This window comes from Pseudomonas sp. MF6751 (assembly GCF_016613265.1).
Taxonomy (GTDB): domain Bacteria; phylum Pseudomonadota; class Gammaproteobacteria; order Pseudomonadales; family Pseudomonadaceae; genus Aquipseudomonas; species Aquipseudomonas fluorescens_BV.
In genome coordinates, this window is sequence record NZ_JAENSV010000031.1 from 1 (window position 1) to 52,426 (window position 52,426).

General features: G+C 61.0%; 44 protein-coding genes, 1 other RNA gene and 1 pseudogene. 26 read left to right on the forward strand and 20 right to left on the reverse strand.

The genetic code is table 11. The features are described from left to right. Positions 1–178: 178 nt before the first annotated feature. Positions 179–865, reverse strand: a complete 687-nt coding sequence (locus tag JJD66_RS20795; RefSeq protein ID WP_200648911.1) for an alpha/beta family hydrolase — start codon at positions 863–865, stop codon at positions 179–181. A gap of 79 nt (positions 866–944) precedes the next feature. On the opposite strand from JJD66_RS20795, the gene ccoN (JJD66_RS20800) reads away from it, so the two are divergent. From ccoN (JJD66_RS20800) to hemN, 16 genes are all read left to right on the forward strand, one after another. Next, positions 945–2,369: a cytochrome-c oxidase, cbb3-type subunit I gene (ccoN, locus tag JJD66_RS20800; protein WP_034128402.1), complete on the forward strand. Its 1,425-nt coding sequence runs from the start codon at positions 945–947 to the stop codon at positions 2,367–2,369. A gap of 10 nt (positions 2,370–2,379) precedes the next feature. After that, a complete protein-coding gene (ccoO, locus tag JJD66_RS20805; RefSeq protein ID WP_003193159.1) occupies positions 2,380–2,988 on the forward strand; it encodes a cytochrome-c oxidase, cbb3-type subunit II in 609 nt (202 codons plus the stop codon). 3 nt (positions 2,989–2,991) lie between these two features. Further along, positions 2,992–3,192 (forward strand): cbb3-type cytochrome oxidase subunit 3, encoded by a 201-nt coding sequence (locus tag JJD66_RS20810; protein WP_003193161.1) that lies wholly within the window; start codon positions 2,992–2,994, stop codon positions 3,190–3,192. Then, positions 3,189–4,136 carry a cytochrome-c oxidase, cbb3-type subunit III gene (ccoP, locus tag JJD66_RS20815; protein ID WP_200648912.1) on the forward strand — a complete coding sequence of 316 codons (948 nt, stop codon included), beginning with the start codon at positions 3,189–3,191 and terminating at the stop codon, positions 4,134–4,136. The genes JJD66_RS20810 and ccoP (JJD66_RS20815) overlap by 4 nt, the downstream gene beginning before the upstream one ends. Positions 4,137–4,553: 417 nt before the next feature. Beyond that, complete coding sequence (ccoN, locus tag JJD66_RS20820; protein ID WP_014719443.1) at positions 4,554–5,996, forward strand: cytochrome-c oxidase, cbb3-type subunit I; 1,443 nt, start codon at positions 4,554–4,556, stop codon at positions 5,994–5,996. Next, positions 5,996–6,604 (forward strand): cytochrome-c oxidase, cbb3-type subunit II, encoded by a 609-nt coding sequence (ccoO, locus tag JJD66_RS20825; RefSeq protein ID WP_003193167.1) that lies wholly within the window; start codon positions 5,996–5,998, stop codon positions 6,602–6,604. Before ccoN (JJD66_RS20820) ends, ccoO (JJD66_RS20825) begins: the two co-directional genes overlap by 1 nt. 5 nt (positions 6,605–6,609) lie before the next feature. Further along, the gene (locus tag JJD66_RS20830; RefSeq protein WP_003193169.1) at positions 6,610–6,795 is read left to right on the forward strand and encodes a CcoQ/FixQ family Cbb3-type cytochrome c oxidase assembly chaperone; all 186 of its coding nucleotides are present in this window, start codon (positions 6,610–6,612) and stop codon (positions 6,793–6,795) included. Next, positions 6,792–7,769, forward strand: coding sequence for a cytochrome-c oxidase, cbb3-type subunit III (ccoP, locus tag JJD66_RS20835; protein WP_014719444.1), 978 nt, complete (start codon positions 6,792–6,794; stop codon positions 7,767–7,769). The genes JJD66_RS20830 and ccoP (JJD66_RS20835) overlap by 4 nt, the downstream gene beginning before the upstream one ends. Before the next feature lie 167 nt (positions 7,770–7,936). After that, a complete protein-coding gene (locus JJD66_RS20840; protein WP_034128400.1) occupies positions 7,937–8,191 on the forward strand; it encodes a type II toxin-antitoxin system Phd/YefM family antitoxin in 255 nt (84 codons plus the stop codon). Beyond that, positions 8,191–8,601: a type II toxin-antitoxin system VapC family toxin gene (locus JJD66_RS20845; protein WP_034128399.1), complete on the forward strand. Its 411-nt coding sequence runs from the start codon at positions 8,191–8,193 to the stop codon at positions 8,599–8,601. Before JJD66_RS20840 ends, JJD66_RS20845 begins: the two co-directional genes overlap by 1 nt. A 207-nt stretch (positions 8,602–8,808) precedes the next feature. Then, positions 8,809–10,212, forward strand: coding sequence for a cytochrome c oxidase accessory protein CcoG (ccoG, locus tag JJD66_RS20850; RefSeq protein ID WP_034128398.1), 1,404 nt, complete (start codon positions 8,809–8,811; stop codon positions 10,210–10,212). Positions 10,213–10,226: 14 nt separating this feature from the next. Next, positions 10,227–10,766, forward strand: a complete 540-nt coding sequence (locus JJD66_RS20855; protein ID WP_105227735.1) for a FixH family protein — start codon at positions 10,227–10,229, stop codon at positions 10,764–10,766. Between the two features lie 115 nt (positions 10,767–10,881). Next, complete coding sequence (locus JJD66_RS20860) at positions 10,882–13,326, forward strand: heavy metal translocating P-type ATPase (protein WP_200648913.1); 2,445 nt, start codon at positions 10,882–10,884, stop codon at positions 13,324–13,326. A 22-nt stretch (positions 13,327–13,348) separates the two neighbouring features. Beyond that, a complete protein-coding gene (gene ccoS, locus JJD66_RS20865) occupies positions 13,349–13,561 on the forward strand; it encodes a cbb3-type cytochrome oxidase assembly protein CcoS (protein ID WP_054898601.1) in 213 nt (70 codons plus the stop codon). Next, positions 13,554–14,237, forward strand: coding sequence for a sulfite exporter TauE/SafE family protein (locus JJD66_RS20870; protein WP_200648914.1), 684 nt, complete (start codon positions 13,554–13,556; stop codon positions 14,235–14,237). The genes ccoS and JJD66_RS20870 overlap by 8 nt, the downstream gene beginning before the upstream one ends. A gap of 103 nt (positions 14,238–14,340) precedes the next feature. Further along, a complete protein-coding gene (gene hemN, locus JJD66_RS20875; RefSeq protein WP_200648915.1) occupies positions 14,341–15,723 on the forward strand; it encodes an oxygen-independent coproporphyrinogen III oxidase in 1,383 nt (460 codons plus the stop codon). Here the strand turns inward: hemN and JJD66_RS20880 are convergent, their stop codons facing one another. Then, positions 15,724–16,191, reverse strand: a complete 468-nt coding sequence (locus tag JJD66_RS20880; protein ID WP_200648916.1) for a FlxA-like family protein — start codon at positions 16,189–16,191, stop codon at positions 15,724–15,726. Positions 16,192–16,343: 152 nt separating this feature from the next. Between JJD66_RS20880 and fnr the strand changes: the two genes are divergently transcribed. Together fnr and JJD66_RS20890 are read left to right on the forward strand one after the other, a co-directional pair. After that, positions 16,344–17,078 (forward strand): fumarate/nitrate reduction transcriptional regulator Fnr, encoded by a 735-nt coding sequence (fnr, locus tag JJD66_RS20885; RefSeq protein WP_005790290.1) that lies wholly within the window; start codon positions 16,344–16,346, stop codon positions 17,076–17,078. Between the two features lie 76 nt (positions 17,079–17,154). After that, the gene (locus tag JJD66_RS20890; protein WP_003193191.1) at positions 17,155–17,703 is read left to right on the forward strand and encodes an adenine phosphoribosyltransferase; all 549 of its coding nucleotides are present in this window, start codon (positions 17,155–17,157) and stop codon (positions 17,701–17,703) included. A gap of 109 nt (positions 17,704–17,812) precedes the next feature. On the opposite strand, the gene JJD66_RS20895 is transcribed toward JJD66_RS20890, so the two are convergent. The 6 genes from JJD66_RS20895 to JJD66_RS20920 all read right to left on the reverse strand — a co-directional run bounded on the left by JJD66_RS20895 (position 17,813) and on the right by JJD66_RS20920 (position 24,500). Continuing rightward, positions 17,813–18,961 (reverse strand): acyl-CoA dehydrogenase family protein, encoded by a 1,149-nt coding sequence (locus JJD66_RS20895; RefSeq protein WP_200648917.1) that lies wholly within the window; start codon positions 18,959–18,961, stop codon positions 17,813–17,815. 218 nt (positions 18,962–19,179) lie between these two features. Then, positions 19,180–19,782: a recombination mediator RecR gene (gene recR, locus JJD66_RS20900; RefSeq protein ID WP_014719453.1), complete on the reverse strand. Its 603-nt coding sequence runs from the start codon at positions 19,780–19,782 to the stop codon at positions 19,180–19,182. 66 nt (positions 19,783–19,848) lie between these two features. Continuing rightward, entirely contained in the window at positions 19,849–20,883 is a 1,035-nt protein-coding gene (locus JJD66_RS20905) for an NADP-dependent oxidoreductase (protein WP_003193196.1), read from the reverse strand. Between the two features lie 140 nt (positions 20,884–21,023). Next, on the reverse strand, positions 21,024–21,362 hold the full coding sequence (locus JJD66_RS20910; protein WP_003193199.1) for a YbaB/EbfC family nucleoid-associated protein: 339 nt from the start codon (positions 21,360–21,362) through the stop codon (positions 21,024–21,026). A gap of 43 nt (positions 21,363–21,405) precedes the next feature. Continuing rightward, positions 21,406–23,481, reverse strand: a complete 2,076-nt coding sequence (gene dnaX / locus JJD66_RS20915; RefSeq protein ID WP_054898606.1) for a DNA polymerase III subunit gamma/tau — start codon at positions 23,479–23,481, stop codon at positions 21,406–21,408. Positions 23,482–23,558: 77 nt separating this feature from the next. Beyond that, the gene (locus JJD66_RS20920; RefSeq protein WP_200648918.1) at positions 23,559–24,500 is read right to left on the reverse strand and encodes a DMT family transporter; all 942 of its coding nucleotides are present in this window, start codon (positions 24,498–24,500) and stop codon (positions 23,559–23,561) included. A 98-nt stretch (positions 24,501–24,598) separates the two neighbouring features. Between JJD66_RS20920 and JJD66_RS20925 the strand changes: the two genes are divergently transcribed. Next, on the forward strand, positions 24,599–25,462 hold the full coding sequence (locus tag JJD66_RS20925; RefSeq protein ID WP_060772981.1) for a LysR family transcriptional regulator: 864 nt from the start codon (positions 24,599–24,601) through the stop codon (positions 25,460–25,462). A gap of 18 nt (positions 25,463–25,480) precedes the next feature. Here JJD66_RS20925 and JJD66_RS20930 read toward each other — a convergent pair whose 3' ends face one another. From JJD66_RS20930 to JJD66_RS20950, 5 genes are all read right to left on the reverse strand, one after another. Then, positions 25,481–26,071 (reverse strand): hypothetical protein, encoded by a 591-nt coding sequence (locus JJD66_RS20930; RefSeq protein ID WP_200648919.1) that lies wholly within the window; start codon positions 26,069–26,071, stop codon positions 25,481–25,483. Position 26,072: 1 nt separating this feature from the next. Beyond that, positions 26,073–27,119 carry an N-acetylmuramidase family protein gene (locus tag JJD66_RS20935; protein WP_200648920.1) on the reverse strand — a complete coding sequence of 349 codons (1,047 nt, stop codon included), beginning with the start codon at positions 27,117–27,119 and terminating at the stop codon, positions 26,073–26,075. Between the two features lie 158 nt (positions 27,120–27,277). Continuing rightward, a complete protein-coding gene (locus tag JJD66_RS20940) occupies positions 27,278–29,239 on the reverse strand; it encodes a hypothetical protein (protein WP_200648921.1) in 1,962 nt (653 codons plus the stop codon). A 150-nt stretch (positions 29,240–29,389) separates the two neighbouring features. Continuing rightward, an RNA gene (gene ffs / locus JJD66_RS20945) (signal recognition particle sRNA small type) lies at positions 29,390–29,486 on the reverse strand. Positions 29,487–29,584: 98 nt separating this feature from the next. Further along, the gene (locus tag JJD66_RS20950; RefSeq protein WP_200648922.1) at positions 29,585–30,751 is read right to left on the reverse strand and encodes a zinc-binding metallopeptidase family protein; all 1,167 of its coding nucleotides are present in this window, start codon (positions 30,749–30,751) and stop codon (positions 29,585–29,587) included. A gap of 68 nt (positions 30,752–30,819) precedes the next feature. Between JJD66_RS20950 and JJD66_RS28155 the strand changes: the two are divergent. Next, positions 30,820–30,936: pseudogene (locus JJD66_RS28155) on the forward strand (outer membrane lipoprotein carrier protein LolA); the annotation flags it as partial. A 37-nt stretch (positions 30,937–30,973) separates the two neighbouring features. Here JJD66_RS28155 and ligA read toward each other — a convergent pair. The 4 genes from ligA to JJD66_RS20970 form a co-directional block, all read right to left on the reverse strand. After that, entirely contained in the window at positions 30,974–33,340 is a 2,367-nt protein-coding gene (gene ligA / locus JJD66_RS20955; RefSeq protein ID WP_198714522.1) for an NAD-dependent DNA ligase LigA, read from the reverse strand. An 87-nt stretch (positions 33,341–33,427) separates the two neighbouring features. Next, complete coding sequence (gene zipA, locus JJD66_RS20960) at positions 33,428–34,291, reverse strand: cell division protein ZipA (protein WP_054898611.1); 864 nt, start codon at positions 34,289–34,291, stop codon at positions 33,428–33,430. Positions 34,292–34,550: 259 nt separating this feature from the next. After that, on the reverse strand, positions 34,551–38,039 hold the full coding sequence (gene smc, locus JJD66_RS20965; RefSeq protein ID WP_200648923.1) for a chromosome segregation protein SMC: 3,489 nt from the start codon (positions 38,037–38,039) through the stop codon (positions 34,551–34,553). Positions 38,040–38,041: 2 nt separating this feature from the next. Further along, positions 38,042–38,701, reverse strand: a complete 660-nt coding sequence (locus tag JJD66_RS20970) for a GntR family transcriptional regulator (protein WP_200648924.1) — start codon at positions 38,699–38,701, stop codon at positions 38,042–38,044. 280 nt (positions 38,702–38,981) lie between these two features. Here JJD66_RS20970 and xdhA point away from each other — a divergent pair, with 280 nt between their 5' ends. The 4 genes from xdhA (at position 38,982) to guaD (ending at position 45,102) form a co-directional block, all read left to right on the forward strand. Further along, a complete protein-coding gene (xdhA, locus tag JJD66_RS20975) occupies positions 38,982–40,430 on the forward strand; it encodes a xanthine dehydrogenase small subunit (RefSeq protein ID WP_198714520.1) in 1,449 nt (482 codons plus the stop codon). Further along, the gene (xdhB, locus tag JJD66_RS20980; protein ID WP_200648925.1) at positions 40,423–42,822 is read left to right on the forward strand and encodes a xanthine dehydrogenase molybdopterin binding subunit; all 2,400 of its coding nucleotides are present in this window, start codon (positions 40,423–40,425) and stop codon (positions 42,820–42,822) included. Before xdhA ends, xdhB begins: the two co-directional genes overlap by 8 nt. Before the next feature lie 123 nt (positions 42,823–42,945). Next, positions 42,946–43,785, forward strand: coding sequence for a xanthine dehydrogenase accessory protein XdhC (gene xdhC / locus JJD66_RS20985; protein ID WP_105227770.1), 840 nt, complete (start codon positions 42,946–42,948; stop codon positions 43,783–43,785). Positions 43,786–43,797: 12 nt separating this feature from the next. Further along, entirely contained in the window at positions 43,798–45,102 is a 1,305-nt protein-coding gene (gene guaD / locus JJD66_RS20990) for a guanine deaminase (RefSeq protein WP_200648926.1), read from the forward strand. Positions 45,103–45,254: 152 nt separating this feature from the next. Here guaD and JJD66_RS20995 read toward each other — a convergent pair whose 3' ends face one another. Then, a complete protein-coding gene (locus JJD66_RS20995; RefSeq protein WP_014719469.1) occupies positions 45,255–46,019 on the reverse strand; it encodes a GntR family transcriptional regulator in 765 nt (254 codons plus the stop codon). 339 nt (positions 46,020–46,358) lie between these two features. Here JJD66_RS20995 and JJD66_RS21000 point away from each other — a divergent pair, with 339 nt between their 5' ends. Next, a complete protein-coding gene (locus JJD66_RS21000; RefSeq protein ID WP_200648927.1) occupies positions 46,359–47,549 on the forward strand; it encodes a benzoate/H(+) symporter BenE family transporter in 1,191 nt (396 codons plus the stop codon). Between the two features lie 36 nt (positions 47,550–47,585). Here JJD66_RS21000 and JJD66_RS21005 read toward each other — a convergent pair whose 3' ends face one another. After that, positions 47,586–47,930 carry a YggL family protein gene (locus tag JJD66_RS21005; protein ID WP_200648928.1) on the reverse strand — a complete coding sequence of 115 codons (345 nt, stop codon included), beginning with the start codon at positions 47,928–47,930 and terminating at the stop codon, positions 47,586–47,588. A 236-nt stretch (positions 47,931–48,166) separates the two neighbouring features. Here JJD66_RS21005 and dacB point away from each other — a divergent pair, with 236 nt between their 5' ends. Beyond that, positions 48,167–49,627 (forward strand): D-alanyl-D-alanine carboxypeptidase/D-alanyl-D-alanine endopeptidase, encoded by a 1,461-nt coding sequence (gene dacB / locus JJD66_RS21010; RefSeq protein ID WP_200648929.1) that lies wholly within the window; start codon positions 48,167–48,169, stop codon positions 49,625–49,627. A gap of 47 nt (positions 49,628–49,674) precedes the next feature. Here dacB and JJD66_RS21015 read toward each other — a convergent pair whose 3' ends face one another. Beyond that, positions 49,675–52,098: a sensor domain-containing diguanylate cyclase gene (locus tag JJD66_RS21015; RefSeq protein ID WP_200648930.1), complete on the reverse strand. Its 2,424-nt coding sequence runs from the start codon at positions 52,096–52,098 to the stop codon at positions 49,675–49,677. Positions 52,099–52,426 lie beyond the last annotated feature (328 nt).

The following is a 52,426-nucleotide window of genomic DNA, read 5'->3' on the forward strand; positions in this document are numbered from 1 at the left end:
GTAAACGCTTCGATTTCAAGTGCCCGATCGAAGTCATGGGCGAGGTGATGCAGGAAGCCATGGCTATGCGGCATCATGCTCCAGCTTCAAATCAATAACCGTGTTGCACTCAGCTTCTGCAACCGCCACCTTTAAAAAAGCTCATCACCTTTGCAACACCCAACCTCCTCACAAAGCGTCAGGCGAGAAAACCTGACGCTTTGATGGCCGCCGCCTCCAAATGCTGCTCATGACTGAACCCCGACGCCTTCAACGGCTTCAAATCATGATCCCCCGCCACCAGCCACATCACCTCAATGCTCGGCGATAACGCATACCCCTCCACCGCCGCACGATTGCCCAAGGCATCGCGCTCGCCCTGCACAATCAACGTCGGCGTCTTCAACCCGGCCAAGTGCTCCACCCGAGGTTTTTGCGGCTTGCCCACCGCATAAAACGGATACCCCAGGCACACCAACCCATCGGCGCCCAATTCATCGGCCAACAAACTGGCCATGCGCCCGCCCATGGACTTGCCGCCAATCGCCAGTTTCCCAGCGACATGACGTCGCACCTGGGCATACACCTCACGCCACGCCTCCAGCAGTTTCGGCGCCGGATTTGGCGGGCGTTTGCCCCCGTCCAAGCGGCGCTGGGCCATGTACGGGAACTCGAAGCGCAACACGTTCACGCCATGCCCGGCAAGGCGTGCAGCCATGTCGTTCATGAATGCCGAGTCCATCGGTGCGCCAGCGCCGTGGGCCAGGATCAACGTGACAGGCTCGCCTGAAGGCTTGCCCGTGGCGACATCCCACAACCAGCCATGTTCCCGTACACACTGCGCCCATTGATCCCCGTCAATACTGGCCTTGTGCTCTTTGCCCATGCTTGCCTCGCTTTTTAGTCTGCCTATAACTCCAGCCCAAGTGCTGCACTTGCTTGGGTTGAACCGTGGATGGGGAACCATGAACACTACTTTAAGTACCGCCTATAACTACAAGGTGGTCCGCCAATTCGCCATTATGACGGTGGTGTGGGGCATCGTCGGCATGGGGCTCGGGGTTTTTCTCGCGGCCCAATTGGTTTGGCCTGCGCTCAACTTCGATTTGCCCTGGACCAGCTTCGGCCGCCTGCGCCCTTTGCACACCAACGCGGTGATTTTCGCGTTCGGTGGCTGTGCGCTGTTCGCCAGCTCCTTTTACTCGGTGCAACGCACCTGCCAGACGCAGCTGTTCGCGCCGAAAGTCGCCGCGTTCTGCTTCTGGGGCTGGCAGCTTGTGATCCTGCTGGCCGCCATCAGCCTGCCACTGGGCTACACCAGCTCCAAGGAATACGCCGAGCTGGAATGGCCGATCGACATCCTGATCACCATCGTCTGGGTCGCCTACGCCATCGTGTTCTTCGGCACGATCATGAAACGCAAGACCAAGCACATCTATGTGGGCAACTGGTTCTTCGGCGCGTTCATCATCACCGTGGCCATTTTGCATATCGTCAATAACCTGGAAATCCCGGTCAGCCTGACCAAGTCCTACTCGCTGTACGGCGGTGCGACGGATGCCATGGTGCAGTGGTGGTATGGGCACAACGCGGTAGGCTTTTTCCTGACTGCGGGCTTCCTCGGCATGATGTACTACTTCGTGCCCAAACAGGCCGAGCGTCCGGTGTATTCCTATCGCTTGTCGATTGTGCACTTCTGGGCGCTGATCACCCTGTACATCTGGGCCGGTCCTCACCACTTGCACTACACCGCCTTGCCGGACTGGGCGCAGTCCCTGGGCATGGTGATGTCGCTGGTGCTGCTGGCGCCAAGCTGGGGCGGCATGATCAACGGCATGATGACCCTCTCGGGTGCCTGGCATAAGTTGCGCAGCGACCCGATCCTGCGCTTCCTCGTCGTCTCCCTGGCCTTCTACGGCATGTCGACCTTCGAAGGCCCGATGATGGCGATCAAGACCGTCAACGCCCTCTCCCACTACACCGACTGGACCATCGGCCACGTACACGCCGGGGCGCTGGGCTGGGTGGCGATGATCTCCATCGGGGCGCTGTACCACATGATCCCGAAAGTCTTCGGTCGCGAGCAGATGTACAGCCTCGGCCTGATCAACGCGCACTTCTGGCTGGCCACCATCGGCACCGTGCTCTACATCGCCTCGATGTGGGTCAACGGCATCGCCCAGGGCCTGATGTGGCGTGCGGTCAACGAAGACGGCACCCTCACCTACTCCTTCGTCGAAACCCTGGTGGCCAGCCACCCAGGCTTCATCGTGCGTCTGGTGGGCGGTGCGATCTTCCTCAGCGGCATGTTCCTGATGGCTTACAACACATGGCGCACCGTGCGTTCGGCGCAACCTGCCGAAGTCACCGCTGCCGCGCAGATGGCCTGAGGAGTCGATGATGAAACACGAAACGATTGAAAAGAACGTCGGCCTGTTGATGCTGCTGATGGTGCTCGCCGTGAGCATCGGTGGCCTGACGCAGATCGTCCCGCTGTTCTTCCAGGACGTGACCAACAAACCGGTCGAAGGCATGAAGCCCTACACCGCACTGCAACTGGAAGGCCGCGACATCTACATCCGCGAAGGCTGCGTGCAGTGCCACTCGCAGATGATCCGCCCATTCCGCGCCGAGACCGAGCGCTACGGCCACTACTCGGTGGCTGGCGAAAGCGTGTGGGACCACCCGTTCTTGTGGGGCTCCAAGCGTACCGGGCCGGACCTGGCCCGCGTCGGCGCGCGCTACTCGGACGACTGGCACCGCGCGCACTTGTACAACCCGCGCAACGTAGTGCCAGAGTCGAAAATGCCGGCCTACCCCTGGCTGGTCACCGCCGCCGTCGACAGCAGCCACACCGAGACCAAGTTGAAAGTGATGCGCACCCTCGGCGTGCCGTACACCGACGACGACATCAATGGCGCAGTCGCCAGCCTCAAGGGCAAGACCGAGATGGACGCGCTGGTTTCCTACCTGCAAGTGCTCGGCACTGCCATCAAGAGCAAGAGGTGAGCCATGGGATTTGAATTCGATGCGGGCACCATCCGCGGCCTGGGTACGCTGGTGGTCGCCATCGCCTTTATCGGCCTGTCGCTGTGGGTATTCAACAACCGCCGCAATGCGGAATTCGAGCAGGCCCGCCTGCTGCCGTTTGCCGATGAACCTTCCCCACCCGACGCTCAAGCAGAGCCAGCCACAAGGAGCACTCGGCCATGACTACGTTCTGGAGTACATGGATCTGCGTATTGACCCTGGGCAGCCTGATCGGCCTGACCTGGCTGTTGGTCGGCACCCGCAAGGGCGAGACCAAGGGCAGCGTCGACCAGACCATGGGCCACGCCTTCGACGGTATCGAGGAATACGACAACCCGCTGCCCCAGTGGTGGTTCATGTTGTTCGCCGGCACCCTGGTGTTTGCCGTCGGCTACCTGATCCTCTACCCGGGCCTGGGCAACTGGAAAGGCGTACTGCCGGGCTATGAAGATGGCTGGACCCAGACCAAGGAATGGGACAAGGAAATGGCCAAGGCCGACGCCAGGTTCGGGCCGATCTTCGCCAAGTTCGCGGCCATGCCGGTGGAAGAAGTCGCCAAGGACCCGCAAGCGTTGAAGATGGGCGGTCGCCTGTTTGCCTCCAACTGCGCGGTATGCCACGGCTCGGACGCCAAGGGCGCCTATGGCTTCCCCAACCTGGCCGACAACAACTGGCGCTGGGGCGGTTCGGCCGAGGCCATCAAGGCCACCATCCTGAACGGTCGCCACGCGGCGATGCCGGCCTGGGGTGAAGTGCTGGGCGAGGACGGGGTGAAGAACGTCGCCGCCTATGTGCGTCACGACCTGGCCAAGCTGCCGTTGCCCGCCGACAACACCGCCGACCTGGCAGCCGGGCAAGCCGCGTTCAACACCACTTGCGTAGCTTGCCACGGCCCACAAGGTCACGGCGTGGAAGCCATGGGCGCGCCCAACCTGACCGAGCCTGCCGGCTTTATCTACGGCACCAGCCTGGCGCAGTTGCAGCAGACCATCCGCCATGGTCGCCAGGGCCAGATGCCGGCCCAGGACGTGCTGCAAGGCAATGACAAGGTGCACCTGCTGGCGGCTTACGTGTACAGCCTGTCCCATAACGCTGAAGGCGCAACGCCAGACAGCCAACCGCAGTAAAAGCTCTACCTGTGGCGAGGGAGCTTGCTCCCGCTGGAGTGCGAAGCGCTCCCACGATTTTGGGGCCGCTGCGCAGCCCAACGGGAGCAAGCTCCCTCGCCACAGGCATAAGTCGCGACCAAGTGTCGCACCCCTTCCAAACCCAACTTTCCCCTCCTCCTATTCGGGTCTACGCTTGTTCCCACAGTGGAGCAATTCTGGCGTAGGCGACGGTATCCGTTGCGCCCCCTAAAATTCCTGTCCACTTGATCAGCTTTCTATTTCGGTCTTTATCCTTACACCAAACATGGAAAGGGCGCAGAATCTGGCGTGGAACGTATTGATACAGGTCAGCCATTGCGTTGCAATGGCCCCTCGGTTTCTACATACTTGCGGCCGATTTTACCTATAAAAAAACCTAAACCGTGGAACCTTAGAATGAGCACAGCAATCAGTCCGACTGCTTATAACTATAAGGTAGTCCGCCAGTTCGCCATCATGACGGTGGTCTGGGGGATCCTTGGCATGGGGCTCGGGGTGTTCATCGCCTCGCAACTGGTCTGGCCGCAATTGAATTTCGACCTGCCCTGGACGACTTTCGGCCGCCTGCGCCCACTGCACACCAACCTGGTGATCTTCGCCTTCGGCGGATGTGCACTGTTTGCCACCTCCTACTATGTCGTGCAGCGCACCTGCCAAACGCGACTGATCTCCGATGGCCTCGCCGCCTTCACCTTCTGGGGCTGGCAAGCGGTCATCGTCGGCGCCATCATCAGCCTGCCCCTGGGCTACACCACCACCAAGGAATACGCCGAGCTGGAATGGCCGATCGCCATTTTGCTTGCCATCGTGTGGGTGACCTACGGCCTGGTGTTCTTCGGCACCATCGTCAAGCGCAAGACCAAGCACATCTACGTGGGCAACTGGTTCTACGGGGCCTTTATCGTGGTCACGGCGATGCTGCACATCGTCAACCACGCCTCCCTGCCGGTGAACCTGTTCAAGTCCTATTCGGCCTATTCCGGCGCAACGGACGCGATGATCCAGTGGTGGTACGGCCACAACGCCGTAGGCTTCTTCCTCACCACCGGTTTCCTGGGGATGATGTACTACTTCGTGCCCAAGCAGGCCGAGCGCCCGATCTACTCTTATCGCCTGTCCATCGTGCACTTCTGGGCGCTGATCACCCTGTACATCTGGGCCGGCCCTCACCACTTGCACTACACCGCCTTGCCGGACTGGGCACAGTCCCTGGGCATGGCGATGTCGATCATCCTGCTGGCGCCAAGCTGGGGCGGCATGATCAACGGCATGATGACCCTCTCGGGCGCCTGGCATAAGCTGCGCACCGACCCGATCCTGCGGTTCCTGGTGGTGTCCCTGGCGTTCTACGGCATGTCGACCTTTGAAGGTCCGATGATGGCGATCAAGACCGTCAACTCGCTGTCCCACTACACCGACTGGACCATCGGCCATGTACACGCCGGGGCGCTGGGCTGGGTAGCGATGATCTCCATCGGCGCGCTGTACCACATGATCCCCAAACTGTTCGGCCGCGTGCAAATGCACAGCGTCGGGCTGATCAACGCGCACTTCTGGCTGGCCACTATCGGCACCGTGCTCTACATCGCCTCGATGTGGGTCAACGGCATCACCCAGGGCCTGATGTGGCGTGCGATCAACGATGACGGCACCCTCACCTACTCCTTCGTCGAAGCGCTGCAAGCCAGCCACCCGGGCTTTATCGTACGTGCCCTGGGCGGTGCGTTCTTTGCCAGCGGCATGCTGTTGATGGCCTACAACGTCTGGCGCACCGTGCGTGCCAGCGACCCTGTAGAAGCCGAAGCCGCCGCCAAGATCGCCGTTGTGGGAGCTCACTGATGAAGCATGAAGTAGTCGAGAAGAACATCGGCCTGCTGGCCTTCTTCATGGTCATCGCCGTGAGCATCGGCGGCCTGACCCAAATTGTCCCGCTGTTTTTCCAGGACGTGACCAACAAGCCGGTCGAAGGCATGAAGCCGCGCACCGCCCTTGAACTGGAAGGCCGCGACGTCTACATCGCCAACGGTTGCGTGGGCTGCCACTCGCAGATGATCCGCCCCTTCCGCGCCGAAACCGAACGCTACGGCCACTACTCGGTCGCCGGTGAAAGCGTGTGGGACCACCCGTTCCTGTGGGGCTCCAAACGCACCGGCCCGGACCTGGCCCGTGTGGGTGGGCGTTACTCCGATGACTGGCAGCGTGCGCACCTGTACAACCCGCGCAACGTCGTGCCTGAGTCAAAAATGCCGGCGTACCCGTTCCTCGTGGAAAACAAGCTCGACGGCAAGGACACCGCGAAGAAGATGGAAGTCTTGCGCACCCTGGGCGTGCCCTACACCGACGAAGACATCGCCGGTGCGGCCGCCGCCGTGAAGGGCAAGACCGAAATGGACGCATTGGTGGCCTACCTGCAAGGCCTTGGCACCATCATCAAAAGCAAACGGTGACCTTCATGGATATCGGGATGATTCGTGGCCTGGGCACCGTTGTGGTGATGGTGGCCTTTATCGGCCTGGCGTTGTGGGTGTTCAGCCCACGGCGCAAGTCGGAGTTTGACGACGCGACCATGCTGCCCTTCGCAGATGACCCCGAAGCCATCAAGCACGTCGAGCAAGCTTCTAGGAGTAACAAAGAATGACTACGTTCTGGAGTCTGTACGTCACAGTCCTCAGTCTGGGTACCATCTTCGCCCTGACCTGGCTGCTGCTGTCGACCCGCAAGGGCCAGCGCACCGAACAGACGGACGAGACCGTCGGCCACTCGTTCGACGGCATCGAGGAGTACGACAACCCGCTGCCCAAGTGGTGGTTCATGCTGTTTGTCGGCACCATCGTCTTCGCCCTTGGTTACCTGGTGCTCTACCCTGGCCTGGGCAACTGGAAGGGCCTGCTACCAGGCTACAACTACCTCGACAACGACAAGCAAACCCCTTTCGCCAACGGCCAGACCGGCTGGACCGGCGTGCACGAATGGGAAAAGGAAATGGCCAGGTCGGAGGCCAAGTTCGGGCCGATCTTCGCCAAATTCGCGTCGATGCCCATTGAAGAAGTCGCCAAGGACCCGCAAGCCTTGAAGATGGGCGGTCGGCTGTTTGCCTCCAACTGCTCGGTGTGCCACGGCTCCGACGCCAAGGGCGCCTACGGTTTCCCCAACCTGACCGACGCCGACTGGCGCTGGGGTGGCGAACCCAACACCATCAAGGAAACCATCATGAAGGGCCGCCACGCGGTGATGCCAGGCTGGGCCGAAGTCATCGGCGAGCAAGGCGTGGCTGACGTAGCAGGCTTTGTGGTGACCCAACTCGATGGCCGCAAACTGCCGGAAGGCGCCAAGGCCGATGTGGCCAACGGTGAAAAACTCTTCGCCGCCAACTGCGTGGCCTGCCACGGCCCGGCCGGTAAAGGCACCCCAGCCATGGGCGCACCCGACCTGACGCATCCGGGTGCGTTCATCTACGGCTCAAGCTTTGCGCAACTGCAGCAGACCATCCGTTACGGCCGCCAGGGCCAGATGCCGGCGCAGGAGCAGTTGCAGGGCAATGACAAGGTGCATTTGCTGGCGGCGTATGTGTATAGCTTGTCTCATGGGGATAAGAAGGCTGAGGAGCAGTAAGACCTCTGAAACAATGGAGCCCCGCGCAGCGAATGCTGGCGGGGCTTTTTTGTTTCAACTGCGAACCTTCCAAAGCCAAATCTACCGTTCGTAGCCTCAACCTTGCCGCACGCACTCGCAATGTAGTAACGTAACTACATTCAGTCCAGCGAAGGGGGACACACCCCATGACCATCACGACCATTTCCAGCCGCGAATTCAATCAAGACACAAGTGGTGCCAAAAAAGCCGCCCGCAAAGGGCCGGTTTTTATCACTGATCGCGGCAAGCCTGCCCACGTACTGCTAAGCATTGAGGACTACCAGAAGCTGACAGGTCTGAACGCCGACATCGTTGATCTTTTGGTGATGCCGGAAGCGGCCGATATCGACTTCGAAACTGAACGTGCCGTGATCATTCATCGCCCTGTGGACTTTTCTTGATGTATTTACTCGACACGAATGTGATCTCTGAACTGCGTAAACCTCAGGCTGATGCGAATGTCGTGGCTTGGGCAAAAAGTGTGGTGGCGCCACGTATGTTTATTTCGGCGATCACGCTGAAGGAATTGGAAACCGGAGTCCTGAGAATTGAGCGGCGAGACCCGGCACAGGGGAAGGTGTTGAGAGCCTGGCTCAAGCGTCATGTGATGCCCGCCTTTGATGCCAGAATCCTGCCCGTCGATGCAGCAGTCGCGTTGCGTTGCGCACACTTGCATGTACCCGACCGAGCCAACGAAAGTGATTCATTGATTGCCGCTACCGCGCTGGTTCATGGGCTCACCGTCGTCACGCGCAACATCAGCGACTTCCAATCGAGCGGCGTTGCACTGATCAATCCATGGGACGAATGACCGGCTTACCGACAAAAACCGTCCATACTTGCCAAGTCAATTGATCCAGGTCACGTACACCATCAATTGATTTCCCCCAACGCGACCAAAGGTCGCACCCTTTGCGCACCATCGGGGGCGTATCATTAGGCCACTGCAACACCCTTAATTTGACCCCGGCTGGCACGTACTGGCCGAGGCAAATCTCCACCGCCGTGGGATGCAATGATGAGCGACCAGATACCGGTACATGACGTTACCCCGCCTGCCAAGACCGTTGACCTCTACGCTTCGAGAGAGAAGATCTACACCCGCGCCTTCACTGGCTTGTTCCGCAACTTGCGCATGGTCGGCGGTGCCGCTCTGTTCCTGTTGTACTTCGGCACGGTGTGGCTGAACTGGGGCGGTCACCAGGCGGTGTGGTGGAACCTGCCGGAGCGTAAATTCTTTATTTTCGGCGCAACGTTCTGGCCCCAGGATTTCATCCTGCTGTCTGGCATTCTCATTGTCGCGGCATTTGGCCTGTTCTTTATCACCGTATACGCCGGGCGCGTGTGGTGCGGCTATACCTGCCCACAAAGCGTGTGGACATGGATCTTCATGTGGTGCGAAAAGGTCACCGAAGGCGACCGTAACCAACGCATCAAGCTCGACAAAGCGCCCATGAGCGCCAACAAATTCCTGCGCAAGTTCAGCAAGCACAGCCTGTGGCTGCTGATCGGCTTTGCCACCGGCATCACCTTCGTCGGCTACTTCTCGCCGATTCGCGAACTGGTGTTCGACTTTTTCACTGGCCAGGCCGATGGCTGGTCGTATTTCTGGGTGGGTTTCTTCACCCTCGCCACCTACGGCAACGCCGGCTGGCTGCGTGAGCAGGTGTGCATCTACATGTGCCCCTATGCGCGCTTCCAGAGCGTGATGTTCGACAAGGACACCTTGATCGTGTCCTATGACCCGCGCCGTGGCGAAGTGCGTGGCCCACGTAAAAAGGGTACCGACTACAAGGCCCAGGGCCTGGGCGACTGCATCGACTGCACGATGTGCGTGCAGGTGTGCCCTACCGGTATCGATATCCGCGACGGGCTGCAAATCGAGTGCATCGGTTGCGCCGCCTGTATCGATGCCTGCGACAACATCATGGACAAGATGGAGTACCCACGCGGCCTGATCAGCTACACCACCGAACACAACCTTTCGGGGCAGAAAACCCATAAGCTGCGCCCGCGCCTGATCGGTTACGCCCTGGTATTGCTGGCGATGATCAGCCTGTTGGTGGCCGCCTTCTTCATGCGCTCGCTGGTGGGTTTCGACGTCAGCAAAGACCGCGTGCTGTATCGCGAGAACGCCGAAGGGCGCATCGAAAACGTCTACAGCCTGAAGATCATGAACAAAGACCAGCGCGATCACACCTACGTGCTCGACGCCGCTGGCCTGCCGGACCTCAAGCTGCAAGGCCGGCGCGAAATCAAAGTGGCCGCCGGCGATATCGTCAGCATGCCGGTGGAGTTGTCGAGTGCGCCGGAGCAGTTGCCGTCGAGCACCAACGAGGTGACCTTCATCCTCGAAGACGCCGATGACACCAGCGTCCATATTGAAGCCAAGAGCCGATTCATCGGCCCACAAGTCCGTTAACAGGGAACATACGCATGCCCGCAACTACTGCCGCCAGCCCTTGGTACAAGCACCTCTGGCCCTGGATCATCATCGCGATTCTGGCCTGCTCGGTGACCCTGACCTTGTCCATGGTGACCATCGCAGTGAACAACCCGGACAACCTGGTCAACGACAACTACTACGAGGCCGGCAAAGGCATCAACCGTTCCCTGGACCGCGAGCGTCTGGCCCAGACCCTGCAACTGCGCGGCAAGCTGCACCTGGACGAACTGACCGGCGAGGTCGAGCTGCAACTGACTGGCTACAGCAATCCAGATACCCTGGAGCTGAACCTGATCTCCCCGACCCAGCCAGAGAAGGATCGCAAGATCAACCTCACCCGCAGCGACAGCGAGCCCGGCCGCTACATCGGCCAGGTCACCGACAAGGTCGAAGGTCGCCGTTTCGTGGAACTGCTTGGCGTGGAAGGCGGCAACACCTGGCGCCTGTTCGAAGAAGAAGAGGTCAGCCATGACAAGGATTTGTTGCTGGGTGACGAACCGTTGCAGGGCGCCGAGGACCTGAGAAAATAAACAACCTGCGCTCCGCGCTTCGCGAGCAAGCCCGCTCCCACAAGGACACCGCGTGCCCCTGTGGGAGCGGGCTTGCCCGTGAAGAGGCCCTCCCAGCCACCAAAGACCTCGAACCATGACCACCCCCTGCTACCACTGCGCCCTACCCGTCCCCTCCGGAAGCCGGTTCACCGCCCAGATCCTCGGCGAACGCCGCGAACTCTGCTGCCCGGGCTGCCAGGCCGTGGCCGAGGCGATAGTGGCCGGCGGGCTGGAAAGCTATTACCAACACCGCAGCGAAGCCTCGGCCAACCCCGAGGCGCTGCCCGTGCAGTTGGTGGACGAGCTGGCGCTGTACGACCGCCCCGATGTGCAAAAACCCTTTGTCCGCCATCAAGGCGACCTGGCCGAAACCACCCTGCTGATGGAAGGCATCAGTTGCGCCGCCTGCGGCTGGTTGATCGAGAAACACCTGCGCAGCCTGCCCGCCGTGGCCGAAGCGCGATTGAACCTGTCCAACCACCGCCTGCACGTGCGCTGGGCCGATGGGCAATTGCCGTTGAGCCAACTGCTCAGCGAGCTGCGCCATATCGGTTACGCCGCCCACCCTTACCAGGCCGACCGCGCCGCCGAACAATTGGCCAGCGAGAATCGCCTGGCCCTGCGACAACTGGGGGTCGCCGGCTTGCTGTGGTTCCAGGCCATGATGGCAACCATGGCCACTTGGCCGGAATTCAATATCGACCTGAGCCCGGAACTGCACGTCATCCTGCGCTGGGTCGCGATGTTTCTGACCACGCCCATTGTGTTCTACAGCTGCGCGCCCTTCTTCAAAGGCGCCCTGCGTGACCTGCGCACGCGCCACCTGACCATGGACGTGTCGGTGTCCCTGGCGATTGGCGGCGCGTACCTGGCCGGCATCTGGACGGCGATCACTGGCGTAGGCGAGTTGTATTTCGATGCCGTGGGCATGTTTGCCCTGTTCCTGCTGGCCGGACGCTACCTTGAGCGCCGCGCCCGGGAGCGTACTGCCGCAGCCACCGCCCAACTGGTCAACCTGTTGCCCGCCTCCTGCCTGCGCCTCAAGGATGATGGCCAGAGCGAACGCATCCTGCTCAGCGAGTTGGCACTGGGTGATCGTGTGCTGGTGCATCCCGGTGCGGTGCTGCCGGCGGATGGGGTGATTCTCGACGGCCAATCCAGCATTGATGAATCCCTGCTGACCGGCGAGTACCTGCCGCAACCTCGGCGCACGGGTGAGAGCGTCACGGCCGGTACGCTGAATGTCGAAGGCGCGCTGACCGTCCAAGTACGCGCCCTGGGGCATGACACGCGCCTGTCCGCCATCGTGCGCCTGCTGGAGCGCGCCCAGGCCGAGAAGCCGCGCCTGGCGCAGATCGCCGACCGCGCTGCGCAGTGGTTCTTGTTGTGCTCGCTGATCGCCGCCGCACTGATCGGCCTGCTGTGGTGGGAGCTGGACCCCACACGGGCGTTCTGGATTGTGCTGGCGATGCTGGTGGCGACCTGTCCGTGCGCCCTGTCGCTGGCCACGCCCACCGCCCTTACCGCCGCCACCGGCACCTTGCACAGTCTCGGGTTACTGCTGACCCGCGGCCATGTGCTTGAGGGCCTGAACCAGATTGATACGGTGATTTTCGACAAGACCGGCACCCTCACCGAAGGGCGCCTGGCGTTGCGCGCCATCCGGCCCCTCGGCGCGCTGGACAGCGACCAATGCCTGGGCCTTGCCGCCGCCTTGGAGAACCGCTCCGAACACCCGATTGCCCGTGCCTTCGGCCGTGCGCCGCTGGCCGCTGATGAAGTGCTGAGCACTCCAGGCCTGGGCCTGGAGGGTCGTGTGGGAGAACGTCTGTTGCGCATCGGCCAGCCGGGTTTTGTCTGTGAACTCAGTGGCTGCGCGATTCCCGCCTCGCCGGACGAAGCCGGGCAATGGCTGCTGCTGGGCGACCGCAGCGGGGCGCTGGCCTGGTTCGTACTCGACGACCGTCTGCGCAGCGACGCCCCCGCCTTGCTGGCCGCATGCAAGGCGCGGGGCTGGCGCACGCTGTTGCTCTCCGGCGACAGTTCGCCGATGGTAGCCAGTGTCGCCTCTGAGCTGGGTATCGACGAAGCGCTCGGCAGCCTGCGCCCTGACGACAAGCTGCAGGTACTGCAAAACCTGCACAAGGAAGGTCGCAAAGTGCTGATGCTGGGCGATGGGGTCAATGATGTGCCGGTGTTGGCTGCTGCCGATATCAGTGTGGCGATGGGCTCGGCCACCGACCTGGCGAAAACCAGCGCCGATGCGGTGCTGTTGTCCAACCGCCTGGATGCGCTGGTGCAGGCCTTCAGCCTCGCGCGGCGCACCCGCCGAGTGATCATCGAGAACCTGTTGTGGGCCGGGTTGTACAATGGCCTTATGCTGCCGTTCGCCGCCCTGGGTTGGATCACTCCGATCTGGGCGGCCATCGGCATGTCCCTCAGTTCGTTGACCGTGGTACTCAACGCGTTGCGCCTGACTCGCCTGCCGAGCGCGCAAGCCCCGGGTACCGCCCCAGCAACCCGCCCGCTGCCGGCCTGAGCCGCGTGGGCATGGAGTACAGATGCCAGCTCTCTATGTAATGATTCCGGCGGCACTGCTGTTAGTGGGCGTGGCCATCTACATCTTCTTCTGGGCCGTGGACAGCGGCCAGTACGAAGACCTCGATGGCCCGGCCCACAGCGTGCTGTTCGACGACCAGGACCCGAACCACCTGGCCGCCATCGATGAAGCCAACAACCCCGAGCAACCGCCCAAAGAGCCCCCTCATGCTTGAGCTGATGCCCTTGCTGGTCTCGGCGCTGATCCTCGGCCTGCTCGGCGGCGGCCACTGCCTGGGCATGTGCGGCGGATTGATGGGCGCGCTGACCCTGGCGATTCCCAAGGAACAACGCAGCCGCCGTTTTCGCCTGCTGCTGGTGTACAACCTGGGGCGCATCCTCAGCTATGCCACCGCCGGTTTATTGATCGGTCTGGCCGGCTGGGCGGTGGCCAACAGCCCGGCGGCGATGTTCATGCGCGTCCTCGCCGGGTTACTGCTGATCTGCATGGGCCTATACCTGGCCGGCTGGTGGAGCGGCCTCACCCGTATCGAGAGCCTGGGGCGCGGCCTATGGCGGCATCTGCAGCCGGTGGCCAACCGTTTGCTGCCGGTGTCCAGCCTGCCCCGCGCCTTGTTGCTGGGTGCGCTGTGGGGCTGGTTGCCGTGCGGGCTCGTCTACAGCACCCTGCTATGGGCGGCGAGCCAGGGCAATGCACTGGACAGCGCCTTGCTGATGCTGGCGTTCGGGCTGGGCACCTGGCCGGTGCTGCTGGCCACCGGGCTGGCCGCCGAACGGGTGACGGCGTTATTGCGCAAGCGCAGCGTGCGGGTGACCGGTGGGGTGCTGGTGATGATCTTCGGCCTCTGGACCTTGCCCGGCCCTCATCAGCACTGGCTAATGGGGCATTAACAGGCCCTGTGGCATAGCGCCGCTCCCCGTTGATGCAAATCAAGATGGCTGCACCGCCCTGCCCCTAGACTCGGCCCACTAGCCAATCCGGGGGACCGCCCGCATGCTCGACGCCATTCGTTGGGACACAGATCTGATTCACCGCTACGACTTGGCGGGGCCGCGCTACACGTCCTACCCCACCGCCGTACAATTTGACAGCCAGGTCGGCACCTTCGACCTGCTCCACGCCCTGCGTGACAGCCGCAAGGCCGTGCGGCCACTGTCGCTGTACGTGCATGTACCCTTCTGCGCCAACATTTGCTACTACTGCGCCTGCAACAAGGTGATCACCAAGGACCGGGGGCGCGCCCAGGCCTACCTGCAGCGCCTGGAGCACGAGATCCAATTGGTGGCCTGCCACCTCGACCCGCAGCAACCCGTTGAGCAACTGCATTTCGGCGGCGGTACGCCAACGTTTCTCAGCCACGATGAACTGCGCCAGGTGATGACACGCCTGCGCCAGCATTTCAATTTGCTGGATGATGACTCGGGCGACTACGGCATCGAAATCGACCCGCGCGAAGCCGACTGGGCCACCATGGGCCTGCTACGCGAACTGGGCTTCAACCGCGTGAGCATCGGCCTGCAAGACCTCGACCCCGACGTGCAACGGGCGGTCAACCGCCTGCAAAGCCTAGAGGAAACCCGCGCCGTGATCGATGCAGCGCGCACCTTGCAATTTCGCTCGATCAATATCGACCTGATCTACGGCCTGCCCAAGCAGTCGCCGTTGAACTTTGCGCGCACCGTGGAGGAAGTTATCCGCTTGCAGCCTGACCGCCTGTCGGTGTTCAACTACGCGCACCTGCCGGAACGCTTCATGCCCCAGCGGCGGATCAACACCGACGACCTGCCCTCGCCGGCAGAAAAACTGCTGATGCTGCAAACCACCATCGAACAGCTGACCCAGGCCGGTTACCGCTACATCGGCATGGACCACTTTGCGCTGCCGGACGACGAACTGGCGGTGGCCCAGGAAGAAGGCAAGCTGCAGCGCAACTTCCAGGGTTACACCACCCACGGGCATTGCGACCTGATTGGGCTGGGGGTCTCGGCGATCAGCCAGATCGGCGACTTGTATTGCCAGAACAGCAGTGACCTGAACCAGTACCAGAATGCCTTGGCGGGCGCGCAACTGGCGACCAGCCGCGGCCTGGTCTGCACTACGGACGACCGGTTGCGACGGGACGTGATCCAGCAGTTGATCTGCAATTTCAGCCTGGCATTCGAGGGGGTCGAACAGGCGTACAACATCGATTTTCGCGGCTATTTTGCCGAGTTATGGCCGCAATTGCAGACAATGGCTGATGATGGCTTGATCGAACTGGACGCCCAGGGCATTCGCGTGCTGCCGGCCGGGCGCTTGTTGGTGCGCTCGGTGTGCATGGTGTTCGATGCCTACCTGGAGCACCAGAACAGGCAACGGTTTTCGCGGGTGATTTGATTACATCGCCAGGGAGGCAGCTTTCATCGAATCCTCGGCACTCATGCCTTTCATCGCCTTGGCCAGCGACGTCTGAGCCGACATCAGGCCAGCCTGCAGCGAACCGATCTCGGTCTGCAGCGCGCTGGCCTTGGCACGCGCCTCTTCAGGGGAAAGAGTATTGTCTGCGGCCACCGCCGCCAGTTCGGCCTGTTTTTCGGCGATCTGTTGCTTCAGTTGGCGGATCATTTTCAATACCTGTTTGACGCTATCTTCCAGGCCACTGTCATCGATGTCCGCATTGCTGCGCTGCTCAACGCCTGCAGCTTTGAATGCCGCAGCGGAAATAGTCACTGTCACACCTTCCACGACCTTGGTTTCAGAAGATTTTTCAAGGGTGGGATCTTCGTCCTTGAGCGCAGTAACCGGCTTCGCGTCAGGCACAACAGGGATGCGAATAGCCGGGTTGTAGGCCGCTATAACAGACATGATCCGAGCTCCGTCTAAGAGATGTGCTCTTTGTATCGACCTCAAGCAACAAATCTTTATACCTGTGCAGGTTTTCTGTACACGCTGGCTTCGCTGCCCCCCAGTGCGTTACCCTTACGTCTTATGTGTGTTTTCCCACAAGGATTTAAGAAATGTCCGAGCCAGTCAAACTGCGCGCTCACAGCCAGGCCCATTGCAAGGATTGCAGCCTGGCCCCCCTCTGCCTGCCACTTTCGTTGAATCTGGAAGACATGGATGCGCTGGACGACATCGTCAAACGCGGCCGCCCACTGAAAAAAGGCGAGTTTCTGTTTCGCCAGGGCGACAAGTTTGATTCCGTCTATGCAGTACGCTCGGGCGCATTGAAGACCTTCAGCCTCAGCGACGGCGGCGAAGAGCAAATCACCGGTTTTCACCTGCCCAGTGAGTTGGTCGGGCTGTCGGGAATGGACACCGAGATTCATCCGGTGTCGGCCCAGGCCCTGGAAACCACGTCGGTGTGCGAAATTCCTTTCGAGCGCCTGGATGAACTGGCCCTGCAACTGCCGCAATTGCGCCGCCAGTTGATGCGCGTGATGAGCCGCGAGATTCGTGACGACCAGCAAATGATGCTGCTGCTGTCGAAGAAAACCGCCGACGAGCGTATCGCCACGTTCCTGGTCAACCTATCGGCGCGCTTTCGCGCCCGTGGGTTCTCGGCAAACCAGTTCCGCCTGAGCATGTCGCGCAATGAGATCGGTAATTACCTGGGCCTGGCAGTGGAGACTGTGTCCCGCGTGTTTACCCGTTTCCAACAGAACCAGTTGATTGCCGCCGAGGGTAAAGAAGTGCATATCCTCGACCCGATCCAGCTGTGTGCATTGGCTGGCGGTTCGCTGGAGGTCTGATCCAGGCTGCGGCCGCGCCAACCCGCGAGGCCGCAGGTATACTTCGAGTCCGTTTTCCGCTCTGGACTCCTCGACGATGACTTTTGATTCGTTCGACATCAAATCCCTGATTCGCCCCGTTATCGACTTCCCCAAGCCGGGTGTGATCTTTCGTGACATCACGCCGCTGTTCCAATCGCCCCGCGCCCTGCGCCTGGTGGCCGACAGCTTTGCCCAACGCTATGTCGAAGCCGATTTCACCCATATCGGTGCAATGGATGCCCGTGGCTTCCTGATCGGCTCGATCATCGCCTACCAACTCAACAAGCCGCTCATCCTGTTCCGCAAGCAAGGCAAGCTGCCGGCGGACGTGCTGGCCGAGGGTTACCAGACCGAGTACGGCGAAGCCTTCCTGGAAGTGCATGCCGACAGCCTGTGCGAAGGCGACTCCGTGCTGATGTTCGATGACCTGATCGCCACCGGCGGCACCCTGATTGCGGCGGCGAACCTGGTGCGGCGCATGGGAGCAAAGATCTTTGAAGCCGCGGCGATTATTGATTTGCCAGAGCTGGGTGGCTCACAGCGGTTGGCAGACATGGGGATTCCGACGTTTTGCCTGACACAGTTCGGGCTGACCGAGAGATAAGCGTCGTCAGTACTGACGCCATCGCGGGCAAGCCCGGCTCCCACCTTGGAATGCATTCCCCTGTGGGAGCCGGGCTTGCCCGCGATGAGGCCCGAAAGAACACCCCGGTTTACAACCCCATCTGCTTACTGATGATTTCATTCATCACTTCGCGCGTCCCGCCACCAATCGACAAAATCCGGTTATCGCGATACATCCGCTCCACCAGACTGCCACGCATATATCCCTGCCCGCCCAATATCTGCACCGCGTCATACGTCACCCGATCAGCGGTATCGGTGGCCAGATTCTTGGCCATGGAAATCTCTTTGATCACGCTCTTGCCGGCGGCCATCTTCGCGGCCTGGCGATAGGTGAACTCGCGGGAAACCTCCACGGCGGTAGCCATTTCCGCCAGGCGATGCTTGAGCACCTGGAATTTGCCGATGGGTTTGCCGAATGCTTCGCGCTGGGCGGCCCACTGGAGGCTTTCCTCCAAGGCCAGTTGCGCGGTCATGTTGGCCATGAGGGCCAAGGCCAGGCGCTCGCTCTGGAAGTTGCCCATGATGCAGGCAAAGCCCATGTTCTCTACACCGACGAGATTGCCCACAGGCACGCGGCAGTCATCGAAGAATAACTCGGCGGTGTCCGACGCCCACCAGCCCATCTTCTTCAGTGGCTGGCCGACGGTAAAACCGGGCGTGTCTTTTTCAATCAGCAGCAGGCTGATGCCGCCAAAGCCCGGCCCGCCCGTGCGCACGGCCACGGTGTAGAAATCAGCGCGAATGCCGCTGGTGATAAAGGTCTTGGCGCCGCTCACGCGGTAATGCTCGCCTTCACGTACGGCGCGGGTTTGCAGGTTGGCTACATCCGAGCCGCCGCTGGGCTCGGTGACCGCCAGGGCGATGATCTTCTCGCCGGCGAGCACCAGAGGCGCTATGCGCTCACGCACGTCGGGCCGGGCCCATTTGACGATGGGCGGCAGGCCGATATCCAGGGAGCCGAGCCCTGCCACCACGCCACCGGAGCCGCAGCGCATCAGTTCTTCGCTGGCGGCGACCTTGGCGAACAGATCGCCTTCGTGGCTGCCACCCAGCGCCTCGGGGTAGCCGATGCCCAGAATGCCCGCCGCACCGGCCTTGAGGTAAAGCTCGCGGGGAAAACTTTCCGCTTCCTCCCATTGCTCGATGCCGGGCAACATCTCGCGTTCGACGAAGCGGCGCACGCTGTCGCGGACCAATTGGTGGCTGGGGTCGAAGTATTCCTGATAGGCGGACATCGGCAAGCTCCATGGCGAGATGGAGCGAACTTACCAAGCGCTTGCTTGGTTATCAAGTCATGCACAGGGACTGTGTCTGCGCTAATCCTGTAGGAGCGAGCTTGCTCGCGAAAAACGTCAACGATAACGCGTGCTTCCTGAGTGAACGCGGCGCCTATTAGTTTTTCGCGAGCAAGCTCGCTCCTACAGGGTTAGGAAGTCCCAGATTGCAATAGGCTTTAGAGCGCGATGGGTTTGCGGCCTGCGAACGAGTGCGCCAGGGTGCCGCCGTCCACCAATTCCAGCTCGCCACCCAACGGTACGCCATGGGCGATCCGTGAAGTAATCAAACCTTTATTGGTCAGCAACTGGGCGATGTAGTGCGCAGTGGCTTCACCTTCCACCGTCGGGTTGGTTGCCAGGATCACTTCGGTAAAGGTGCCCTGCTCTTCGATTCGTGCCACCAATTGCGGGATACCGATGGCTTCCGGCCCCAAACCGTCGAGCGGCGACAGGTGGCCCTTGAGCACAAAGTAACGCCCGCGGTAACCGGTCTGCTCCACGGCGTACACATCCATCGGCCCTTCCACCACGCACAGCAACGTGTCGTCGCGACGCGGGTCGGCGCATTGCGGGCAGAGTTCTTCTTCGGTGAGGGTGCGGCACTGGCGGCAGTGGCCCACGCCCTCCATGGCCTGGCTCAGGGCCTGGGCCAGGCGGGTGCCGCCGCTGCGGTCACGCTCCAGCAGTTGCAGCGCCATGCGCTGGGCAGTTTTCTGGCCGACGCCGGGCAAAGTGCGCAAGGCGTCGATCAGTTGGCGAATCAGGGGGCTGAAGCTCATGGGCGAAGGGTCCGACAAAACAACGAGACGCGGTTTATACCCGCGCCCCGGATTAGCGTCAAATACTCAATCCTGCGCGACGCGCACCACCAACTTGCCGAAGTTGCGCCCTTCGAGCAGGCCGATAAAGGCTTCGGGCGCCTGCTCCAGGCCGTCGACCACGTCCTCGCGGAACTTGATCTTGCCCTCGCGCACCCAAGGCGCCATGGCACTGAGGAACTCCGGCTGGCGGTCGCCGTAGTCATCGAACACGATAAAGCCCTGGATGCGCACCCGCTTGGTCAGCAAGGTGCGTTGCAGGGCCGGCAAACGGTCAGGGCCGCTGGGCGCTTCATGGGCGTTATAGCCGGCAATCAACCCGCACAGCGGCACGCGCGCTTTGGGGTTGAGCAAAGGCAGCACGGCATCGAAGACTTTACCGCCGACGTTTTCGAAATAAATGTCCACGCCTTTGAAACAGGCCAGGGCCAGCTCATGGGCAAAATCTTCGCTCTTGTGGTCGATACAGGCGTCAAAGCCCAACTCATCCACCACGTAGCGGCACTTGTCTGCGCCACCGGCAATGCCCACCACGCGCAAGCCCTTGAGCTTGGCCACCTGGCCCACCACCGACCCCACCGCGCCAGACGCAGCCGCCACCACCAGGGTTTCCCCGGCCTTGGGCTGGCCGATATCCATCAAGCCCATGTAGGCCGTCATGCCCGGCATACCCAGTACGCCCAAGGCCATCGACGGACTCGGCAACCCCTTGGGCAGCGGGATCAGGTTATGGCCTTCGCAAATGCAGTGGCTTTGCCAGCCAGTGGCGCCGACCACCAGGTCGCCCACTTCGAATTTCGGGTTGCGCGATTGCTCGACACGGCTGACAGCCCCACCGGTCATCACCTCGCCGATTTCCACGGGCGCGGCGTAGGAAGGCGCATCACTCATGCGTCCACGCATGTAGGGGTCCAGGGACAGGTACAGGGTCTTGAGCAACACCTGACCGTCTGCCAGGTCCGGCAGGCTCACACGTTCCAGGCGAAAGTTTTCGGGCGTGGGTGCGCCTTGAGGGCGTGAGACCAGAACGATGCGTTGGTTGAGCGTCATTTCTTGAGGCATCAGCGGGGCTCCTTTATCGGTGAGTGGTTTCAACGGTATAGGGTGCAGACCATCGGTGAAGGCCTGGGGTTCGATGTTTCGACCGGCCAAAAAAAATGCCAGGCGCGATGCCTGGCATTTGAGTCTAGCTAAAGCGTGTATCAGAACGGCAGTTTCATTCCCGGTGGCAGTTGCATGCCAGCGGTCACGCCGGACATTTTGTCCTGGCTGTTGGCTTCGATCTTGCGCACAGCGTCGTTGACGGCTGCGGCGAACAGCGCTTCGAGCATTTCCAGGTCATCTTCACCCACGCCCGGCAATACGCTTGGGTCGATGCTGACACGCTTGATGTCGTGACGACCGGTCATCACCACGCTGACCATATCGCCACCGGCTTTACCGGTGACTTCGGCGTTGGCCAGCTCTTCCTGCATCTTGGCCATTTTTTCCTGCATCTGCTGCGCCTGCTTCATCAGGCCGGCCATGCCACCTTTCATCATGGGAATCACCTCAAAAGTACGTGGATCAATGAGTAGCCCGGTGTCATGACGCTTGGGGCACCGGGGCTTCGACAGGTTCAATAGTATCGTGGCGGACGACCGCACCGAACTGTTGCATCATTTGTTGGATAAGCGGATCTGCGTGGATCGAGTCCTCGGCCTCGCGCTGGCGGTTAAGGCGCCGACGGGTCGCTGCCTGGGCCGGGGTTTCCTGCTCGGGCTTGATCAGCTCGATGGCGATGGTCAGCGTGCGCCCATGGTACTGGTTGAGCGCATCGTTGAGCCGGCGCTGCTGGGTGGCGTTGAACAAGGCGCTATGGGCCGGGTCCAGGTGCAGCAGCCAGTGGTCGCCTTCGATGGAAATCAGGGTGCAGTTGGCGGCGATACTGCCGGTCATGCCGGAGATCGGCAATTTCGGAAACAATTCCAGCCATTGCAGGGCCAGGCCGGTAGCCGGAGCCGCGGCAGGCTCTGCCTCGGGCTCGGGCGCAGGTTCCGCGGTGTGCTCACTGGCCAAATCGTCCAGGTAGCTGTAGGCCGAATCCATGTCCGGCTCGATGTAGTCTTCGTCCAGCGGCGGTTCGTCGTCCAGGTCAATGCCGGGAGTGGCCGCGTCGACCTGGGCGACCGTCGGTTCAGGAACGGGGGCCGATACCCACTCAGGGGCATCCGGCACCACGCTGTCCGGAGTCGGCGCAGGCATCGGTGTCAGCTCGGGTTGCTCGCCGGTGGTTTCCAGCACGGGCTCCACGGCGGGCTGTTGCTCGGGCTCTACTTGCGCTTCGACCGGGTCATTCCAAGGCAAGTCGACAACGGGCTCGGGCTCGATGACCGGCTCGGGCTCGACCACCGGTGCGACGGCAACCGGCGCAGGTTCAGGCTCAGGTGCCGGCGCAACCGGCTCAGGCACAGCAACCGCAGGCGCAGTAACTACTGGCGCGACAACGGCCGCGCCAGCCACTGGTTTGGCGGAATCAACTGTGGCCTGGCTGATCCCCACTGGCTTTAGCGGCTGTCTCGGTGCGTCTGCCGAATCTGCCGGCCGGAATGCCAGCATGCGCAGCAGCACCATTTCAAAGCCACCCCGAGGGTCGGGTGCCAGGGGCAGGTCGCGGCGACCGATGAGGCCCATCTGGTAGTAGAACTGTACGTCTTCGGCCGGCAAGGCCTGGGCCAGGGCCAATACGCGATCACGGTCGCCATGGCCGTTGTCCACGCCTTCCGGCAGGGCCTGGGCGATGGCGACGCGGTGCAATACGTTGAGGATTTCCGAAAGCACGCCATTCCAGTCCGGGCCTTGCTCCGACAGGTGGCGCACCGCTTCGAGCAACGCCTTGGCGTCCCCTTCGATCAGCGCGTGCAGCACGTCAAACACCTGGCCGTGGTCCAGGGTACCGAGCATGGCGCGCACGTCGGCGGCCATGACCTTGCCTTCACCAAACGCGATGGCCTGGTCGGTGAGGCTCATGGCATCGCGCATCGAACCATCGGCGGCGCGGCCCAGCAACCACAGCGCGTCGTCTTCGAACGGTACGTTCTCGACGCCCAGCACATGGGTCAAATGCTCGACCACACGCTCGGGGGTCATGTTTTTCAGGGAGAACTGCAGGCACCGCGACAAAATCGTTGCCGGAAGTTTCTGCGGGTCGGTGGTGGCCAGGATGAACTTGACGTAGGGCGGCGGCTCTTCCAGGGTTTTCAACAAGGCGTTGAAGGAGTGGCTGGACAGCATGTGCACTTCGTCGATCAGGTAGACCTTGAAGCGGCCACGGCTCGGCGCGTACTGCACGTTGTCCAGCAGTTCGCGGGTGTCTTCGACCTTGGTTCGGCTCGCGGCATCGATCTCGATCAGGTCAACGAAACGCCCTTCGTCGATCTCACGGCACACCGAACAGGTGCCACAAGGCGTCGAGGTAATACCGGTTTCACAATTCAGGCACTTGGCGATGATGCGCGCAATCGTGGTCTTGCCCACCCCGCGCGTACCGGTGAACAGGTAGGCGTGGTGCAGCCGTTGGCTGTCCAAGGCATTGATCAGAGCCTTGAGCACATGGGTCTGGCCGACCATTTCGCGGAACGAGCGCGGGCGCCATTTACGTGCAAGAACCTGATAACTCATCGAAAACCGTCGCAACTGGGAAGCAGAAGCCGGTAATGCTAGCGGAGCAAGGGGGAAATTGCATCCGGCACGCTCGTCTAATCTGACGAAGCTTGTTCGATTGGCCTCCCGGAGGGCCCCTGCGGGCGTTCTGCTAGCACACTTGAGCGCCAACGCCCTTCCAGGCTGATAGCGGCGACACTTGCCAGCACGATCACCGCGCCCAGCATCACCTGCAGGGTGACGTGTTCGCCAAGCAGCGTGGCGGCCATCAGCATGGCAACCGGTGGAATCAGGTACATCGCCACCGACGCACGACTGACCTCGACGTGCTTCAACACATAACCCCAGGCCAGATAGGCCAAGGCACTGGGAAAAATGCCCAGCACCAGCACGGCAAGATTCTCCACCATCGGTGCCTGCACGATGGCGGCGGGCAGACCCGGCAGGTTCACGCACAGCATCAGGGTGCCGGACCACACCATGTAGCACGCCATGGTCAACGGGCTGTAGCGATGGGCGTAATGTCGCTGGATGGCGAAGTACACACTCCATGAGCAGGCCGCCAACAAGATCAGCAAACCCCGTGGGTTGATATCGCCTATGCCCCGGTCGCCCCAGATCACCCCCACTACGCCGGCCAACCCCAACAGCACGCAGCCCCAGCGCCAGGTGCTGACCTGCTCCTTCAAGCACAAAAACGCGATCAACACACTGAACAATGGCGCCGACTGTGCCAACACACTCGACGCTGCCGCCGTCACCCATTGCTGCCCGTAATTGAGACTGGTGTGGTGCAGGAACACCCCGAAAAAGCCCAGCACCAACAACCACGGCAGGTCGCGCAATGGTGGCCGTCCAATTCCCACCACCGAGGCCACGCCGCCCATGAATACCGACGCGATCAAAAACCGCAGCAGCGCCAATTGGCCGGGGCTGTAACTGTGCAGCCCCATGTGTACGCCGATGGGGGAATACGCCCAACAGAGGATGACGCTGGCAATGACTAGCGTAAGCTTTAGAGGTGACGGAGTATTCATCGACAGCATCCACGCAAAAGGAATGCTGGCAGTCTTGGCCCAGGCCAGGCATAGGACAATTAAGCGTTTCTGACTTCTGAAATCATTGGAACTGAGCAATGGAACTGGCCCAACTGAAAATGGTACGAGCCGTGGCGCAAACCGGCAGCGTGGCCCAGGCTGCGCTGCAATTGCACTGCGTGCCGTCCAATATCACCACGCGCATCAAGCAGCTGGAAAGCGAGTTGGGCACACCGCTGTTTATCCGTGCTGGCCGAGGGCTGGCGATCAGCGCCGCGGGAGAGATCTTCCTGGATTACTGCGAACGTATCCTGGCCTTGGTGGATGAATCCAAACGCGCCGTGGATGCCAGCGCCATTCCCCGTGGCACCTTGCGCATCGGTGCGGTGGAATCCAGCGCCAGCGGGCGCTTGCCACCGCTGCTGGCGGAATACCACCGGCGCTATCCCGATGTCAGCCTGGAACTGGTCACCGGTGCCTGGGCGCAACTGCTGGATGACCTGCAGCACCACCGCCTGGATGTGGCGCTGGTGGCTGCCGGCGGCAAACGCACAAAGCTGGAACAGAGCGTGGTCTACAGCGAGCGCCTGGTGCTGATCGCCAGCGCGTGCAGCGCCCCTATCAACAGTGCCGAGGACCTGGCCGGCCGAACCCTGCTGGTGTGGCCGCCGGGCTGCCCTTATCGCGCCGCCCTGGAAAACTGGCTCAAGCCCCATGACATCAAGCCAGCAATCGCCAGCTACGCCAGTTGGGGCACGATCATCGGATGCGTGAGCGCGGGGATTGGCGTGGCGTTGGCACCCGAGGGGATCCTGGCGCGCTATGAACAGGCCAATCAGCTGGCATCGTATCGCTTTGAAGCACTGGCGCCCGTGGACAACCTGTTGTTCTGGCACACGGACACCCAGCGGCACCTGGCGCGAGATGCGTTTGCCGGGCTACTGCGCGAGACCTTTGGCTGACTTGCTCGCTCCTACAATTTAGGGCTTCGGCGCAGCCAACCGTGCGTACTGGCCCTGGCTGATCCAGCCCGTGAACGAACGGTCGTCAGCGTTGATGAATTCCACCTGCGCCCAGCCGTCCTTGAATGCCAGTACGCCCACTACGTCATGCTTGACGATGTAGGGCCGCTTTGCCGCTTTGGCGCCCGGCGTTTTCAGCAAGTAAGCCTTGTCGGCAGACACCGTCACCAAGCCGATCCATTGTTTGCTGGCGGTCTGGCTCAGCTCCAGGCCGGTGGCGATTTCCGGCATCAGCACGTTGATGCAGCCGGGGTGTTGACGGCCCTGCGCCACGGTCAGGGTCACCCCGTCGGACGCCGCTGCCACACTGCCTGGGTAGGCAGCGTCCAGCCAGGTGGTGAGCGCTTCGGGTTTGCCTTGCAAGTAGAACGTGCAACCACGGGCCACACCCTCGCCCATCGATTCCTGGTAGAAACCCTCCACCTGATGCCCCGGCGTCACCGCCAGCATCAGCCCTTCATATTGGCCTGAATGCAACGCCGCCGGGCCGGCCAACGCAGGCGCCACGGCGCACCACGACAACACTCCCATCGCCAGATAACGAATCATCTTATTTCTTCCCTTCAAAGGCTTCGTAGGCTTGTTTCATCAGGACGTCATAGTTGCCGTAATCATCACCGTTATAGTTTCGGGCCATGGCGGTAAAGTCCTTGTTTTTCATGGCACTCAATAATGCCGAGTTGTGGCTGCAAAGGCTGAGATAGGCTTTGAGTTGGTTACCGGCATTGATCTTTAATGACGCCACGAACTCAAACACCGTCTTGAATCCGCACGCAGCAAAATTGAACCCCATGATTTGAAACATGCCCCAGGAGGCCGACATCAAGGCGGCTTCCTGATCCAGCGCAAAGGCGGTGGCCATGGTCTCCCAGGCCTTGACCTGATCCTTGTTGTTCGCCTGCCATTGCGGGCCGGCTTTTTTCTTGTAGATATACGACAGCAGCGGCTGCGACTGGTCGTAGATGTGCTTGGTGTACTTGCGAAAGTGGTGCCCTTCAAAAGCGATGATCGGCAACTTGGCGGGCCCGAACCCCACCTTCCCGCCCGACTCCACCGTGGCGAACGCCTTGACCACATTCACCGAAATGCCGTTGCCCAATTGCTTGGCGGCGTTCTGGAAATCCGTATCGCTCAATGTCGTCCCGCCATCGCAGGTGGACTGCATCATCAACTGCCGGTTACGCCGCTCGGCCTCGATCACCGCACGCACGCGGTCCAGGTACACATTGACCGTGGCCTGTACCGCATCGACGTTGTTATTGCCGAAAATGTTGAGAAACGTCGGAATGCGCGTATTGGGAAAAGCCCGCACCGGTACCTTCAGCGCCTCTTCGATCAGACTGTTGAACGTCCGCCCGGTGGGGTCGATCACGCCATCGGGATGGGCGTACTTGAGATGGCGAAACTGATACTGGCTGATGCACTGCACCAACTGGCCGTCGCACTTGCCGTTTTCCAGCAAGGCAAACCCCATCTTGGGAATGATCAAATTGAATAAATACTGGATGCACTGAACATCGGCGGGCAAGTTGCGGGCTTTGCCGGGCGTCCCTACCGAAGCACTGATAAGACGAGGCAACCCTTGCAGGCTTTTCATGACAGACATCCTTGTGAGTGAAAGAAGTGATAGCACTTCAACATCAAATCCATGCCCTTGTCATACTCTGAAACAAGTGGCCGGCGCAAGCTAACAAGGCGGTCTGCGGATTGTCCAGAGGGCTTTATGAAAGTTGTGAAACAGCCGGATTAAAACCGTCAGTAACCGTGGGATTCACGGGTCTTTTGATACTTGTGATAGTCGAGCCACTCGACCACATCGTAGGGCAGGTACAACTGCACCCTGGCCCGTGAAATCGCGATATACACCGCACAGAGTCGTTGATCGAACGCGTAGGCGTCCTGGAACTTCACATTGGTCAACAATTCCGGGGTGAGCAGTACCCGGTCGAACTCCATGCCACCCGCATCCTGCGCCAGCATCAACAGGACGCGCTCGTCCGGATGGCCAATCAACCTGTTCAAACGCGTGACATCCGCCACGTTAAAGCCTTTTTCCAGCTCGGCCTCGACCCACAGAAACGCCTCATCGAACTGGCAGGCTTCGCGCACCTGCTGCCAATCGGCCATGTCGCTGAAAAACGCATGGGGGCCGAGGTCATTGAACTCATTGCTATAGAAATCGGGTTTGAACAACGCGATGACCGTGTCCATGAAATGCTTGAGCGACTGCTGGGCCTCTTTGCTCGCCAGGCCGAACGCACAGCGGGCGTGGCTCAGCTGGATCGCCCACTGCATGGTGTCCCAATGGGAAGCGGTCAACACCACGCAACCTTGCGGGGGCACGAAACCCTGCGGATAAAACTCAATGCCGACATCGGCATCGCGCGCGCCCTCGAAAAGCGATTTGCTTTTTTCCGAGTGCAAGCTGATCAACGGGTTGACCAGGCGCTCGACATTGCGCCCGGAACGCACGGAGTAGCACACGTCGGTATGGCGAACCTCACGGGCACGCTTGACCACGCCGCCACTGGCCTGCTGATACTCATCCCCCAAAGTGATCAGCACCTGGCGGCCGCGCTCGATGATTTGCAACAGCGGCGCCGGGATGTCCTGGCTCTCATCGATGAGCACATGGGTATAGCGCTCGGGCACCACGCAGCCTGCAAGGCTGGCGCGCTTGATCATCAACAAGCCTTCAAACCCGGTATGCCGGCCCCAGGCCGGGTTCGCCTCTAGGTAGCCCCATAACCGGCTGGCATATTCGAGCAGCGCCCTGGCATCGACGCCGGCGAGCGGTTGCTTGAAATGCGGCAAATGCTGGGCCGACAAGCTGTACTCCCAGGAGCGGCAGTAGGCCTCAAGCACCTTGAGGCACACCTCCACCACCGCTTGCCCTTCCAGGCGGCGGAAACCAAAGATATTCAGCTCTTGAGCGAGCGCCTGCTTGGTCGGCACCCTCGCCGGCGTATTCAGCGGCTTTGGCCTCGGGCCATGCAATAGAGCATGGGCGAAGTCCTGGAAGGTATGCCCGGCCTTACGCTCCCGCGCTCCCACCATGCGCGCACGCAGGGTTTCGAGTTTTGCCGGGGTGCGTGCCAACAATAAGGTCTTTTCCGGGCGCAGGTGCTCCAGCAAGGCCACCAGCAGGTGACTCTTGCCAATGCCTGCATAGCCTTGAACATGCAGGTCTTCGTTCAGGTTGGCGCGGAAGGTTCTGAGCAGCTTGTCTTGCTCGGCGCTCAACCAGCGCTCGCGATGCCTGGGCGTGATCACCTGCTGGCTGAACGGATCATTGGCCTTGAGGTGGCGGACTTTATACTCGACGTCCCATTTGCCACTGGGCAACAGATAGTCCCGAGCCTGTACTTCCTCCTCCAGCAGAAAGCGCAGCTTCAGGCTTTTGACCACATTGAGGCCGAAATACAGCTTCCTCTGATCGAACAGCCGCTGCGCTTCAGAGAGCAAGGACACACTGGCCGAATGGCTGGCATCGACTGCCCAGTCAATCAGTTTGGCCAACACTTTTTCAGCACCATTGGCGCTCAGGTCGCTTTCCGGGACCTGCGCCAGGTTCTGGATCACCAACACCGCCGCCAATTCGGGCTCACTCAGGGCTACAAGCGCATCGATACCCTCGCCGCCCAACAAACCCGCACAGGTGTGCTCGGTGATCGGCAAGAATACGGGGCTGGATAAGTCGAAATGTTCCGAGTGCATAGAGCCTCGTAGCCAGGGAAAGAGACGCTTGGGAGTATGCCACTAGACGCGAAATGACCGTCATGCGCTGTGCAAGAAGCATCACAGATGACTGGCTGAAAATAACTTGAGTTTTAGAAGGGACTGCAGAAGGGAGCGTTATGGAGGCAACCCCACCAGCCACACCCCGGCACACAATGTTCCCGCTGTGGCTGCTGCCTTCCGGCTCTGACCAGGTTCACGGGTAATCGTTGCGGGGGGACCGATGGGGTCACCATAACGACGCTGCCTCTCGGCAAGCCGCGCCATTGTACCCATCTCATCGGAAGTTACAACCGTTGGTTCCGGATTAAAAAATGAGAAGGCTCAAGCACTTGCCATAACCCCATCGGCCCTGCCGCCCTCTTCCTGGATGACCAAGTGAATAAAGTGCAGCTTGGCAATCACCGCGGGCGGTAGCACGAAGGGGTAGAAATCCGGCTGGCCCATGGCGCGGGACAGTTCGTTGAGCATGCCGGCCAGTTCGATCCAGGCATTGACGAAGCAGAGGAATGCCGGGCCGCCAGGGTGTTGGGGGTCGTAGAGTGTGGTCAGGGGGAATGGCTGGTAATCCAGGTCCATCTCGCGGGCGCTCATGCCAAAGCCCAGGGCCGTGTCCACGGCGTCCATCATGTGCAGGTAGTGGGCCCAGGTTTCGGCCCAGTCTTCCCAGGGATGCATGGTGGCGTAGGCGCTCACGCAGGTGAGTTGCCAGTCCGGGCGCGGGCCGTTCTGGTAGTGCCGGTCGAGGGCCTCGGCATAACTGGCGCGTTCGTCGCCGAACAGGTTGCGAAAAGGTGTGAGCCAGTGACTGTTGGCGATCAGGCGATCCCAGTAGTAATGGCCGACTTCATGGCGAAAATGGCCAAGCAAGGTGCGGTATGGCTCGCGCATCTGTACGCGGACTTTTTCACGGTGGGCGTCGTCGGCTTCCTTGATGTCCAGGGTGATCAGCCCATTGGCGTGACCGGTGGTGGGCGCGTTGCCTTTTAGGTCGATGCCGATGAAGTCGAAGGCCAGGCCAGTCTCTTCATCAACGCTCTTGGGCAGCACTTGCAAGCCCAGGCTGATCAGTTGCGCGACCAAGCGGCGTTTGGCGGTTTCGACCTTGCGCCAGCGTTCGTGGTTTTCCGCAATTGATAGGTCAGGAATGGTGCGGTTCAGGCTACAGGCCACGCACAACGGTGCAGTGCTGTGAGCAGGAATCAGCCAGTTGCAGGCGGCGGGTGAATCGAGGTTTGCACAGCGCCGGAATGCGCCGGCATCGAGATTATCGTCCGCCAGCCAAGTACCGACCGCCGGCCCAGGTTGCAAGGACGACAGGCGGCTTTGCTGCGGCTGGTAACCCAATGCCGCCTGGCAGGCCAGGCATTGGCTGTTGCGAAAAAACAGCGACTGGCCACACCGGCATTGCCACACCTTGCTGTTGCGCGAGGTTTCGGCCATGAACGGAGCGGCGATGCGCGTGCTGAGTTGCTCGAAGTAACGGAACATGGCGATCTCTCCCTGGGTGACAGAGACTAGATCATTTCTCGGGAGAGATCGTTCAACACGTGCAGGAGATGCCTCTGCTCCCTGTAGGAGCGAGCTTGCTCGCGAAGATCGTTAACGATAATGCGGGGCGCCTGATTTACAGCGACGCCCTTTGGTTCTTCGCGAGCAAGCTCGCTCCTACAGTGTTGAGAGATCGCTCTCACGCGGAGTGGGGACGATCAATCAGACGGTGATGTTGTGCTTGGCCAGGAAGGTGACGAAGGCCTCTTCGTCCAGTACTTTCAGGCCCAGCTCATTGGCCTTGGCCAGTTTCGAGCCGGCGCCGGGCCCCGCCACCACACAGTGGGTTTTCGCCGAAACGGAACCGGCCACCTTGGCCCCCAGGCTTTCGAGCTTGTCCTTGGCCACATCGCGGCTCATCAGCTCCAGGGAGCCCGTGAGTACCCAGGTGTGCCCGGCTTCGGGCAAGCCTTCAACGACCTTTTTCTCGCTCTGCCAGTGCATGCCAAAGTCCTTGAGCTGCTGCTCGATGGCCAGGGCATGGCTGGCGTTGTCGGCATTATCGAAAAAGTCCCGTACAGCCTTGGCTTGTTTCTCGGGCAGCGCCTGGCGCATATCGAGCCAGTCAGCCTTGATTACGCCCTCCAGCGAACCGAACTTGTCCGCGAGCTTCTGCGCAGCACCTGGCCCCACAGACGGCACGTGCAGCTTGTCGAGCAAACCGCCCAAGGTGGTGCTGGCGGCGAATTCCGCGCTGAGCTCGCCCTGCTCCTGCAATTGCAGGCCGCACTCGTGCGGCGACAACAGCGCGCCAATCACCTGCTGGTTGTGGCCGTCTTCAAAGAAGCTATGGATCTCATGGGCCACTTCCAGCCCTACATCCGGCAAGTACGTCAGCACCTCTGGCAACGCCTTTTGAACGCGCTCCAGGGACGCCAGCGAGCGCGCCAGGACTTTGGCCGTCTCCTCGCCCACGTCGGGAATGCCCAAGGCGTAGATGAAGCGCGCCAGGGTCGGGGTCTTGCTGTTTTCGATGGCGCTGATCAGCTTCTTGCTGGAAATATCGGCAAAGCCTTCCAGGTCGATGATCTGTTCATATTTGAGCTTGTAGAGATCGGCCGGCGAACCGATGAGCTGTTCATCCACCAGTTGCTCGATGGTCTTGTCGCCCAGGCCGTCAATGTCCATGGCCCGGCGCGAGACGAAATGAATGATTGCCTGCTTGAGCTGCGCGCCGCAGGCCAGGCGCCCGACGCAACGGTACACCGCGCCTTCGCTGACGGTTTCCTTGCCCTTGCTACGCTTGACCAGTTGCGTGCGCTCCACATGGGAACCGCACACCGGGCAATTCTGCGGGATCTGCACGGCGCGGGCGTTTTCCGGGCGGCGTTCGGTGACCACCGAGACCACCTGCGGAATCACATCACCGGCGCGGCGGATGATCACGGTGTCGCCGACCATCAGCCCCAGGCGGGCAACCTCATCCATGTTATGCAGGGTGGCATTGGACACGGTCACGCCGGCCACCTTGACCGGCTTGAGGCGCGCCACCGGCGTGACCGCACCGGTACGACCGACCTGGAACTCCACGTCGAGCAGCTCGGTGAGTTCTTCCATGGCCGGGAATTTGTGCGCGATCGCCCAGCGCGGCTCGCGGGCACGGAAGCCCAGTTCACGCTGGTAGGCAATGCTGTTGACCTTGAACACCACGCCGTCGATTTCATAGCCCAGCGCATTGCGGCGCTCGCCGATGTCGCGGTAGTAGTCCAGGCACTCCTGGATACCCTTGGCCAGCTTCAACTCGTGGCTGATCGGCATCCCCCACTTCTGCAACTGCTTGAGGTTGCCGATATGGGTGTCGCTGATATCCGCGGTCACCTGGCCGATGCCATAGCAGCAGAATTCCAGCGGGCGACTGGCGGTGATCTTCGAGTCCAGTTGGCGCAGGCTGCCCGCCGCGGCGTTGCGCGGGTTGGCGAAGGTCTTGCCGCCCACTTCCAGTTGCGAGGCGTTCAATCGCTCGAAACCGGCCTTGGACATGAACACTTCACCGCGCACTTCCAGGGTGGCCGGCCAGCCCGTGCCGTGCAGTTTCAGGGGGATATTGCGCACGGTGCGCACATTGACGCTGATGTCCTCGCCGGTGGTGCCGTCGCCCCGGGTGGCACCGCGCACCAGCTCGCCATCCTGGTACAGCAGGCTGACCGCCAGGCCATCCAGCTTCGGCTCGCAGCTGTATTCCACCGCCGCGCCAGCGCCAAACAGATCGCCCACCGGCAGATCAAGGCCCTCGGTGACCCGGCGATCAAACTCCAGCATGGTGGTTTCATCGAAGGCGTTGCCCAGGCTGAGCATCGGGATCTCGTGCTTGACCTGGGTGAACGCCGACAATGCCGCACTGCCGACCCGCTGCGTCGGTGAATCACGCGTCACCAGTTCCGGGTGCTCGGCCTCCAGGGCCTTGAGCTCGTGGAACAGGCGGTCGTATTCGGCGTCCGGAATGCTCGGCTCGTCGAGGACGTGGTAGCGATAGTTGTGCTGATCCAGTTCAGCGCGCAGTTCGAGGATGCGGGTATGGGCGGCGGTCATGGGTGTTCTCTCATAAAGCAAAAGAGCAGCCGAAGCTGCTCAATATGTTAGTGCACGGATTCTACAGACAACGCTTAAGATCGATCCTCAGCGTTTCTGTGTCAGGGCGCGACGCTCGAACTCGACGATGCGCTGACGGTAGTGTTCGATGGTCTGGGCGGTGAGCACGCTGCGCTGGTCGTCCTTGAGCTCGCCGTTGAGTTCCTGGGACAGCTTGCGCGCAGCGGCTACCATCACGTCGAACGCTTGTTTCGGGTGACGCGGGCCTGGCAGGCCAAGGAAGAAACTCACCGCCGGGGTACTGAACAGGTCGATATCGTCCAGATCGAACGTGCCGGGCTTGACCGCGTTGGCCATGGAGAACAGCACTTCGCCGTTACCGGCCATGCTTTCGTGACGATGGAAGATATCCATCTCGCCAAAACGCAGGCCGCTTTCGAGGATGTTCTGCAAGAGTGCCGGGCCTTTGAAACCGCCGGCATCGCGGCAGATCACGCTGATGACCAGGACTTCTTCGGCAGCCGGCTGATCGTTGACCGATTGGCGCGCCGCACTCTTGGCGGACGTCTCGTCCGGGAAATCGTCATCGCGGCTGCTGAAACTCGGGCCATCATCGACGTCGAGGTTCAGGTCGCCCTGGTGCGGCTCGGCAACCGCCGCGCTACCGCGCTTGCCACGTTTGGACGACGGCTCGCGGGCTTCACGCAGCGGGGCGCTCATCGACGGCAGGTCGTGCTCATCCAGTTGCGGCTCTTTATGGGTATCCAGCACACGGGGCGGCCCCAGCAGCTCGGCGGCGCCGTCGTCGTCAGGCAAGTTGGACAGGTTTCGGTCCAGCCGGAACTTGAGCTTGCCCTTGCCACCGCGCATGCGGCGCCAGCCATCAAAAAGAATACCGGCAATGACAATAATGCCGATGACGATCAGCCACTCGCGCAGACCGATTTCCATGTAATCCCGTGCCTCTAATAAAAAATGCTGAAAAATAAGGGGTTTAGCACCGTGCAAACCGCTTTAAAACGTGGCGCCAACTCTATGTTCTGACTGACGTTTTGCCCACGCACACGAAAAATTGACATTAAACTAGCACGACCAAAGATAACTTTACACCGTCTGTCAAAATGCCTTGAACAAATATGTCCATTTGCCACTTTCCCCAGGCCGGTAAATCGCCCTACAGCGTGCTGTAAATTCTCTCTCCCAGCGTGGCTCAGGATTCCACCATCGCCATCGCCTCTTCCACATCCACCGCTACCAATCGCGAACATCCAGGCTCATGCATCGTCACCCCCATCAACTGGTCGGCCATTTCCATGGCGATCTTGTTGTGGGTGATATAGATGAACTGCACGGTCTGGGACATCTCTTTGACCAACCGAGCGTAGCGTCCAACGTTAGCGTCATCCAGCGGTGCGTCAACTTCGTCGAGCATGCAGAACGGCGCCGGGTTCAACTTGAAGATGGCAAATACCAGAGCCAATGCGGTCAGGGCTTTTTCGCCGCCGGACAATAAATGGATGGTGCTGTTCTTCTTGCCCGGAGGCCGCGCCATGATCGTTACCCCTGTATCGAGTAGATCTTCGCCCGTCAGTTCCAAGTAGGCGCTGCCACCACCGAAAACTTTTGGGAATAACGCCTGTAAACCGCCATTAATCTGATCAAAGGTATCTTTGAAGCGGTTGCGGGTTTCCTTGTCGATCTTGCGGATCACGTTTTCCAGGGTGTCCAGGGCTTCAACCAGATCGGCGTCCTGGGCATCCAGATAACGTTTACGCTCGGACTGCTGCTGGTACTCATCGATAGCGGCGAGGTTGATCGCGCCCAGGCGTTGAATACGTGCGGCAATCCGTTCAAGTTCTTCTTCGGCGTCTTTCTCGTTGGCCTGGGCGGTCAGGGTGTTGAGCACGCCGTGCAGGTCATAGCCGTCTTCCAGCAATTGGTCTTGCAAGGTCTTGCGGCGCACGCTGAGGGCTTGCCATTCCATACGCTGTTGTTCGAGCTGGCCGCGGATCAACTGCGATTGCTGCTCGGCCATGGTGCGACGCTTTTCGGCGTCGCGCAGTTCACGGTCGGCGTCTTCCAGGGCGATCTGGGCGGTCTTGAGTTCGACATCGACGGTCATGCGCTTGTCGAGCAATTCCTCAAGCTTGAGGCGCAGCTCTTCCAGCGGTGCCTCGCCCTCCTCCAGGTTGAGGCTCAGTTGCTCGCGCTTTTCGGTCAGGCGTTCGGACTGCATCTCCAGGCGCTCAAGGGCTTGGCGTGTGGAATCATGCTGGGCGCGCAACGAGCCCAGGCGTACGGCCAACTGATGGGCGTGGTCCTTGTGCTGCCGGGCTTCCTGGCGCACGCGGTCAAGGCGCTCGCGCAGGCTGTCGCGCTGGGCCAGCAGCAACTCGCGCTGTTCGGTGTCCAGGGCCATGCTGTCGAGGGCCTCCTGCAAGTGCAGGCGCGCTTCACCGATCTGTTCATGTTCCAGGGCGCGCTGTTCGCCCATCTCGGCCACTTCTTCGTCAAGACGGGTGCGGCGCAGGGTCAATTGCTCCACCTTGGCCCTGCTCGCAGACAATTGGGCTTTCAACTCGCCTTGCTGGCGCGCTTCGTCCTGCAACAGCCGACGCAGGTGTTCGCGGCCGGTTTCCTGCTGGCGCTGGGTAGCGCGCAGGGTTTGCAGTTCGGTTTCCAGGCTTTCCAGTGTGGCTTCGCGCTCTTCACGCTCGGCGCTCAGGTTGACGATTTCCTGGCCACGGGCCAATACGCCACTTTCCGCCTCACTGGCGCGGCGCACGCGCAGGAAGTGGCGGCCGACCCAATAACCATCGCGGCTGATCAGGCTTTCGCCGCCCGCCAATTGGCCGCGTTGGGCCAAGGCTTGCTCAAGGGACTCCACGGGCCTGACCTGGCCCAACCATGGCGACAGATCCATCGCCGCCTCGACCTTGTCCAGCAAGCTGCCCGGTACCCTTGCACCCTCGGGCGCCGGGCTGAGCAGGCGCAAATCGCCCTGGGCAAACCCGGCCAGGTCGAAACCCGCAAAATCATCCACCAGCACCGCTTGCAGATCGGCACCCAACACGGTTTCCACCGCCAGTTCCCAGCCGGCTTCGACTTTCAAGCCTTCAGCCAGGCGCGGGCGCTCGGCCAAATGCTGGTCGCGCAGCCACTCGGCGGTGCCAGTGCCGGGGTCGAGCGCGGCTTGCTGCAAGGCTTCCAACGAAGCCAGCCGACCATTGAGCCGCTGCAAGTCGCCCTGGGCTTGCTGCTGCGCCTGGGTCGCGGTGTGCAATTGCTGGCGCAGTTGCTCCAGGCGCTCCACTTGCTGTTCTTCGCTGGCCTCCAGTTCTTCCAGGGTCATTTCGCTTTCGGCCAGTTGTTCGCTCAGCGCCATGATCGCCGCGTCTTCCGGGTCGGCAGCGAGCAGGACACGCTCTTCCTGCAGACGGCGCTGGCGCTCGGCCAGGCGTTCCATGCTGGTTTCCAACTGCTGGATGCGCGACTGCTGCACCTCGGCCTGGCGGCGCGGCTCAGCGGATCGCAGGTTGAAGGCGTCCCACTGTTCCTGCCAGCCGTGCATGGTGGCTTCGGATTCTTCCAGGGCGGCGGCGGCTTCTTCGGCGGCGGCGCTGGTGATTTCCTGCTCGGGGGTGAGCATGTCCAGCTCTTCGCCCAGGGTCAGCAGCAAGGTACGGTCATGGCCCAGGTGCGATTCGGTTTCCAGGCGTGCGCGTTCGGCTTCCTTCAAGTCATCCTGCAACTGGCGCAAACGCTGCTGGCCGTGCTGGATACTCTGCTCGACCCGGGCAATGTCACCGCCCACCGAATAGAAGCGGCCTTGCACCAGATTGAAGCGCTCGGACAACTCATGGTGGCCGTCACGCAAGCGCTCAATGCTGGCGTCGGCATTACGCTGCTCGGCCACCAGCGCTTCAAAACTGACTTCCTGGGTGCCAATAATCGCTTCGCGCTGGCCCACCTGGTCATTCAATGCTTGCCAGCGCAGGGCCGACAATTGCGCCTTGAGCTGGCGTTCTTCACCCTTGTATTCCTGATACTTCTCGGCGGCCTGGGCCTGGCGATGCAGGCGTTCGAGCTGGCGCTCCAGCTCCTCGCGCAGGTCGGTGAGGCGGGCGAGGTTTTCGTGGGTGCGGCGGATACGGTTTTCAGTCTCGCGGCGGCGCTCCTTGTACTTGGAGATACCGGCCGCTTCTTCGATAAAGTTGCGCAGGTCTTCGGGCTTGGCCTCGATCAGCTTGGAGATCATGCCCTGCTCGATGATCGAGTAGCTGCGCGGGCCCAGGCCGGTGCCGAGGAAGATATCGGTGATATCGCGACGGCGACACTTGGTGCCGTTGAGGAAGTAGCTGTTCTGGCTGTCGCGGGTGACTTTACGACGGATGGAAATTTCCGCGTAGGCTGCGTATTCGCCGATCAGGGTGCCGTCGGAATTATCGAATACCAGTTCGATACTGGCCTGGCTCACCGGCTTGCGGCTGGTGGAGCCGTTGAAGATGACGTCGGTCATCGACTCGCCGCGCAGGTTTTTCGCCGAGCTCTCGCCCATCACCCAACGCACGGCGTCGATGATGTTCGACTTGCCGCAACCATTGGGCCCCACCACCGCCGCCATGTTGCTGGGGAAGTTGACGGTAGTCGGGTCGACGAAGGATTTGAACCCCGCCAACTTGATGCACTTGAGCCGCACGCTTAGGCGTCCGCCAACGCAGCGATGACCAGCGAGCTACTGCGCTGGCAGTAGGCGGTGAGCACCACACGTATCTGCACCAAGTCACGGGCCAGTACTGCGGCGAGCAATTGCTCGAACAGCGCCAGGAACTCGCTCATGGACGCCTTGCGCTGATCCAGGGCCAGGTAATAGGCGCGGTTCATCGCCGGCTGCAGGTTCTCGACGGTTTCCTGCAAATACGGATTGTTGGCGAAGGGGTATGCAGCGCGCATCACATTGAAGCTTTCTTCGACGAAAGCGCGGATGTCCTCGCGCTCCAAACTGAGCTGCAGGCGTTGCTGGATCTGCAGGAACGGCGCCATGTCGGCCTGGGTCTGCCAGCCTTCGGCAACCGCATTGCCGAGCAGGATGTACATCTCGCCCATCAACGTACACAGGCTCTGCACCTTGTGCGCGGTGAGTTCGGTGACGTGGGCGCCACGGCGCGGCAGGATCGCAATCAAATGGCGGCGCTCAAGGATCAGCAAAGCTTCGCGCACGGAACCACGGCTGACGTTGAGCGCCAGCGTGACCTTCTGTTCCTGGATCCGCTCCCCAGGCTTGAGATCGCCGCGAATGATACGTTCGGCGAGGTGGTGAGCAATTTGCTCGGCGAGACTGTCCGGCGCCTTGAACGTCATGTTTTCCCTTCAAAATCTGCTATCGGTACAAGCGCGGCAGTGTAGCGCATTGGCCCGCTGATGGCGCTACGCCCACCGTGGCGAATTTGGCACGAAATAAGCAACGTTGAAAGCCTGTAAGCCGCCAAAAACGCCGGTTCCAGAAGACTGGACCATAATTGAAAGTGTTGCGACCGCATTTTCTTGACCCTTAGGTCAGAAAACCATTGACCGAAAAGTCAGACATGACTAGATTCGGCGCAAAGCGGTTAACAACAATAATGAGTCTGCGAGGCCTTCCGTGATCCAGTTTTTACTTAACCAGGAACTCCGTAGCGAGCACGCCCTGGACCCCAACCTGACCGTGCTCAACTATCTGCGCGAGCATGTGGGCAAATCCGGTACCAAGGAAGGCTGCGCCAGCGGCGACTGTGGCGCGTGCACCGTGGTGGTCGGCGAGTTGCACACCGACGAGCAAGGCGTCGAGCAGATTCGTTATCGCAGCCTCAATTCCTGCCTGACGTTCGTGTCGTCACTGCACGGCAAACAACTGATCAGCGTCGAAGACCTCAAGCACCAGGGCCAACTGCACAGCGTGCAACAGGCCATGGTCGAGTGCCACGGTTCGCAGTGTGGCTTTTGTACCCCAGGTTTCGTGATGTCGCTGTTTGCCCTGCAAAAGAACAGCGATGCCCCCGACAGCCAGAAAGCCCATGAAGCCCTGGCCGGCAACCTGTGTCGTTGCACCGGTTATCGCCCGATCCTCGCCGCCGCCGAACAGGCCTGCTGCAACAAGCCTCAGGATCAATTCGACAACCGCCAGGCTGAAACCATCGCCCGCCTCAAGGCCATCGCGCCGACGCAAACCGGTGAACTCAACAGCGGTGACAAGCGCTGCCTGGTGCCACTGACCGTCGCCGACCTGGCCGACCTCTATGACGCCTACCCGCAGGCCCGCCTGCTGGCCGGCGGCACTGACCTGGCGCTGGAGGTCACCCAGTTCCACCGCACCCTGCCGGTGATGATCTACGTCGGCAACATTGAAGCCATGAAGCGCATCGAGCAGTTCGACGACCGCCTGGAAATCGGCGCGGCCACCGCCCTCTCCGACTGCTACGCCGCGCTGCACCACGAATACCCGGACTTCGGCGAACTGCTGCACCGCTTCGCCTCCCTGCAAATTCGTAACCAGGGCACCCTGGGCGGCAATATCGGCAACGCTTCGCCGATTGGTGATTCGCCGCCGCTGCTGATTGCCCTGGGCGCGCAGATCGTACTGTGCAAAGGCAACACCCGCCGCACCCTGGCGCTGGAAGACTATTTCATCGACTACCGCGTCACCGCGCGCCAGGACAGCGAGTTCATCGAGACCATCATCGTGCCCAAGGGCCACACGCTGTTCCGGGCCTACAAGGTGTCCAAGCGCCTGGACGACGATATTTCCGCGGTGTGCGCGGCGTTCAACCTGAACATCGACAACGGTGTGATCAGCGCGGCTCGCGTTGCCTTCGGAGGCATGGCCGCCACACCAAAACGCGCAAAAAATTGCGAGGCCGCGTTGGTGGGCGCCATCTGGAACTTGGCCACGGTCGAGAAAGCCTGCGCCGCCCTGGCACAGGACTTCACCCCACTGTCGGACTTCCGCGCCAGCAAGGAATACCGCCTGCTCAGCGCGCAGAACCTGCTGCGCAAATACTTCATCGAACTGCAAACGCCGCACATCGAGACTCGGGTGACCGCTTATGTCTAACCATCACGCCGTGGTAAAAACCCAGGCCGAACTTGCCGCACTCTTTGCCCAGGACCTCACCACCGGGGTAGGTCGCAGCGTCAAGCATGACAGCGCCGCCAAGCACGTCAGCGGTGAAGCGCAGTACATCGACGACCGCCTGGAATTTCCCAACCAGTTGCACCTGTATGCGCGCATGTCCGACCGCGCCCATGCCCGGATCATCAGCATCGACACCGCGCCCTGCTACGCCTTCGACGGCGTACGCATTGCCATCACCCATGAAGACGTACCGGGCCTGAAAGACATTGGCCCGTTGATGCCCGGCGACCCGCTGCTGGCCATCGACACCGTGCAGTTCGTCGGCCAGGTGGTACTGGCCGTGGCCGCCCGCGACCTGGAGACCGCACGCAAGGCGGCGATGGCGGCGGTGATCGAATATGAAGACGTGGAACCGGTGCTGGATGTGGTCGAGGCGTTTCGCAACAAGCACTTCGTGCTCGACAGCCACACCCACCAGCGCGGCGATTCGGCCACTGCGCTGGCAAGCGCCAAGCACCGTATCCAGGGCACTTTGCATATCGGTGGCCAGGAACACTTTTATCTGGAAACCCAGATTTCTTCGGTGATGCCCACCGAAGACGGCGGCATGATCGTCTACTGTTCCACGCAAAACCCCACCGAAGTGCAGAAGCTGGTGGCCGAAGTGCTGGATGTGTCGATGAACAAGATCGTGGTCGACATGCGGCGCATGGGCGGTGGCTTTGGCGGCAAGGAAACCCAGGCCGCCAGCCCGGCATGCCTGTGCGCCGTGGTGGCGCGCCTCACTGGCCAGCCGACCAAAATGCGCCTGCCACGGGTCGAAGACATGCTGATGACCGGCAAGCGTCACCCCTTCTATATCGAATACGACGTGGGGTTTGACGACAACGGCCGACTGCACGGCATCAACCTGGAACTGGTGGGTAACTGCGGTTGTTCGCCGGACCTGTCCAACTCGATTGTCGACCGCGCCATGTTCCACGCCGACAACTCGTATTACCTGGGCGACGCCACGGTCAATGGCCATCGCTGCAAGACTAACACTGCCTCCAACACGGCCTATCGCGGCTTCGGCGGCCCCCAAGGCATGGTCGCCATCGAGGAAGTGATGGACGCCATTGCGCGCCATCTGGGCCAAGACCCGTTGGCGGTGCGCAAGGCCAACTACTACGGCAAGACCGAGCGCAACGTCACCCACTACTACCAGACCGTCGAGCACAACATGCTCGAAGAAATGACCGCCGAACTGGAAGCCAGCAGCCAATATGCCGAGCGCCGCGAAGCAATCCGCCTCTACAACGCCCACAGCCCGATCCTGAAAAAAGGCCTGGCGCTGACCCCGGTGAAATTCGGTATTTCGTTCACCGCCAGCTTCCTCAACCAGGCCGGCGCGCTGATCCATATCTACACCGATGGCAGCATCCACCTGAACCACGGCGGCACCGAGATGGGCCAGGGCTTGAATACCAAGGTCGCGCAAGTCGTGGCCGAGGTATTCCAGGTAGAAATCGACCGCGTCCAGATCACCGCCACCAACACCGACAAGGTACCCAACACCTCGCCCACCGCTGCCTCCAGCGGCGCCGACCTGAACGGCAAGGCCGCGCAGAATGCGGCCGAAACCATCAAGCAGCGCCTGGTGGAGTTTGCGGCGCGCAAGTACGACGTAAGCGAGGCGGACGTGGAGTTTCGCAACGGCCATGTGCGCGTGCGCGAGCAGATCCTGAGCTTCGAGGCGTTGATCCAGCAGGCGTATTTCGCCCAGGTATCGCTCTCCAGCACAGGTTTCTACAAAACCCCGAAAATTTTCTACGACCGCAGCCAGTCACGCGGGCGACCGTTCTACTACTACGCCTTCGGGGCGGCTTGCTGCGAAGTGATCGTCGACACTCTGACCGGTGAATACAAAATGCTGCGCACCGACATCCTGCATGACGTCGGCGCTTCGCTGAACCCGGCCATCGACATCGGCCAGGTGGAAGGCGGCTTCATCCAGGGCATGGGCTGGCTGACCATGGAAGAGCTGGTGTGGAACAACAAGGGCAAGCTGATGACCAACGGCCCGGCGAGCTACAAGATCCCGGCAGTGGCCGACATGCCGCTGGACTTGCGGGTCAAGCTGGTAGAGAAACGCAAGAACCCCGAGGACACGGTGTTCCATTCCAAGGCCGTGGGCGAGCCGCCGTTCATGCTCGGGATTGCTTCGTGGTGTGCAATCAAGGATGCGGTGGCGAGCTTGGCTGACTATCGCCAGCAGCCCAGGATCGATGCGCCGGCCACGCCCGAGCGGGTGTTGTGGGGGTGTGAACAGATGCGGCAGTTGCGGGCGGCGAAGGCTGTCGAGGCTGACACTGAATTGGCTTCGCTCTAGACCCAGGCGCTGCCATCGCGGGCAAGCCCGGCTCCCACATTTTGAGGTGCTAACCCGATCAAATGTGGGAGCGGGCTTGCTCGCGAAGGCGGCCGAACTAACAGCAGAAATGTTGAGGTAGACATGGACAACTGGATCAGCGCCCTCGCCACCCTGCAAAACCAGGGCGAACCCTGCGTGCTCGTCACCATCATCGAAGAACTCGGCTCAACCCCGCGCAACGCCGGTTCCAAGATGGTCATCAGCGCCGCGCACGCCTTCGACACCATCGGCGGCGGGCACCTGGAATACAAGGCGATGCAGATCGCCCGGGACATGCTGGTGCGCGGCCAGCAGAACACCCATCTGGAGCGCTTCAGCCTCGGCGCCAGCCTGGGCCAGTGCTGCGGCGGCGTGACCGTGCTGCTGTTCGAACCCATGGGCCAGGCGCAAGCGCACATCGCCGTGTTTGGCGCCGGCCACGTCGGCCGTGCGTTGGTGCCATTGCTGGCGAGTCTGCCCTGCCGGGTGCGCTGGATCGATTCCCGCGAGCAGGAATTCCCGCAGCACATCCCCCAAGGCGTGCGTAAAATCGTCAGCGAAGAGCCGGTCGACGAAATTGCCGACCTGCCTGCAGGCAGCTACTGCATCGTCATGACCCACAACCACGCGCTGGACCTGGAACTGACCGCCGCCCTGCTCAAGCGCAACGACTTCGCCTACTTCGGCCTGATCGGCTCGAAAACCAAGCGGGTCAAATTCGAACACCGCCTGCGTGATCGCGGCTTTGACGCCGCACAGTTGCAACGCATGCGTTGCCCCATGGGCCTCCCCGAGGTCAAGGGCAAGCTTCCGGTGGAGATCGCCATCTCCATCGCCGGCGAAATCATCGCCACCTATAACGCCAATTTCGGCCAGCACCTTGCCGGCGCCGAACCTATTGCCAAACTGCTGCCGGCTTCGCGCCGCAGCCACGCTATCTGAATTGAGACGATCATGCCTTTGACTCGCAAAGCCTACCGTGCCGCCATCCTGCACAGCATCGCCGACCCTGCCATCGTGGGGATCGAAGCCTCCTATGAATATTTCGAGGACGGCCTGCTGGTGATCGACAACGGCCAGATCAGTGCCCTTGGGCACGCCAGCGACCTGCTGCCGAGCCTGCCCGCCGATATCGACATCACCCATTACCAAGACGCGCTGATCACCCCTGGCTTGATCGACACCCATATCCACCTGCCGCAGACCGGTATGGTCGGCGCCTATGGCGAGCAGTTGCTGGACTGGCTCAACACCTACACCTTCCCCTGTGAAAGCCAGTTTGCCGACAAGGCTCACGCCGAAGAAGTCGCCGATATTTTCATCAAGGAGCTGCTGCGCAACGGCACCACCACGGCGCTGGTGTTCGGCAGCGTGCACCCGCAATCGGTGAATGCATTCTTTGAAGCGGCCGAGAAACTCGACCTGCGTATGATCGCCGGCAAGGTGATGATGGACCGCAATGCGCCGGATTACCTGACCGACACCGCCGAATCCGGCTACCAGGAAAGCAAGACGCTGATCGAACGCTGGCACGGTAAGGGGCGCCTGCATTACGCGGTGACGCCACGCTTCGCGCCTACCAGCACGCCGGAGCAACTGACGCTGGCCGGGCAGCTGCTGGGCGAATACCCAGACCTGTACATGCAGACCCACATCAGCGAGAACAAGCAGGAAATCGAGTGGGTCAATGAGCTGTTTCCGGAGCGCAACGGCTACCTGGATGTCTACGACCATTACAAGCTGCTCGGCGAGCGCTCGGTGTTTGCCCACGGCGTACACCTGTGCGACGACGAATGCGCACGGCTGGCAGAGACTGGTTCGGCGGTGGCGTTCTGCCCGACTTCGAACTTCTTCCTCGGTAGTGGGTTGTTCAACCTGCCGATGGCCGAGAAACACAACTTGAACGTGGGCCTGGGCACCGACGTGGGTGGCGGCACCAGCTTCTCGCTGCTGCAAACCCTGAACGAAGCGTACAAGGTCATGCAGCTGCAAGGTGCGCGCTTAAGCCCGTTCAAGTCGCTGTACCTGGCGACCCTGGGCGGCGCTCGAGCGCTGCGCCTGGAAGACAAGATCGGCACGTTGCAGCCGGGTACCGATGCAGACTTCCTGGTATTGGATTACAACGCCACGCCGCTGCTGAGCTATCGCCTGAAACAGGCCAATAACATTGCCGAGACGTTGTTTGTGCTGATGACGTTGGGGGATGACCGGACGGTGTTGCAAACCTATGCAGCCGGGCAACTGGTGCACCAGCGCTGATTCAAGCTACATACAACAAATGTGGGAGCAGGCTTGTGTGGGAGCCGGGCTTGCCTGCGATAGCATCACCGCGGTGTAACTGATACACCGCGGCGCCTGCATCGCGGGCAAGCCCGGCTCCCACACAAGCCTGCTCCCACATTTGATTGGGTTTACAACTTTACAGACGAGCGCCCAGGTTTTTTAGTCTGTAAAAGATGCGAAAACACCGCATGCAAATCATCCGACGCACTCTCTTCATCGAGGTTGAGCTTGCTGTCGATGTGATCCATGTGATGCATCATCAAGTTCACCGCCAACGTCGCATCCCGGGCTTCGATCGCGTCGATCAACTGGGTGTGCTCATCGTAGGAACAGTGCGAGCGGTTGCCGCTTTCGTACTGGGCGATGATCAATGACGTCTGGGACACCAGGCTGCGCTGGAAGCTGATCAGCGGCGCGTTCTTCGCGGCTTCGGCCAGCTTCAAATGGAATTCGCCAGAGAGACGGATACCGGCGCCACGGTCACCGCGCGAGAAGCTGTCGCGCTCGTCGTTGACCATCTGGCGCAACTCCGCCAACTGCTCGGCCGTGGCGTGCTGCACCGCCAACTCCGTGATCGCCCGCTCCACCAGGCGCCGGGCCATGAACACCTGGCGCGCTTCTTCGACGCTTGGGCTGGCAACCACCGCACCGCGATTGGGCCGCAGCAGTACCACGCTTTCATGGGCCAGGCGCGACAGCGCGCGGCGAATGATGGTGCGGCTCACGCCGAAGATCTCGCCCAGTGCCTCTTCACTCAATTTGGTTCCGGGCGCCAGGCGTTGTTCAAGGATCGCCTCGAAGATATGCGCATAGACGATATCGTCCTGGGTTCCGCTGCGACCGGCCTTGCCGGCTCGCGGTTGTTTCTTGAGAGGTTGCAACTGTTCGTTCATGAGCACTCGGGTTTGAGAACGGCGAATTAACGGTAATACGGCAACAGCGTGTCGCTGGCAAGTATCACCTAAAAACAGCGCACATTGTACACAACCCGCTGCGCCAACACACTGTACGGCTGTTTGCGGCCTCGGCTGTATTGCAATGACTCGTTACGTTTGAGTTTAGGCTTGATTCCACGATTTCCCATGAACGACATCCCACTGTAGGAGCGAGCTTGCTCGCGAAGAACCCAAGGGCGCCGCGTTTAATCTGATTGCCCGCGTTATCGTTGGCGATTTTCGCGAGCAAGCTCGCTCCTACAGCGTGCGGAGTCAGGTAAAAAGGAACACCTCTCCATGACCGACGCCACCCAAGCGCCCTTGCGCCCGCTGGCCGACACTTCTGCGTCGGCCGTCGTCGCCGGCTTTATCGCCATGATGACCGGCTATACCAGCTCCCTGGTGCTGATGTTCCAGGCCGGCCAGGCCGGCGGCTTGACCACGGCGCAGATTTCTTCGTGGATCTGGGCGATCTCCATCGGCATGGCGGTGTGCAGCATCGGCCTGTCCCTGCGCTATCGCACACCAATCACCATCGCCTGGTCCACCCCTGGCGCGGCGCTGCTGATCACAAGCCTGGGCGGGGTGAGCTATGGCGAGGCCATCGGTGCTTACATCACCTGCGCTGTATTGGTGACGCTCTGCGGGTTGACCGGCAGCTTTGAGAAGCTGGTCAAGCGGATTCCGGCGTCATTGGCGGCGGCGCTGCTGGCCGGGATTCTGTTCAAGATCGGCAGCGAAATTTTCGTCGCCGCCCAGCACCGTACCGGGCTGGTGCTGGGGATGTTCTTCACCTACCTGATCATCAAGCGTCTGTCGCCGCGCTATGCCGTGCTGGCCGCCCTGCTCATCGGCACCGCCTTGTCAGGGCTGATGGGGCTGCTGGACTTCAGCGGCTTTCATCTGGAGGTGGCGACGCCTGTGTGGACCACGCCGCACTTCTCGCTGGCGGCGACCATCAGCATCGGCATCCCGCTGTTCGTGGTGGCCATGACCTCGCAGAACATGCCCGGCGTAGCCGTGCTGCGGGCCGACGGCTACACCGTGCCGGCGTCACCATTGATCACCACCACCGGCCTGGCGTCATTGGTGCTGGCACCGTTCGGCTCCCACGGCATCAACCTGGCGGCGATCAGCGCCGCAATCTGCACCGGGCCGCACGCCCATGAAGACCGCAACAAGCGCTACACCGCTGCGGTGTGGTGTGGGGTGTTCTATGGGATTGCCGGGGTATTCGGCGCCACGCTGGCAGCACTGTTCGCAGCCCTGCCCAAGGAACTGGTGCTGTCGATTGCGGCGTTGGCGCTGTTTGGCTCGATCATCAATGGCTTGAGCATCGCCATGAATGAGCCGAAGGAACGGGAAGCGGCGCTGATTACCTTTATGGTCACGGCGTCAGGCTTGACGTTGTTTTCCATCGGGTCGGCGTTCTGGGGGATTGTGGCGGGGGTGTTGACGCTGCTGATTCTGAATTGGCGCAAGGCATAAAAAAACGGCGACCTCAGGTCGCCGTTTTTTTTAGTATCACTTAGCCGGGTTGATCGGCTTTTCTGGATACCACACGTCCAGCAACGGGCTGACTTCAGCCTTGGTCAGCTCGGAACGGGTTTTCAGCCAGGCTTCGACCGCAGCACGCTGCTCTTCGGAGACCGAGCCACGCTTTTGCAGGCAAACCAGACCGTAGTCATCGCCGCCGACATAGCCCAGGCCATTGGCTTCCATGGCTTCTTTGATGAATGCTTCGAGGAAAGCATCGATAGCTTCTTCACTCAGGCCTTCGTTGAAGTCCAGGTTCAGTTCGAAACCCAGCTCTTGAAATTCATCAACGCACAGTTTTTTGCGCAGACGCTGGGAACGGTTAGTCGCCATTGGAACAATCCTCATAAGTATTAACGGGCGGCACTTTAGCAGTTTAAGGCGGCAATTGCCCGACTCTCTGGGACCGACGGGCAAATGCGCGCAAAAAAACCACGATTAGCAGCTATCGTTCAGCTACACGTTGCGCCAGCTTGGGGCATAATGCCGACACTTTCGTGACCAATGAGGGATTTTCTTCCATACCCCTCGCCTTTTTCACCCTCCTCAGCAGTAGGGTTTTATTTCTTATGATCAAATCTTTGCGTTCAGTGTTACTTGCCAGTGTTGTCTTGCCCCTGGCCTTTGCCGTTTCCGCTGCTCCCGTCAATAACACCCTGCCACCCAGCGTTGCGCAGGCCTTGCAGAAGGCCAAGCTGCAAAATACCGCGCTGTCCCTGGTGATGCTGCCCCTGAACGGCCCTGGTACCCCTACGGTTTTCAACGCGGACGTCTCGGTGAACCCGGCTTCCACCATGAAGCTGGTCACCACTTACGCGGCCCTGGAAATGCTCGGCCCCAACCATCAGTGGAAGACCGAGTTCTACACCGATGGCGCCCTCAGCGGCGGCGTATTGCGTGGCAACCTGTACCTCAAGGGCGGCGGCGATCCCAAGCTGAACATGGAAAAACTCTGGCTGCTGATGCGCGACCTGCGCGCCAATGGAGTGCAGCAGGTCACCGGCGACCTGGTGCTGGACCGCAACTTTTTCAACCAGCCGCTATTGCCTGATTTCAATGATGACGGCAATGACGAAAACAAACCGTTCCTGGTCAAGCCCGACGCCTTGCTGGTCAACCTCAAGGCCTTGCGCTTCGTGACCCGCAATGATTCGGGGCGGGTGATCGTATCGGTCGAGCCGCCGATTGCCAGCATTCGCATCGACAACCAGGTGAAAGTCACCAACGCCAAGCAGTGCACCGGTGACGTGCGCTACAGCCCGGTGACCGCCGCCGACGGCAGCGTGACCGTGACCGTCAGCGGCCAATTGGGTGATGGCTGCAGCTCGCAGACTTACCTGTCGCTGCTCGACCACGCCACCTACACCGCAGGCGCCGTGCGGGCGATCTGGAAAGAGTTGGGCGGTACCATCCAGGGCCGTGATATCCAGGCTCCGGTGCCCAAGGATGCCAAGGTGCTGGCGCGCGCCTTCTCGCCGGACCTGGCGGAAATCATCCGCGACATCAACAAGTACAGTAACAACACCATGGCCCAGCAGTTGTTCCTGAGCCTGGGTGCGCAGTTTCGCAACGATGCCGATGGCGACGATGCCAAGGCCGCGCAACGCGTCGTGCGCCAGTGGCTGGCCAAGAAAGGCATCACCGCGCCGCACTTGGTGATGGAAAACGGCTCCGGCCTGTCCCGCGCCGAACGGGTCAGCGCCCGCGAAATGGCGGCCATGCTGCAAGCGGCGTGGAAAAGTCCTTATGCGGCGGAGTACATCAGCTCGATGCCCATCGCCGGCACCGACGGCACCATGCGTAAACGCCTGAAAACCACCGCCCTGCGCGGCGAAGCCCACGTAAAGACCGGCACCTTGAACACCGTGCGCGCCATTGCCGGTTACAGCCGCGACAACAATGGCAATACCTGGGCGGTAGTGGCGATTCTCAACGACTCCAAGCCTTGGGGAGCCTCGTCGGTATTGGATCAGGTGCTGCTGGACCTGTATCGCCAGCCGAAGGCCGTTGCGGCCGCGCCAGTCCTCTAAGCACTCCATTACCCTGTGGGAGCGGGCTTGCCCGCGATAGCGGGTGTTCAGTCGATATCTTCGACAACTGACACACCGCCTTCGCGGGCAAGTCCGCTCCCACATACCTGCACCCGATCCCTGCCCGCCTGCTTGGCCACGTACACCGCCGAATCAGCGCGCAGCAGCAACCCATCGATGCCTTCGTCGATCCGCCAACTGGCCACGCCGAAGCTGGCGGTAACCACCCCCACCGGTTCCATCGCCGCATCGCGCAACGACTGCCACAACTGTATCGCCAGGCTGTAGGCCTGAGCGCCGTCGGTGTTGGGGCACAGCACCACGAACTCTTCCCCGCCGATCCGGCAAAACACATCGGTGCGGCGCAAGCGTTGGCCGATACGCTTGCACAACTCCTGCAACACGCTGTCGCCCACGGCATGGCCGTGCTGATCGTTGATGCGCTTGAAGTGGTCGACATCGAGCATGATCAACGACAGCGCGCCAGATATACGGTTGAGCCGAAGCATTTCGCCCTTGAGACGATCCTGGAAATAGCGCCGGTTATAGATCCCTGTCAGGGAGTCGGTGATGGACAGCGCGCGCAGTTCTTCCTCGACCCGTTTGAGGTCAGAAATATCCGACACATAACCGTGCCAAAGCGTACCGCCTCCCGGCAACTCTTCCGGCGTCGCTTCGCCGCGAATCCAGCGCAGGCCTCGCTGGGGTAATTGCACGCGGTACTCTTCTCGCCAATGGCTCATTTGCAACGCAGAAAGGCGTATCGACGCACGCACTCGCTCCAGATCCAAAGGGTGAATGCGCTCCAGGACCGTGCGCGCATCCTTCTGCAGCATGCCCAGCTCGATTTCATAGATATCGCGCATGCCTTCGCTGGCATAGATGAAACGCCCGTTGTCCTGGGGCTGCAGGGTGAACTGGAAGATGCCACCAGGCACATGGGCGCTGAGTTTTTTCAGCAGGCGGTCGCGGACGGCAAGGGCCTCATAGGCGCGCTTTTGCTCGGTGACATCCAGGTAAATCGCCAGGTGCCCGACCCACAGGCCATGGTCATCCAAGAGCACGGTCGGCAACATGTTGACCGTCAACTGGCTGCCATCCTTGCGCACCAGCGTCCACTCACGTCCTTCATGCTGACTGTCCGGGCTCTCCACCAGCATCGCCTGGCTCGCCGGAATGCGCTTGCCCAGCGCCCTGCTCAACGGCTCAGCGCGGGCGTCGAGTTCCACGGCCACATGCAAACGGTCCAAGGTCATATGCCCCAGCACCTCCTCGGCCTTGAAGCCCAACATCTGTTCGGCACCGGCATTGAAGGTGTTGATCACACCGCGCAGGTCAGTGGCAATGATCGCCACTTGAGTTGCCGCATTCAACACGCTGCGCAGTTGCCCATGGGCGCCACGCAACTCCTGCTCACGGGCACGTAATTGAACGGTGCGTTGCTCCACCAATTTCAGTGCGCGCTGGCGCTGGCTGACCAACATGTAAAGCAGCGCACTGAGCAAGGCGCTGAGCAACACGCCCATCGCCAGAATGGCGTGCATCGAAGAATGGTTGGCCCTGTCGAACACTTCGCTGGCGCTCAGGCTAAGAGCGTAGACATGATCGCCCAGGGAGAGGCGGCGTGCAGCCGTCAAGCCACTGCTGCCCAACGCGTTACTGGACGCATACAACACCCGTTGCTGGGTGTCGGAGGTGTCTACGATCTGCATCACCAGGTTGTCCCGGTTGGGCCTGGGCAACCCCTCGGCCACCAGCTGGCGCATGCTGATCACCGCCATCACAAAACCATAAGGCTCGGCCCCCGCGACTTTGCTCACGGGCGCCACCAATAACACGCCTGCCGCATAAGCGGGCTCCACCCCCACCAATTGCATGGGCTGTGACACCGCCAACTGGCCGCTTTGTTGCGCACGCTCCAGCGCTGCACGACGCAGGGGCTGCGCCAGCAGATCAAAGCCCAGCGGCGAGCCCAGCAAACTTTGCGTCTGGCTGTACAGCACCGGTACGTATTCATCGCGCTCGGCCGCTGGCGCCAATTCACCGGAGGTATTGAGTTCGCGGATACTGAAGGGAATGCCACGCTGGCGAGAAATGTCCTGTTCAAACAGGCTGCGCTGCGTGCGAAATATCCGTGGTGCCCAGGCATAAGCACGGGCATGCAACAACAGCGGTTTGGCGAAACCGTCGAACTCGTTGCGGGACACCTCGCCGGAATTGACGAAGAAACGCTGCAGGCTGCCCAGGCGTTGTTCCTGGTCTTCAAAACGTTCCTGGATGCGGCTGTAGCGCTCGTTAACCAGCAACTGGAACCGCTGGCGCACCTGTTGCTGATACAGGTCGGACGCCGCCCACGCGACGACCACCGTCAGCGCGCTACCAACCACTAACACCACCAATGCCACCAGCCAAGCCGATGCCTGCTCACTGATAAAACCAAGGATTTTCGGGCGAACGACTTGCATCGGCATAGGCAACACTCACAGCGCCAGTGTGCGGGGGTGTCACTTTGGCTAGGGCTTAAGTTATAGCCATCGGTCATGGGTTTGACCAGCGCAAAACCGTCAACGGGCTTATTGTGGCGAGGGAGTTTGCTCCCGCTCGGGTGCGAAGCGCCCACAAGCTTCCGGGGCCGCTGCGCAGCCCAGCGGGAGCAAGCTCCCTCGCCACAGAAGCTCGCTCCTATGTATGGACTCGCCCTCCACTGTCAACCCGCTTTTCAAACATTGGTACCCGGTTGCATCTATGTATCAGGCCTATCCGAGGAAGCTCCAAACAGCTTCTGGCCAACATTGGATC

Excerpts from the sequence above, each read along its gene's own strand:
- JJD66_RS20810 (WP_003193161.1), top strand. The coding sequence starts at position 2,992 with ATGGGATTTGAATTCGATGCGGGCACCATCCGCGGCCTGGGTACGCTG.
- JJD66_RS20950 (WP_200648922.1), bottom strand. The coding sequence starts at position 30,751 with ATGTTCCGTTACTTCGAGCAACTCAGCACGCGCATCGCCGCTCCGTTC.
- JJD66_RS20905 (WP_003193196.1), bottom strand. The coding sequence starts at position 20,883 with ATGCCTCAAGAAATGACGCTCAACCAACGCATCGTTCTGGTCTCACGC.
- JJD66_RS20910 (WP_003193199.1), bottom strand. The coding sequence starts at position 21,362 with ATGATGAAAGGTGGCATGGCCGGCCTGATGAAGCAGGCGCAGCAGATG.
- ccoG (WP_034128398.1), top strand. The coding sequence starts at position 8,809 with ATGAGCGACCAGATACCGGTACATGACGTTACCCCGCCTGCCAAGACC.
- JJD66_RS20925 (WP_060772981.1), top strand. The coding sequence starts at position 24,599 with ATGGAACTGGCCCAACTGAAAATGGTACGAGCCGTGGCGCAAACCGGC.
- xdhC (WP_105227770.1), top strand. The coding sequence starts at position 42,946 with ATGGACAACTGGATCAGCGCCCTCGCCACCCTGCAAAACCAGGGCGAA.
- guaD (WP_200648926.1), top strand. The coding sequence starts at position 43,798 with ATGCCTTTGACTCGCAAAGCCTACCGTGCCGCCATCCTGCACAGCATC.
- ccoO (WP_003193159.1), top strand. The coding sequence starts at position 2,380 with ATGAAACACGAAACGATTGAAAAGAACGTCGGCCTGTTGATGCTGCTG.
- JJD66_RS20870 (WP_200648914.1), top strand. The coding sequence starts at position 13,554 with ATGCTTGAGCTGATGCCCTTGCTGGTCTCGGCGCTGATCCTCGGCCTG.
- hemN (WP_200648915.1), top strand. The coding sequence starts at position 14,341 with ATGCTCGACGCCATTCGTTGGGACACAGATCTGATTCACCGCTACGAC.
- ccoN (WP_014719443.1), top strand. The coding sequence starts at position 4,554 with ATGAGCACAGCAATCAGTCCGACTGCTTATAACTATAAGGTAGTCCGC.
- JJD66_RS20940 (WP_200648921.1), bottom strand. The coding sequence starts at position 29,239 with ATGCACTCGGAACATTTCGACTTATCCAGCCCCGTATTCTTGCCGATC.
- JJD66_RS20880 (WP_200648916.1), bottom strand. The coding sequence starts at position 16,191 with ATGTCTGTTATAGCGGCCTACAACCCGGCTATTCGCATCCCTGTTGTG.
- JJD66_RS20920 (WP_200648918.1), bottom strand. The coding sequence starts at position 24,500 with ATGAATACTCCGTCACCTCTAAAGCTTACGCTAGTCATTGCCAGCGTC.
- ccoO (WP_003193167.1), top strand. The coding sequence starts at position 5,996 with ATGAAGCATGAAGTAGTCGAGAAGAACATCGGCCTGCTGGCCTTCTTC.
- JJD66_RS20890 (WP_003193191.1), top strand. The coding sequence starts at position 17,155 with ATGACTTTTGATTCGTTCGACATCAAATCCCTGATTCGCCCCGTTATC.
- recR (WP_014719453.1), bottom strand. The coding sequence starts at position 19,782 with ATGAGCTTCAGCCCCCTGATTCGCCAACTGATCGACGCCTTGCGCACT.
- ligA (WP_198714522.1), bottom strand. The coding sequence starts at position 33,340 with ATGACCGCCGCCCATACCCGCATCCTCGAACTGCGCGCTGAACTGGAT.
- JJD66_RS21005 (WP_200648928.1), bottom strand. The coding sequence starts at position 47,930 with ATGGCGACTAACCGTTCCCAGCGTCTGCGCAAAAAACTGTGCGTTGAT.
- zipA (WP_054898611.1), bottom strand. The coding sequence starts at position 34,291 with ATGGAAATCGGTCTGCGCGAGTGGCTGATCGTCATCGGCATTATTGTC.
- ccoS (WP_054898601.1), top strand. The coding sequence starts at position 13,349 with ATGCCAGCTCTCTATGTAATGATTCCGGCGGCACTGCTGTTAGTGGGC.
- JJD66_RS20895 (WP_200648917.1), bottom strand. The coding sequence starts at position 18,961 with ATGTCCGCCTATCAGGAATACTTCGACCCCAGCCACCAATTGGTCCGC.
- ccoP (WP_014719444.1), top strand. The coding sequence starts at position 6,792 with ATGACTACGTTCTGGAGTCTGTACGTCACAGTCCTCAGTCTGGGTACC.
- ccoP (WP_200648912.1), top strand. The coding sequence starts at position 3,189 with ATGACTACGTTCTGGAGTACATGGATCTGCGTATTGACCCTGGGCAGC.
- JJD66_RS20995 (WP_014719469.1), bottom strand. The coding sequence starts at position 46,019 with ATGAACGAACAGTTGCAACCTCTCAAGAAACAACCGCGAGCCGGCAAG.
- dacB (WP_200648929.1), top strand. The coding sequence starts at position 48,167 with ATGATCAAATCTTTGCGTTCAGTGTTACTTGCCAGTGTTGTCTTGCCC.
- JJD66_RS20855 (WP_105227735.1), top strand. The coding sequence starts at position 10,227 with ATGCCCGCAACTACTGCCGCCAGCCCTTGGTACAAGCACCTCTGGCCC.
- JJD66_RS20930 (WP_200648919.1), bottom strand. The coding sequence starts at position 26,071 with ATGATTCGTTATCTGGCGATGGGAGTGTTGTCGTGGTGCGCCGTGGCG.
- JJD66_RS21000 (WP_200648927.1), top strand. The coding sequence starts at position 46,359 with ATGACCGACGCCACCCAAGCGCCCTTGCGCCCGCTGGCCGACACTTCT.
- JJD66_RS21015 (WP_200648930.1), bottom strand. The coding sequence starts at position 52,098 with ATGCCGATGCAAGTCGTTCGCCCGAAAATCCTTGGTTTTATCAGTGAG.
- JJD66_RS20935 (WP_200648920.1), bottom strand. The coding sequence starts at position 27,119 with ATGAAAAGCCTGCAAGGGTTGCCTCGTCTTATCAGTGCTTCGGTAGGG.
- JJD66_RS20970 (WP_200648924.1), bottom strand. The coding sequence starts at position 38,701 with ATGACGTTCAAGGCGCCGGACAGTCTCGCCGAGCAAATTGCTCACCAC.
- dnaX (WP_054898606.1), bottom strand. The coding sequence starts at position 23,481 with ATGAGTTATCAGGTTCTTGCACGTAAATGGCGCCCGCGCTCGTTCCGC.
- JJD66_RS20795 (WP_200648911.1), bottom strand. The coding sequence starts at position 865 with ATGGGCAAAGAGCACAAGGCCAGTATTGACGGGGATCAATGGGCGCAG.
- xdhB (WP_200648925.1), top strand. The coding sequence starts at position 40,423 with ATGTCTAACCATCACGCCGTGGTAAAAACCCAGGCCGAACTTGCCGCA.
- JJD66_RS20840 (WP_034128400.1), top strand. The coding sequence starts at position 7,937 with ATGACCATCACGACCATTTCCAGCCGCGAATTCAATCAAGACACAAGT.
- ccoN (WP_034128402.1), top strand. The coding sequence starts at position 945 with ATGAACACTACTTTAAGTACCGCCTATAACTACAAGGTGGTCCGCCAA.
- JJD66_RS20845 (WP_034128399.1), top strand. The coding sequence starts at position 8,191 with ATGTATTTACTCGACACGAATGTGATCTCTGAACTGCGTAAACCTCAG.
- fnr (WP_005790290.1), top strand. The coding sequence starts at position 16,344 with ATGTCCGAGCCAGTCAAACTGCGCGCTCACAGCCAGGCCCATTGCAAG.
- JJD66_RS20830 (WP_003193169.1), top strand. The coding sequence starts at position 6,610 with ATGGATATCGGGATGATTCGTGGCCTGGGCACCGTTGTGGTGATGGTG.
- JJD66_RS20860 (WP_200648913.1), top strand. The coding sequence starts at position 10,882 with ATGACCACCCCCTGCTACCACTGCGCCCTACCCGTCCCCTCCGGAAGC.